The sequence below is a fragment of the Mucilaginibacter sp. P5_A6 genome (assembly GCF_056400585.1).
On record NZ_JBFUKZ010000004.1, the window covers coordinates 1 to 57,671 of the forward strand.

A 57,671-nucleotide genomic window follows, 5' to 3' on the forward strand; every position below is an offset into this window, starting at 1 on the left:
CAAGTTGCCTTGTCTGATTTGTCATTTTTGTAAGGCCAAGAATCGCTCTCAAACCCTTTCGATTACTCGTTAACCAATGCTAACTTTCTTCCCTCTTTTCTTATCGCCAGAATTGCTCAGACTCAACTTCTTTCGCTCTCTCAAGCACCCTTCCGTTTGGGTCTGCAAAGGTAGAAACCTTTTCCTATTTTCCAAAACTTATTTTTTTTATTTTTTCTTTCGAAATCCTAAGTTTTGAACCGCTCTACTACCCTTTTCTCTATCCCCGTTGCGGGGTGCAAAAGTAGCAAACTTTTTGACTTTCCGAAAATTTATCTGAAGTTTTTTTGAGTTTCTTTTTTCTCTGCCTTTTCCCCTTTATCCTGCTTCCAAAAACCCACTTCAGTAACCTTTCTAAGAACAATCCCGCTTCCTTATTTGCGGGCTGCAAAGGTAGCCATTTTTTACTCTCCTGCAAGCCTATTCTCACTTTTTACTAACACCTGTGTATAAGATGTTAATTACCAGAGCGAAAAAGTTAAAAAAACCTTTCGCAAATTCGGTTATAGGCTCAAAATTCGAGGTTTCCCACAGTGAAGATCTAAATCAGTCGATTTTTTAGGCAGAAGTTTCTTGCAACAGCATCAATCATCAAAGTGTACAAGCCCCTTTGGATTAATAGATGTGCAGTCTAAAGATTTATCCCACAAAAAAGATACTTTGATGCGTTAGGGGGAGTAGCGGATACCAGCCCGCGCCTAATGCCTTGTGCGCGTATGAGCGGATGACCCGGGCCGCAGGTAACGCCATACTCCGCAATAAGGACTATTAGATAAAGGATTAAGGACAGCTGCAAAAAAAATCGTGCATCTTGCAAAATACAAATTTTACATATCCTTATACTTGGCCGCTACGCAGCTTTGCATGACACCATAAACTATATACCATATATATAGTACAGGCAAACGCGGGCATAGTATATATAGTGCATACACTTTTACGTTATATATATAGTATAGGGTAAAACGAGCCGCCAGGAAGACATGCCCCAAAAACCGGATAAGTTAAAAGATGTTAAAAGCACATACTATATATATAAGGAGCACAAAACACGTTATATATTAGCCCCTAAATAAATAATTGACTGATTTACATTAATCACCTATCTTTGCAAAATGTTTAAAAAACAACTAACGTTATTCACCTGTGTTTTAGCCCTGTTAATTATTACACTGGGAAGTTGTAAAAGCAAATACGAAAAGTTAAGAGCAAGTAACGATTACGCCAAAAAATACCAGGAAGCCATTAAATACTATAATAAACAGGATTATGAAAAAGCCCTTGGTTTATTTGATGTACTGGTTGAGCGCTATCGTGGACGTAGTGCTGCAGAAGACCTATTTTACTACTATGCCTTCACCAACTATAAGTTAAAGGATTATACATCTGCAAGGTTTCACTTTAAAACCTTTGCCGATACTTATCCATCGAGCCCAAGAGCAGAGGAATGTCGCTTCTTTTCGGCATATTGTTATTACCTTGATTCACCTACTTTTTCGCTTGACCAGGAAAATACATTAAAGGCTATTGAAACATTACAGTTGTTTATTAACCTTTATCCTAAAAGCGACCGGGTTACTGAAGCAAGCAAGTTAATACAAAACCTGCGCGACAAACTGGAAATGAAAGCCTATGAAAATGCTAAATTGTATTTAACTATCAGCGATTATCAATCGGCAGTTATTGCTTTTAATAATGTGCTTCGCGATTATCCGGATACCAAATATGGTGAGGAAATTGAATTCCTGACCATAAAAGCACAATACCTGTATGCCGATCATAGCTTTGAAACCAAACAAGTAGACCGTTTTGAACAGGCTATAACTTATGCCCAGCAGTTTAATGATAAGTTCCCGGCAAGCAAATACGGCAACGAAGCTAAGGGTTTAATAAAAGATAGCCAGGCTGGCATTGTAAATGCTAAACGTGTAGAAGCCGAAATATTAACAAATACCAAACTGGCAAAAAAGCTGGCTACAAAGGATACCGTTAAAACACAGCCACCATCAGAAAAGAATCAGGATCAGAAAATACCATATTAAAAAAATTAGATATGACAGCAAATAACACCAACAAACCAGCAGTAGCAAGCAGCACTGTAACCCGCGATTTACGCGAGCTGGACGTTAAAACCAATAACATATATGAGTCGCTTGTGATCATGTCAAAAAGAGCGAACCAGATATCAAACAATATTAAAGAAGAGTTACACCAAAAACTTTCTGAGTTTGCATCATCAAACGATAATCTGGAAGAGGTTTTTGAAAACCGCGAGCAAATCGAGATCTCTAAATACTACGAAAAACTGCCTAAACCATCATTGGTAGCTGTTCAGGAGTTTTTAGATGATAAGGTTTATTACCGCAATCCTTCTAAAGAAGCTTAATAATACCCCGAAAGGGGAAGCAAAAGTTAAAGAATTAAAAACTCCCATATGGGAGTTTTTTTGTTTATTTTTAAATTTTATAATCATTCTCCTAAAGGGAATCAGGGCTTATGCTTGAAGGTAAAAACATCATTCTGGGAGTTTGCGGCAGTATAGCTGCCTATAAATCGGCATTGCTGGTGCGGTTACTGGTAAAGGCCGGTGCCAATGTACAAGTATTGATGACACCAGACGCCACCAGCTTTATAACTCCGCTTACGCTTTCAACGCTCTCTAAAAAACCGGTACTGGTTGATTATTATAAAACCGAAACCGGTGAATGGAATAACCATGTTGAGCTGGGCCTTTGGGCGGATATGCTTATCATAGCCCCTGCAACGGCCAATACCCTGGCAAAAATGGCCAATGGCTTTTGCGATAATTTACTAACAGCCGTTTATCTATCAGCCAAATGCCAGGTGTATTTTGCCCCGGCTATGGACCTGGATATGTGGCTACATACGGCAACCCGGCAAAATGTTAACAGACTGCTATCATTTGGCAATATTTTAATAGCTCCGGGCAATGGCGAACTGGCCAGCGGACTTTATGGCGAAGGCAGACTGGCTGAACCCGAAGAGATTATTGACTTTTTATCGTCGACTGTTAAAAAAAAACTTCTTTTAACTAATCAAAAAATTATGGTTACCGCAGGCCCAACCTATGAGGCTATCGACCCGGTGCGCTTTATAGGCAACCATTCATCAGGCAAAATGGGCTTTGCTATCGCGGATGAACTGGCTAAAATGGGCGCAGATGTTATATTGATTAGCGGACCAACCGCACAGGTAAGCACCCAGCAATCGGTAAAACGGATTGATGTTACCTCGGCTGCCGAAATGCTGGAAGCCTGTTTAACTCATTATAAAGATGCTAAAGCCTGCATTATGAGTGCTGCCGTTGCAGATTATACCCCTGCAACCATCGCGCAGCAAAAAATTAAAAAAAAGGATACCAGTCTTAACATCGAACTAAAAGCCACTACCGATATATTAAAAACCTTAGGCGAACAAAAAGCCGAATGGCAGATCCTGGTGGGTTTTGCACTGGAAACCAACGATGAAGAAATAAACGCGATAACCAAGCTGCAAAAGAAGAACCTGGATTTTATTGTGCTAAATTCGTTAAATGACGCCGGCGCTGGTTTTAAAAAGGATACCAACAAAATAACTATTATTGACCGCGACCTGCAAAAAACCACTTTTGAATTGAAGAGTAAAGAGGGCGTTGCCCATGATATTTGCCTTAAAGTTGCCCAACTAATAAACGGATGAAACAACTATTTCTTTACACAATATTAGCCTGCTTAACTTTCCGTGCCACAGCGCAGGATTTGAATGCACGTGTACAGGTGCTTTCGCCAAAGATACAGGTAAGTAACAAGCGTATTTTCCAAACGCTGGAAACCGCGATGAAGGATTTTTTGAACGGACGCAAATGGAGTGCAGACCAAATAATGCCCCAGGAACGTATAGACTGTAACTTTGTATTGAATATTACCAGCTGGGATGGCGGAAGTGTATTTGGCGCCGAATTGCAGGTACAGTCGTCCAGGCCTGTATATGGTTCGTCATATAGTTCAACCTTGCTGAACATCAACGACCGGGATGTTGATTTTACCTATAATGAAGGTCAAACTATTGATTACAGCGATCAGAATTTCCAGGGTAACCTAAGTTCGGTAATGGCTTTTTATGCCTATATTATTGTAGGGACGGATTATGATACTTTTTCGCGCTATGGCGGTACTCCCTATTTTGCCAACGCCCAAACGGTAGTTGCCAATGCGCAAACCGGCTCATACAAAGGATGGAAAGCCTTTGACGGCAACGTTAACCGCTACTGGTTATCAGAGAATTTGAATAATAAACTTTATGCCCCATTACGTGATTTTATGTATGATTATCACCGTAACGGCCTCGATATTATGGCCGATAACGCCAATAAGGGCCGTAAACTTATCACCTCGTTATTACCCAACCTGCAGCAGATAAACCGGCAGCGCGTTGGCTCTATGTTCCCGCTTATATTTTATACAGCCAAGAGTGATGAGTTTGTATCCCTATATAGCAAAGCCGATCCGCAGGAACGGACGCAGGCTATGAATTTGTTGTTGCAAACAGACCCCGCTAACGGAAATAAGTACCAGACTTTGAAGTAGCAGAAGAATCAAAAGGCAACAATTAAGACTTTTAAATATTTCGTTAAAGTGTGGCGTTCGCAACAGGTGAAACAGCAAAAAACAACATCTATTTAATAATCAACACTTTAACAATTGTCATAAAATCAAAAACGCAACAAAACCGCAACAGTAACTTAAAAATAACACTAAGGTGCCTGATCTGCCGATGTTCAAATCAACCGGTTCAAGAGTGCAGCAATCCCATAGTGTTAAGTCAATAGTACTAAGTCGTAAGTTTAGCCTGATTTGTTCTTTTCGACTTCGAACTTAAGACTTTCGACTAAAGGCTAACGTCAATTCAAGGTTGACAGCCAGTCTGCCGGTTTAATAATGGTGTTGCCTGCGGCCCGGGCTTTACGCTTATACTGCACAGGCATTAGTCACGAGGCCGGTATCCGCTTCAATCCCTAACACGAAAACTTGTCAGAAGTTCCCCGCACCTCGCAACCGGATCCCCGCAACCCGATCCCCGCCTCCCACCAAAACTCTTTCTAAAAAATATTTTTTCACAAATCCTTGCATATACGAAACCTATCGTAGATATTTGTACGAAGAAATTCGTATAACACTAAAATGGATATAAAACCAACAGAAAGCGAGCTCGAAATTTTACAGGTGATCTGGAGAATGGGGCAATGTACCGTACGCGATGTGCACGAGGAATTAGCCAAAACAAAAGACGCCGGTTACACCACAACCTTAAAACTGATGCAGATTATGCATGACAAAGGTTTGGTGGAACGCGATACCTCGTCAAAAACTCATTTGTACAAAGCTTTATTTAGCCAGGAACAGGCGCAAAGCAACGCTTTGGATAAAATATTGTCTACTGTATTTAAAGGGTCCACATCCGACCTTGTAATACAGGCGCTTGGGCAGCACCGTGCGTCTAAGGACGAGATAGATGCTATTAAGAATTTTCTTAACCAGTTTGATCAGCATAAAAAATAAAACGTTATGGAAAGTGTATTCTATAATATAAGCCAGGTTTTGGGTATCACTATTATCCACTCTTTATGGCAGGGTTTATTGGTTTGGTTTGCGTTGCGTTTATTATTCGCCTGCGCGCCATCGCTATCATCTATAAAAAAGCATAATGCTGCAATGGCGGCTATGCTTGCCATAAGTGCATGGTTTGCTTACACTTTTGTAAGCCAGCTGCATGCACACATATGGATCGATTTTTCAGCAGCCAGCTCGCCAGTTTTATTACCACATTTTACTTTCCCCTTAACTATTGCAACCCACGCTGTTACATCATCATATTATAATTATGTAATAGAGGGGTATCTGCCCTATATATCTACCGTTTACTTTATCGGGCTTGCTTTTAATATACTAAGAATGGGCATCAACTGGCAAAAGTTGAACCATATTAAAAACACCATGATACCTGCCGACAGGCTGCAGGATTATATTGATTCGCTTTGCGAACAATTACGAATTAGCCGTTATGTGAGTGTAAACATCAGTCGGTATGTTGATGTACCTTGCATGATCGGTTTTTTTAGTCCGATTATACTCTTACCAATTTCATTAACAACCTATTTATCAACCGAAGAAATAAAAGCCATTTTACTGCACGAGCTATCGCACATAAAACGTAACGATTACCTGCTTAACATGGTACAGCAGTTTATAAGTATACTGCTTTTCTTTAATCCCTTTGCCCAACTAATTAACAGGATAATAAACCAGGAACGCGAAAACCGGTGCGACGACCTGGTAGTACAAACAACCGCCCAGCCTTTAGTGTATGCGCATGCACTATTAAAGCTGGAGCAAACAAGGCAGGTAAACCTGCAAATGGCCCTTGCCGCCACCGGCAAAAAATATCATTTATTAACCAGAATTGAACGTATCATGAACACAAAGAAACCAATAGGCAACATACGCCATCTTTTAGTGGCCGTTGCAATAATAGCGGCAAGCATCAGCAGTATTGCCTGGCTAAATCCTACTATCGCCAACGGTAAAATATCGATAAAAAAAGTACGGGTAACTTATCCGGCTGTATTGAAAGATTTACTTGCGGATACTACCCACAAAAAAGTTGCTAAAGCTAAAAAAACTGTAGCTACTAAAACGGCATTACGCAACAAGCGGATTGCAGAAGAGCGATATAACAACTTTAATGATGCCGAATTGAACCGGCTGACTGCCGAAGTTGAAAAATATGCTCAACAAATAGACAAATTTTATGATAGCCCCGGGTTTAGGGATCAGCAAAAACTGATGGAAGAAAAAGCTGAGGCTATGGAAAAATTTTACAATAGCCCGCAATTGAAAAGAATGCAGGAAGACCAGGAAAAAATAGCCGAAGATTTTCAAAAAAACTGGGGCGAAACCGGTGAGACCAGTAAGCTGGGTGACCAAATGGGTAAAATGGGCGAAAAAATTGGGGCATATTACAATAGCCCCGAGTTTAAGCGAATGAATGACGAGCTCAGGAAAAAATATGGTATTAAAGGCAACTATCATGACGATAACAAGGATGAGAATTACAAAAAATACCAGGAGGAATTGCAAAGTAAAGTTTCGCCCGAGATAAAAGAGCAAGCTGAGCAGCTGAAAAAGATGGGCGAAGAGATGCGCAACCATTTCGACTCGCCTGAGTTTCGCAAAAAAAGTGACGAACTGCGGATGATGAGCGATAGCTTAAGAAAAGCATACCATAACCCCGCAATGGAAGAGCAAAAACAGGAAATGAAAAAACTTGGTGAAAAAATGCGGGCTTACCAGGATAATGCCGAAATTAAACAGGCAAAGGCACGGTTGCAGCAAGCCAGCAAAAAACTAAGGGAATATACCAGTAGTCCCGATTTTAAAAAACGCATGGCTGACGCGCGTAAAGCGGCTGACGCTGCAAGTGAAGAAAACTAATTGAAGGTTAACTGGTATATTTAAAATATCCCAACACATTTAACTAAATAACTTAGCAATAATTCATTAAATTTTATTTTAAAGAACGGTAATTCGTACTTTAGTATCCTTAATAAAATAAGGATACTTTTTTTATGCTTCAAAAGCTAACCATCAATAATTACGCGCTGATTGATAACCTGGAGATAAGTTTTGGTGAAGGCCTTAACATCCTTACCGGCGAAACCGGCGCAGGTAAATCCATCATATTGGGTGCCCTATCGCTTATTTTGGGTCAGCGTGCCGAAAGCCGTTATTTTTTTAATCAGCAAAAAAAATGTGTTATTGAAGGTTCGTTTAAAATAAGCGGATTTCAGTTAAGTTCATTTTTTGAAGAAAACGACCTGGATTATGAGGCCGAAACCGTTTTACGCCGCGAGATCTCTGCCGATGGAAAATCGCGGGCTTTTGTGAACGATACCCCGGTTAACCTTACCGCGCTTAAACAATTGGGCGAAAAACTGATCGATATCCACTCACAACATGCCACACTGGAGATCAACGATCCGGAATTTCAGTTACTGGTGGTTGATTCGGTTGCCAGGCATGATGACCTGCTGAATGATTACCGGAATAAATACCGCACGTTTAAAAAAGACACCGGCAAGCTTGCCCAATTAATAGCCGAAAGTGACAAAGCCAAAGCCGATCTTGATTACTTTCAGTTCCAGTTTGATGAGTTAGAGAAGGTTAGCCTTAGCGCTGATGAGCAGGAACCGCTGGAAAAAGAGTTATACGCATTAAATAATGCCGAGGAAATAAAGCGCAACCTATATGGTGCTTATTACCTGATACAGGAAAGTGAGACGGCGGCACTTTCTCAACTGCGTGAGGCCGGGCAACAATTAGGTACCCTGGAAAAATTCGATTCGCAAATTGAGGAATTGCATCAGCGATTGAACAGCACCATCATCGAACTAAAAGATATAGCTGCCGAAGTTGAGCAAATAGAACAAAAAACCCATACTAATGAGGCCCGGGTTGATGAAATTAATACACGCCTGAGTTTGATATATAACCTGCAAAAAAAGCATCGTGTAAACAGCAATACCGAACTTCTACAGATCCAGGATGAGCTGTCTGAAAAGATCCGGCAGGCATTATTCAGCGATGAAACTATTGAAAAACTGCAAAAACAGCTAGCTGCAGATAAAGCTGAACTTGAAAAACTTGCAGCTAAGCTAACGACCAACCGCCTAAAAGCCATCCCTGCTATTGAAAAACAGGTGATTAATACACTTGCGGAAATGGGCATGGGTAACTCGACGTTGAAAATTGAACAAACGCAGCCCCCCCAGCCCTCTAAAGGGGGAGCTTTTGATTTGCAAGGCGGTGCCGTACTTACCAAAGATGGTGCAGATCAGGTCCGCTTTTTATTCTCGGCCAATAAAGGCCATGCGCTGGCCGAGATGAGCAAGGTTGCATCTGGTGGTGAGCTTTCCAGGCTAATGCTGAGTATTAAATCTATCATTGCAAAATACACCGCTCTGCCAACTATTATTTTTGACGAGATAGATACAGGGGTATCCGGCGAGATAGCCAATAAAGTGGGCACCATAATGGAGCGCCTGGCCGATAACCTGCAGGTAATTACAATTACTCACCTACCTCAAATTGCCAGCAAGGGCAAAAACCATTATTTTGTTTATAAAGACGATAGTGCTGTAACAACCTATACCCGTATTAAACAAATTGATAACCACGAACGCGTTTTGGAAATTGCCAAAATGCTAAGTGGCGATAAACCGGGCGAAAGCGCCTTGCAGAATGCGAGGGAATTACTTGGATAATTAAAGGTTATCATAAACAGGTCATGCCGAATTTATTTCGGCATCCCACAGGACAGTTCTTCTGCATGGCGTACACTATACTTGTAAGATGCTGAAATAAATTCAGCATGACTTTTTCTTCAATAACCGCAAACTGATAACTGCCTACTAATTAAAAATAATTATAACTTTACCCGAATTACAGAAAACTCAAAACATGGCTTATAATTTATTAAAGGGCAAAAAAGGTATCATATTTGGTGCCCTCAATGAGCAATCCATCGCCTGGAAAGTAGCGCAGCGCGCAGTACAGGAAGGTGCCGAAATTGTATTATCAAATGCGCCTATCGCATTACGCATGGGCGAACTCAATAAACTGGCAGAAGAGTGCAATGCCCCTATCATAGGTGCCGATGTTACCAGCAATGATGATATCAACAACCTTTTCACCAAAACCAAAGAGCACTTTGGCGGTGGTGTTGATTTCATCCTCCACTCTATCGGGATGAGTATCAATGTTCGCAAAAACATCCCTTATCCCGAAAATAATTACGATTTCACGCATAAAGGCTTTGATATTTCGGCGCTAAGCCTGCACCGTATACTACAGGCTGCTATGAAACATGATGCCATTAATGAATGGGGGTCTGTATTGGCTTTAAGTTATATAGCAGGGCAGCGCTATTTCCCAGGTTATAATGACATGGCCGATAATAAAGCGGTATTGGAAAGTATTGCCCGTAACTTTGGTTACGAGTACGGCGTGAGCAAAAAAGTTCGTGTTAATACCATTTCACAATCCCCTACCCGCACCACAGCCGGATCGGGCGTGAAAGGCTTTGACGGCTTTATTGATTTTGCCGAAAAAATGAGCCCGCTTGGTAATGCTGATGCGGACCAATGTGCCGATTATTGCGTATCCATGTTCAGCGATCTGACCAAAATGGTAACCATGCAAAATCTTTTCCACGATGGTGGCTTCTCCTTTACCGGCGTGACACAGGCTGTTATTGACCAGATGGGGAAATAAGCTTAAAGCCAAAGGCACAAAGCCGAAAGCTAAAAGCTAATTTATAATTCCATAAAAAAGGAGCCCTGCATTTACATTTGCAGGGCTCCTTTTTTATTAGATAATTCTGGATTAAGCTGGCGTTGAATCAACCAACACAACCTTTACCTTAATATCCAAAGTAGGTGCTGCACTTAGCTGGCTTCCATCAGAATTTTGGGCATACAGAATAACCTTACCTACCGAATAAGTGTAGCTGTATGCTATACCATTGTAGGTTTCGGGAAGTGCTTCATAAGTTGTGCCGCCATCATAAGAAATATAAACCAGCACACCTCCATTGGCCTGGGCATAACCATCCTGTTCGGGCAAATTACCCAGTGTTGATGAATACGATAAATTTCCTTGGTCATCTGTGGTAGCTTTCCAGCCGGTGGTACCTTTTACATCATAAAATGCGGTTACGTTAGCGGGTGTGATATACTTTTTTGTACATGAGGTTGCCGCTATTAAAACAGTGCAGCAAATTAAAGTCAAGATTTTTTTCATAACGTTTCGATTGTATATACTGTAAGAACAATATAATTTAAAAAGGTTTAACGTTTTTTGATTTATTTTATTTCAAAAATATTGGCTGCTCATTGTGTTATATATGGCTCAAGCTGCTTTCTCCATAAGTAGTAACCATAAAGAGTTAGGTGTACGCCATCTGTTGTGGCAAGGGAATTTACCAACCACATAAAACAATATAGGTTGATATCTAAGCATAGGTGATTCGGCTTAAAGATAAATTAACAATAATATCTCAACAAAAAACCCCGCCTGCCTAAGCAAACGGGGTTGTATTTTAAATAAGTAAGCGATTATTTCTGCTCTTCTTTTGTCGGAGTTTTGCTTTCACCTTTTTCGTCGGTGATCTTGATCTCGTTTGTTTCCTTATCAAAATCAACCTTCATGATATCACCTTCGCTTAGTTCACCTTTAAGGATCTCTTCGGCAATTGGATCTTCCAAATATTTCTGGATGGCACGTTTTAACGGGCGTGCACCAAATTGCGAATCGTAACCTTTTTCGGCAATAAACTCTTTGGCGGCTTCGGTTAGCTCAATTTTGTATCCTAAAGCATTAACGCGGCTAAACAGGTATGCCAGTTCAATATCGATGATCTTGAAGATCTCTTCTTTACCTAACGAGTTAAACACAATAACATCATCAATACGGTTCAGGAACTCAGGAGCAAAAGCACGTTTTAAAGCGTTTTCGATAACACCTCTTGAGTGTGTATCGGCCTGTAAAGTTTTTGCATTGGTATTGAAACCTACACCCTGGCCAAAATCTTTCAGCTGGCGGGCGCCAATATTTGAGGTCATGATGATAATGGTGTTCCTGAAATCAACCTTACGGCCTAATGAATCAGTTAACTGGCCTTCATCCAATACCTGCAACAATATGTTAAATACATCTGGGTGAGCTTTTTCAATCTCATCCAATAATATTACAGCATATGGTTTACGGCGTACTTTTTCGGTCAATTGTCCGCCTTCTTCATAACCTACATAACCCGGAGGCGCTCCAACTAAACGGGATACCGCAAATTTCTCCATGTACTCGCTCATATCAATTTGTATCAGCGCGTCTTCGGTATCAAACATAAAACGGGCAAGCTCTTTTGCAAGCTCGGTTTTACCAACACCTGTAGGGCCTAAGAAAATAAATGAACCAATTGGTTTTTTAGGATCTTTTAAGCCGGCACGTGTACGTTGTATAGCACGGGTTAATTTTTTGATAGCTTCATCCTGGCCAATAATCTTGCTGGCAACAGTATCGCTCATGTGCAATAGCTTTTGGCTATCTGCCTGGCCAACCCTTTGTACAGGGATGCCTGTCATCATTGATACTACTTCGGCAACATTATCTTCGGTTACGGTATAACGTTTTGATTTTGTTTCGGCCTCCCAAACAGCTTTGGCCTGATCAAGCTCTGCAATCAAATTCTTTTCAGTATCGCGCAGTTGTGCAGCCTCTTCGTATTTCTGGCTGCGTACAACCTTGTTTTTCTCAATCTTAATCTGCTCTATCTTTTGCTCAATATCCAGTATATTTTGTGGTACATGAATATTGGTTAAGTGCACGCGTGAGCCCGATTCGTCCAAAGCATCGATAGCCTTATCCGGTAAAAACCTATCGGTAATGTAACGGGTAGTTAAGTTAACGCAGGCATTAATAGCTTCGGGAGTATAGGTTACACCATGGTGCTCTTCGTATTTTTCTTTGATCCTGTTCAGGATCTCGATAGTTTCAACGGGAGTAGCCGGCTCAACCATTACCTTTTGGAAACGGCGATCCAAAGCTCCATCTTTCTCGATATACTGACGGTACTCATCTAAAGTTGTTGCGCCAATGCATTGTATCTCGCCCCTTGCCAAAGCAGGTTTAAACATATTTGATGCATCAAGCGAGCCTGAAGCACCGCCCGCACCTACTATAGTATGAATCTCATCAATAAACAAAATTACATCAGGTGATTTTTCCAGTTCGTTCATCACCGCTTTCATCCGTTCTTCAAACTGACCGCGGTATTTTGTGCCGGCAACCAGTGAAGCCAGATCAAGCGTTACCACGCGTTTGTTGAACAATACACGCGATACTTTACGCTGAACAATACGCAGTGCCAGTCCTTCGGCAATAGCCGATTTACCAACACCTGGCTCGCCTATTAATATAGGGTTGTTCTTTTTACGGCGCGACAGGATCTGTGATACCCTTTCGATCTCTTTTTCACGACCAACAATAGGGTCAAGTTTACCATCTTCGGCAGCGCGGGTTAAATCGCGGCCAAAGTTGTCCAATACCGGTGTTTTTGATTTAATGTCTGACACCTTTTTAGGCTGGCTAAATGATTCTTCTTCTTTAAAGTCATCATCACCACCGGTTGGCGATCCGGGCATTTCGTCAGTTACATCGTTTTTATGTGATTCTACTTCACCTTTAAACACCTCGTAGTTTACGTTAAACTGCACCAATATCTGCGATGCGATATTATCCTCATCGCGCAATATAGATAGCAGCAGGTGCTCGGTTCCAATTACATCACTTTTAAATATTTTGGCTTCCAGATAAGTTATTTTTAATACCTTCTCGGCCTGCTTGGTTAGTGGGATACTGCCAATATGTACATTTGTTCCAATGGTACCTTTAACAGCATCTTCAACAGCGCGGCGAAGTTTCGTAGTATCAACATTCAAACCTTTCAGCAATTTAATTGCTACGCCGTCTCCATCCCGGATAAGGCCCAGTAAAAGATGCTCCGTTCCTATATAGTCGTGCCCAAGGCGCAATGCCTCTTCTCTGCTATATTGAATAACATCTTTAACCCTCGGCGAAAATTTAGCTTCCATATATACCTTTCATTATTATGAACGTCCTAATCTATAAATTTTTTACAAACACGACGTATGACTTAACATTTATCAACAATATTGCCAACATTTAACACTTTGCAGAAACAGACATTCATATGATACGCAAGCTATTAAAGTTTGGGGTTAATTGATAATTTTTATCAAAAAATTCAACAATCACCAAATTCTTTTACAATATACAAACGAAACATACCATTTTGATACAAAAATTTCAAAATAGTTTAAACATTGTGTTAATTAATTATAAATCATATGCTAAAACAGGCATTTCGTCATACCGTATGTCATTTAGGCATTAACATTATCTTTATTCAATGTTTACATATATATACGCAAAATCAAACCAAACAGTTGCCACTTTGCTATGTTAAACGCAATTAAATACTTACAAGTATGTATAAATCATCAAGTATTTAAAATAGCAGTAAATATTTTTTCTGTCGCCTGTTTTTTTAGGTAATCAATCAATTTTGGCTCATATTTGAATTCTTTTTTTAATCAATTATAATGGCAGACGAAAAGATCATTTTTTCAATGGCAGGGGTTAGCAAAGTTTATCCCCCGCAAAAAACAGTTTTAAAAAACATTTATCTCTCGTTTTTCTATGGTGCCAAAATTGGCGTTATCGGTTTAAACGGCTCGGGTAAATCATCTTTATTAAAAATTATAGCAGGAATTGATAAGACCAATATAGGCGAGGTTGTTTTTTCGCCGGGCTATACAGTAGGCTACCTAAGCCAGGAACCCGAGCTTGATGCTAACAAAACCGTGCGCGAAATTGTGGAAGAAGGCGTTGCCGAAACCACGGCCTTGTTAAAGGAATACGAAGAGATTAACGAGAAATTTGGCCTGGAAGAATACTACAGCGATGCCGACAAAATGGATAAACTGATGAATCGCCAGGGCGAATTACAGGATCAGATTGATGCCGTAAACGCCTGGGAACTGGATACTAAACTGGAGCGCGCTATGGATGCCCTGCGCTGCCCCGAGCCTGATACCAAAATTTCGGTACTATCTGGAGGCGAACGCCGCCGGGTGGCCTTATGCCGCTTATTATTAAAAGAACCGGATGTTTTACTGCTTGATGAGCCTACCAACCACCTGGATGCCGAATCTATTGATTGGCTGGAGCAACATTTACAACAATATAAAGGTACTGTTATAGCCGTAACGCACGACAGATACTTTTTGGATAACGTAGCCGGATGGATCCTGGAGCTTGACCGTGGAGAAGGAATCCCATGGAAGGGAAATTATTCCTCATGGCTGGATCAGAAAGCCAAACGCCTGGCCCAGGAAGATAAGAGCGAAAGCAAACGCCAGAAAACCCTGGAACGCGAGCTGGAATGGGTACGCATGGGACCAAAAGGCCGTCATGCCAAATCAAAAGCGCGTTTAGGTAATTACGAAAAACTGGCATCCGAAGAAACCAAAGAACGGGAGGATAAACTGGAGCTATTTATCCCGCCAGGCCCGCGTTTGGGTAACATCGTAATTGAGGCCAATGGTGTAAGCAAGTCATATGGCGACAAATTATTGTTTGACAACCTGAGCTTCTCGCTGCCTCCTGCGGGTATAGTAGGCATTATAGGTCCCAACGGTGCAGGTAAAACCACCCTGTTCCGTTTAATTACCGGACAGGACCAGCCGGATGCAGGCACCTTCCGCGTAGGTCCAACCGTTGCCTTGGGATATGTTGACCAGATGCATGATGACCTTGACCCCAACAAATCTGTTTGGGAAAACGTTACCGGCGGACTGGAAACCATCATGGTAGGCAACAAGCCGCTAAACTCACGAGCCTACGTTTCCAAATTCAACTTTAACGGCGCCGATCAGCAGAAAAAGGTAGGTGTATTATCGGGCGGCGAACGTAACCGGGTACACTTATCTATCACCCTAAAAAAAGGATCAAACGTACTGCTGCTGGATGAGCCCACCAATGATATTGACGTAAATACCTTACGTGCTTTGGAAGAGGCCCTTGAAAACTTTGGTGGCTGCGCCGTAGTCATCAGTCACGATCGCTGGTTCCTGGATAGGATTTGCACCCACATCCTGGCGTTTGAAGGCAACTCGCAGGTTTACTTTTTTGAAGGAAACTATTCTGATTACGAAGAGAACAAGAAAAAACGTTTAGGTGATATTGCGCCTAAGAGGATTAAGTATAAAAAGTTGACGGTGTAAAGGCATCCCCTTTAATGCCCCGCTTAACTGTCTCGTCATTGCGATGAACGAAGCAATCCCCACTATGCAGGTTCGCCCTGTAGGCTGGTGATTGCTTCGTTCATCGCAATGACATTTTTCATTTCGCTACTTCAGGTTAATACTCCCCACTCCGTAACCCACACTCCCATCCATATCAGCACCTTGCACAATAATCGAATAACCTGTGTTACTATCCGATGCGTAAAACGAAACATGCGCTTTACCCGTGGCATCGGTTACCAAATTCGGTTCCCAATGAATGGTGGAGCGTAAATCGGGATACTCTGCTTTATCTTTAACGGTGTAACGTGGTCTATAAAAAAATGCCGGCAAACTAAAAGGCAATGGCCTATATAAATACCGCCCAATGGTATTATTGATAACCGGCCCATTGCCAGAGCGGGTGGTAATTTCCACAATAGCAAAATCCGATGCCTTCCAAACACCTGCGTACTTAGCAACATTCCCAGTTGTTGTCATTACTTCGATTCCCTTTATATCTTCTGCCGAATTTTCTTTCAGATAACTTGCCATTATCTCAGCTCCATTATGTGGGCCTCCCTGTTTAACCAACATAACGCTAATTCCATCAACAAAGAATTTGATCGGTTTGTCATAAACATAATACCAATTCTTTACACCTATAGTCAACGGTGTGTTTACCCCTCCGGTCGTATCAGTTAAAAAATAACTTTTTGTAAGATCTCTATATGCCTTTGAACTGTTGCCTGCTAAAACTAAACTACCTGTTCTAAATCCAGTAACTCTTTCCTGTAACAAATCCAAAAAGGTTTTTTTACCCGCCTTTTCCAACTCCTCCTGATCAATAACTACATCAGCATTACCCGGCCCATTTAAATTATTTGAGCCCTTGATTATTTTTTTCGCACGAATATTTACCTGTTTTAACAAATGTCCTTTTAAACCTGCATCATCCATATTTTTTAACCTGCGCGCGTAATTATTCATATAGTTTAGCAGGATGCTATCAGTTTGACTGGTATATAGCGCGTTACTAAAAACAGGTTTTGCAAAAACCGGCGGTTTAAAATCGTCCACCACGATATTTAAGTTAAACGATTTGCCGTTTTTATTACGTGCCCGTATTACATAGGCAGGTGTATCCAACGGCAAAATATCGGTGAACGTAAACCGGCCCATTGCATCTGTGGTAGTATCCATCATCATCTGCGGTTTTTTGGACAGTAGCAGTATATGCGTGTTGCGGATAGGCTTGTTAAAAATATTGCGCACCCGGCCGCTTATTTTAAAATCTGGTTCGGTATTAAATGCCGGCTTCGCGCCAGGCTTAACTACATTATCCCAATTATAACCAACCCACCCCTGGGTAAGCAACAGGTTATCCAGGTCGTGTTTTCTTTTGGCAGATGAATCTGACTTAAAATAATAACCAGCGTCTTCTACCTCGCCTTTTAAATCGGACGTAAGCAACATATAATTACGGATGTTATTGGCAGTGTCGGCTTTAACTTGTGCTTTATCGGTAACTGCCAATGAGAAATTCCCCTCAACCGGCTGTCCGTTCTGATCAGTAACCTTTACTTCGAGGTTTATGCTATCCCTTTTATTGAATGATGATCTATCGGGTTCGATATCAATATGTAAGGCATCATGATGATCAATAAAAACAATCCGGTCATTCAATGGCCGCAGCATATTATCCAGCAATGTAAACCGTCCCACCCCAGTCGGGAAAGCGCTTTTAGGTACCACAATGCAAAGCAGGCCTGCGGCTACATTTACAGCCGCCGCATAGCAAACAAGCCCCCTGGCCTGTCCCACAATATAGTACTGACTGTTTAAAGGCCGACTGCCCCATGCGGCCGATATGTTCACGATTAGTGAATCCGTACCTGTATCTTCTATGCGTAAAACTGTTCCATAGTCTTTTACCTCAGGCAAGGGATAAGTTTTCAATTGCCCGTTTTTAAACATTACGTTTGCCGTGTACTTTTCGCCGGCTTTGGGTGTTATGTCAAAAGCGCCCATGCCACCGTGGCCGGTTTTTAAAGCAACTATCTTTTGTCGATGCTGATCAAATACATCAGCATTAACTGTGACAGATCGACCATCCTGTCTTATCGCTTTAAAGCTAATATGAGCGGGTAAACCTGCAACTATGTTACCACCCTCGGGCATAAACTGCAGATCGATGTCGTTTTGCAGGGCTGATGTTACCGGTATCATGGTTTCCTGTCCGTCGTTTTCGGCCTTTGGGTCTTTGGCATTTAACACCAATCCATCTTTAACCTCATTTGAATCCAGCGAAAACACCAACTCAGCTATGCCATCAAGGTTCGTTTCCTGGCTTTTGTGATATAACACCTTGGTTCCATTTTTTACAATCAACTCCAATGCTTTTAACCGCAACGGTACCTTGTCCTCTTGGTTAAATTTTAAGATTACATGAGCTTTGCCAGGTTCTTTTTTTAGGTCTATCGCCGAGTTTACCTGCCATTCGTTTACAGCAACGCCGCCTACATAAACATCTTTTTTAAAAATGTAATCCTCGCCAAAGTTGCGCATCCAGTTGGTGTAAGCATTTATACGGTACTTGCCTTTGGTAAACTCTTTGGCATTCAAACCAATATTTCCCCAGCTTAGCCCCGCCGCCACCGGGAACATGAAACGTTTCACCATCACGTTTTTTTCGTTGATAAACTCCATGTAAAACAAGCTATTTAATGAAGAACCCGTTAAGTACGCTGCATTAAACAAATAAGATTTAAACCAGATAGTATCGCCTATGGCATAGTAAGGTTTATCAAAATGGATGTATAGTTTTTCAACAGGTGATGCCTTTTGAGTGGAATCCATCAGGGCGCCGATCTTTTTAATAGATAAAGTCTGCGCACTTTGTGCAAAGCTTTTTTGAGAAGCGTATAAAAAGCACAAACAGCAAAGCGCTGCTTTTAAATACTTTAACTTCATAAGGCTGGTATGGCGAGGTTTATTTTATGAAGTTAGGGTTTTTATTTTAAAACAATCAATAACAGAATAATATTACCAGGCCATTTTTTTCCGGGATAGCATTATTGGAAACGCATGTCGTTTAACTACAATCCTACATCTCACCCACCACTTTTTTACCCTAACTATCAATTCCTTAACACAACTCAACAAAAAATTCCTTAACTTGCCATTTTCTAATTATAATACTTAAGGCCATGACAGAGACGCTGGACATCAAGATCACCAAAACCAATCATTCCCGTTTAGCAGAAACGGATTTTGACAACTTGCCATTCGGAAAAACATTTTCTGACCATATGTTTATGGCGGATTATGCTGATGGTGAATGGAAAAACCTACAGGTCGTTCCCTATGGCGAGATTGGACTTAGCCCGGCAATTTCTGCTTTACACTACGGCCAGGCATTTTTTGAAGGTTTAAAAGCTTACAAACATGCCGATGGTAAAGTAACCATCTTCCGCCCTGATAAAAATGCTATCCGTTTTAACAAATCGGCAGAGAGGCTTTGTATGCCTGCCCTGCCCGAAGAAATATTTTTACAAAGCATGGCCGCCGTTGTCGACCTTGACCGCGAGTGGGTACCATCAAAACCAAACCATGCTTTATACATCCGCCCGTTCATGTTTGCTACAGACCCTTATCTGGGCGTAACACCATCGGCAACTTATAAATACATGGTATTGTGCGGCCCGGTTGGCCCGTATTTTTCAAAAACGCTGCGTGTAAAAATTGAAACCTATTACACCCGCGCTGCCGAAGGCGGTATGGGCTTTGCAAAAGCAGCAGGTAACTACGGAGGCTCGATGCTGCCTGCCCGCAAAGCGGCAGAAGAAGGCTTTGACCAATTGATATGGACAGATGCCAAAGAACATAAATACGTTGAAGAAATGGGTGCTGCAAACGCCATGTTTATGCTGGATGGCAAACTGATAACCGCCGAAGCAAAAGACACCATTTTAGATGGCGTTACCCGCGATACGGTTATTGCATTAGCCAAAGAGTGGGGCATCCCCGTTGAAACCCGCAAGGTTTCTGTTGCCGAAATTATTGAAGGCGCCAAAACCGGCAAACTTACCGATGCATTTGGTGCAGGTACTGCCGCAACCATAGCTTCAGTAGGTTCAATAAGTGTTGATGGCGAAGAGTACTTTTTAAGCGACCCAAAAACGCGTGAGTTTTCGCAAAAAGTATTGGCAACCCTTGATGCTGTAAAATATGGCCGTGAACCAGATACCCATGGATGGAATTACCTGGTAGGTTAATTTTAAATAATCAAGATCTGAATCTTGAGTTCTTTAAGATTCAGATCCTGGTTATATCCCGGTGACTTTATAATTAACAAACCTTCAGACTTCTCAATCTACCGATACAGTCAATCCCTCCTGCTGCAGAATTTTGCGGTAGATCTCCATCTCTGTAAACGAGCCTTCCAATACGGCGCATTTCCCTTCGTTATGTACTTTCCAGGCTATTTTTTCGGCTTGAGGCTCGGAGTAATCAAGATACTTCATCATACAGTAAATCACGTGATCAAACGTGTTAAAATCATCATTCCACAATATAAGGCGACGAACTTCTTTAAGGCCCGTCAGTAATTCTTCGAGGGTAAATGTTTCTTCCTGTGTTTCAGTTGGCATACGTAACCGCAAAATTACTCAAAAACAATAATAAAAGTGTTAAAATCATGTTCAATTGACTTAAAATCCTGCTACAATAGCACGGATAGACAACCCAACACCATAACACATGAAAAAAATCGCCCCGTGCATTATTGTTCCGTTAGCCGCCCTAATATTTACAGTTAGTACAGTTAAAGCTCAAACTGCCAAAAACAGTCAAAACACTTTGCAACCTCCCCCCAATACCATAAATATTGATGGCGACCTGAAAGACTGGGGCGACAGCCTGCGGTATTTTAACGAGGAAAAAAAGTTAAATTATGCTTTGGCCAATGACAAAACCACACTTTACGCGGCCATTCGCATTACCGACAAAATGGACCAGATGCGCACGCTTAATGCGGGCATTACCCTAAGCATTGATCCCAAAGGCAAAAAGAAGGAAAGCTTTTCGCTTACCTTCCCGTTGGCAGAGCCGGGCACCAAACCTGATTTTGGGAAACGCCCCGACGATAATACCGAAGTTACCCAACAAGACCGTGATGAACTGGCACGGGAACGGATAACTAAACTGCGTGATATTAAGGTGGTTGGCTTTAAAGATATTGAGGGCGATATGATCACCACATCAAACACTTACGGTATTAAGGCAGCTATTGATTACGATGCCGATGGAAACCTGATTTATGAAATGGCCATCCCACTGCAGTTTTTTCATGCTAACGATATTACCAAAACCGAGTGGGCATTCAATTTTAAAATAAATGGCATACAACGGCCAAAAGGCGAAGACATGGAAGGTGGTGAACATCAGGGCGGCGGTGGCTTTGGCGGAGGAAGAGGTGGCCGTGGCGGCGGTGGTGGTGGTCATGTTGGAAGAGGCGGTCGCGGTGGTGGTGCTACTGGTGGCGGCAGTGCCGAGGCAGGCCACAATGAGCTATCCAAATCGACTGATTTTTGGGCGAAGTTTTATTTGAATAAAAATTAATTAGTTAAGGCAAACACCCCCGATAGTCCGTTCGGGAAGAAACTTTAATCGCATCATAAAGTGGAATAGTTATTAACACTATTCCACTTTATAAGTAAAAACCTGGTGGCCAATATTCCCATCTATATCAATACCTTCAACAGTTATGCGGTAAGTTCCTTTGGTATCAGCATTAAAGAATGACAAATTGGTATTACCATCCTTATCAGTTACAATATCGGGTTTCCAGTAAATGGTGGTGCGCAGGTCAAGAGTTTGCATATTAGTTTTAGGACCATCGTACTTAGGCGAGTAAAATTCCTTTGCTTTATAAAAGCCGTTTGATGGAAACGTAATTACATCAGGAGTTAGCTGTTTTGTATAACCACTATACTTTCTCCTGGTAAGTATAATCGCATTCCCTAACCCCGTTGCTATATCCTTTCTGCCTGTTGTTCTTAAAATTTCAGCACCTTCAATTTCGTCCAGATTTAAACTTGCAAAATAGTCTTTATTAATAGGGAACCCATCAAGTATAATATTCATAATCCCTCCTCTTGTTGAATAAGGCACACCATTTTTAAAAATCACCCCTACTGCCCTTGACGACAGGTATTGACCAATTGTTCCGATAGCGTTCTTAGGCACCCTGATGGTTTGATCGGGAATAATGTTACCGCTTAAAGGCGCTTTAACCTCTCTGATTGATACTTCTTTTAGCAGGATGGTCCGCTTATCTAAACTTACCTTAAGCCGCTGCCTCATCTGTTTCTGGTACGGTGTAAGAGCTGTAGTGTCGCTTAACGGTGTATCGAAACTGTCATTATTCTTCCTGGCTTTAAATGGAGCAATAGTATCCAATGTAATCACCAGGTTTTTTCCGTTGGTTGGCGTACGTCCCTGAATTAAATACCTTATAGTGGTATCCTGATCGGTAACCAATCTTTTAAAAGTAAACTTCCCGCTTTCATTAGCCAGCGTATCCAATCTAAACCAGCCGCCTTTGATGCTATATAACATCATCTTGCTGTTTGGTATAGGTTTACCGTCGGGCTTTTGTACGTATCCCGATACAGTAAGTGAAGTTTCGGGTTCAAATGTTAATGCCGGATATGTTCCGCCTGTAACCTGTTTCCATTCAAATCGGTGATAACCCTGTGTAAGCATCAGTAAGTCAAGGTCGGCTTTTGTTTTATCGCTTACATTTGTAAAATAATAATCAGGCTGTTCAATATAGCCTTTTACATCAGACGTGAGCAACAGGTTACTTAATATAGAGTTTTTTTCGGATGTTCCGCTTATATCCATCAAATCCTCATTGACAACCGCAGCCGAAAAACTACCCACAACCGCTTTATTATCTTTATCAGTTCCTTTTATGGCGATACTTACCTTTTGCCTGGTGGCATAAACGTCTTTTGCTGATATTATATTAAGCTTAAGCTGATCATAATGCTGGATAAAAGCAATACGCTCGTTAAGAGGTTCGCCATTATCTGCAAATAGTGTAAATTGTACTATACCGGTAGGAAAACGCTTTTTGTCTATCCTGGTAGTAAAGCTTTGAGCCAGTAATTTAAAACCGGCGGTGTAATAAACTTTAGCACCCGATTGAGCCAACAGATAATACCTTGCACCCTTTTTTGTATCAAATAGCTTAGCGGAAGCCGCCACCCTGATACTTATACTATCCGACTGGCTGCTATTAACAGCAATGGCAAAACCTTCATCCTGTGCTTTTGGCAAGCTTGCGGTAAACTGTTTTCCACCCTTACGGGTTATTTTGGCTTTATAGCTTTTACCAGCTTGTGGTATTACAGCAAATACCCCCATGCCAGAATGTTGTGTGCTAAAAATGGCTACTTCGTTGCCATCATTATCAATCACGGAGCCATTAACATCCTCGCCCAGGCCCTGGTTAGCTACGGCTTTTACGGCTACCTTGTTTCTTAAGCCGTTTATGAGCAATCCTCCTTCCGGAAAAAACTGTACATCGAGGTCTCCGGTAACTTTTTGCTTTTTTTGACCGGCAAGAGTTGATGTTTCCTGCACACTGATTAGCTGATCGAAGAAATACTCGGGACCAAAATTGCGCATCCAGTTGGTATAGGCACGTATTTGATAAATGCCTGGCTTAATTAAAACCGGTAAAGCAAAATCGCCCCAGCCAATGCCACTACTCAGGGGCAGGGCTATCCTGCTTATTACAGTATCTATTTCGTTAAGTAATTCTACATGGAGTACATTACTTATTGCCGACAAGCCATGATTTTCACCTGCTACTACATAAGCCTTAAACCATATAGTATCGCCCGGCATATAGCCTGTTTTATCCAGGTGCAGGTACACTTTTTCTACCGGGTTTGCTAACGAATACTTTTCAAGGGAGTTTATAGTGCGAGTTAAGAAAGCGCTATCAGTTTGACCAAAACTATTAAAAGCAATAAATAAAAGGCTTGTTAAAATACAAGTAAAAATAAATTTCATATAAGTTGATACCAAAGCAATAATTGGGATAATATATGCAATTAATAAAATATTATCAAGCCATGTTATTCAACCTTATAAGTATACACCTGGCGGCCCAGGTTACCATCAATATCTATCCCTTCAATTAAAACCCTATGGGTTCCTTTACCATCGGCATTAAAGAATGATAGGGTAGCATTACCATCCTTATCAGTTACGATATTTGATTTCCAGTATATGGTTGAACGCAGGTCCTGCATTTGTGTATTTGTTTTAGGGTCATCGTATTGCGGCGAATAAAATTCCCGTGCTTTATAATACCCTTTTGGCGCATAAGTAACCACACCCGGCGCATACCTGTTGTAATCATTGCCATCCCCTCCGCGCCTGGTGGTAATTACCAATACCCCACCATTTCCCCTGAAACCATAGATAACAAGATTACCAATTGTGCGTAAAACTTCAACACTCGCTACATCGTTTGTATTTAAATTATTTAAATAATCGCCCTCTACCGGTATACCATCAACCATTACGGTCATTGGCTGACTTTGGTTACGGGTTGAATAAGGCACCCCGTTTCTAAAGATCACGCCAAATATTTTCATTTGCAAAGCGCTGGTAAAATGCCCGCCAAAATTTTGCAGATCCTTATAGGTAATAACCTGGTCGGCATTACCAGGGCCATTTAAATTACTGGAGTTTTTCAACAGTTCGTTCTTAATTTTCACATCCCGTACAACCACTTCTTTTAACAGGATGGTATGGTTGCCAATGCCGTATTTAATATCTTCACTGTACCTGTTTTTACTATTTTTTAGATATGCCGAAAGTCCATCACTTATATTCACCTGTATATCAGCAGCATTTTTATTTTTCCCCGGGACTTGCGGGGCAATTTTATCCAATTCAATCTCGATGTTTTTACGATCCTTGGCCGTACGGGCCTGTATAACAAACCTGATGCTATCCCTGAAAACGAGGTTTTTAAAAACAAAATTGCCTTTGGCATCGGCTACTGTATCTATTATAAAAACACCGCCCGATGTGGTGAACAATGTAATTTTACCGCCGGCAACAGGCTTGCCGCCTAAGGTTTTTAAATGCCCGGATACCTGTAACGTTTTTTCGGGCTGAAAAACTATAGGTTCAAAGTTATCGTTCAACAGCTTTTTCCATTCAAAACGGCGATACCCCTGGGTTAACATCAGCACATCCAGATCGGCCCGGGTTGTTGCATTTACATTATGAAAATAATAACCCGGCTTTTCGATATAACCTTTCAAATCGGATGTAAGTAATATGTTGGAGAAAATACTTTCCTCTGCAGTTTCATCCACAGCAACCTTCGACAGATCAATGACCGATGCCGAAAAACTGGCGCTTGCAGGATTACCCTGGTTATTTTTAGCGTTAAGACTGATGTCTATCTTTTCGCGGGGAGCATATGTTTGCTTACCAGATGATACCGACAATTTAAGCTCATCATTATTCTTCACAAATACCAGGCGCTCATTTAAAGGTTCGCCTTGTTTAGAAAATAGGGTAAACTGTACAATACCCGACGGAAACTTACTTTTAGGCACAACGGTACTAAAGGTTTCACCACCGTCGGCACTATTAGCTGCATAAAATATTTCGCCACCGCTTTGCGCTACCAGCATAAGGCCGCCGGTTGGGGTTGCACTGGTCAGCAGATCTTTACCTGGTAGTATTTTTATAGCAATATCATTGTCGCCCGAATTATCAATACCCAAAACGTAGCCATTATCTATTGCCCGTGGTAAATCAAATACCCCTTCAGAACCATCGGCATAGGTAACATGGGCTTTATAGGTTTTGCCGCTAAACGGAATCAGCTTAAAAACTCCCATACCCAAATGTGTACTGTTAAATGCAGCAACCTGCTGATTTTGATCGTCAACTACGGTCCCCCTTACATCAACACCTAAACCATCGGCACCTACAGCCTTAAAAGCAACTTTTGAGTTTATGCCGTTAACCAGGTTACCACTTTCTGGAAAAAACTGTATATCAACTTTATTTGAAACCGCTTTTACCGCCACCACTTTCTCAACTGCTTTTTTATCGAGTTTTATAACGGTTATAACATGCCCGGTGGCAGCCGTATTTCTTGTTGTATTGATAAAAGCGGCATCAAGATTACCTTTATCGTCGGTAATGCCTTTGCTTTTATAAACAATTTTCCCGTTTAACTCTACCCGATAAGTTACCTCTTTAGCTTTATAAGGTTCGCCGTTTATATCGGCATAGTTAATAAGCGCGTTTACTTTCTGCTTGCCGTTTTGAACGCTGTAAGTAAATGCGGTTTTTGTGAAAACGGCATTATTAATACTATTAACAACGGTGAAGGTTTTATCAAAAAAATAGGCTTCGCTTTCATTACGCATCCAATTGGTATAGGCCCGTACCCGGTAAGTGCCTTCTTTCATCGAGTCGGCAAGGGCAAAGTCACCGCTGGCTAACCCGCTTAATAATGGCAGCTTGATGCTGCGTTTTACCGAATCGTTTTCATCTATCAGATCAACATTCAGTATTTCGCTAAGGGCCGATAGCTGGTGCTTGCCACCAATGGTTACATAGGCTTTAAACCAAATATCGTCGCCTATGGCGTAGCTGGGTTTATCAAACTGCAGGTAAACTTTTTCCTGCGGATGATTGTCCCGCCATTTATAAAGCTGATCCACCAGTTTTTGCAGCAGATCATCGCCCGGGCCGGCAAAGCCCATAATAGCCGTAATAACAACGGCCATTAATAAACCGATAGATAATTGTTTGTTTTTCATTTAGGTAAATAAGATTCAATCTACGGAAAATATTATAATAATTTTATAACAAGTGTGTTACGGGTGTAGTGCCGGAAATTTTGAGTATTGAAAACTTATAGAAGAATAAGGTTTGTTTTTCATAATAGGTTAGGCACTAAGTTACGCGTTCGACTGTAAACTTATGCAAAGGTTTAATGGAACGAAAAATTAATTTCCATCAATCAAAAAACTCAAACGCAAAACTTATGACCTGCTTAAAATTTATTCTTCCACATCATGCTTTCAACCGGCCGGGTGGTAGGGTTGTTGTATTTGGCGTTGCTTTTGGTGTTATACAGGGTTTCAATATCGCCTTCAACAACAAAATAAATCAGCTGACCGATAGGCATGCCAGCGTAAATACGTACAGGTTGCGCACATGAAATTTCCAATGTCCAGGTATTGCAAAAGCCAACGTCGCCTTTACCGGCTGTGGCATGTATATCAATCCCCAGGCGGCCGGTGCTCGATTTACCTTCCAAAAAAGGCACATGCTTATAGGTTTCGGTATACTCTACTGTTACGCCCAGGTAAAGGGTATTGGGCTGCAAAACAAAACCTTCTTTTGGTATTTCAAAACTATCTATCTCGTTATGCTTTTTAGCATCAAGCACCCTATCGCGATAGGTGGCCAAATGTTTACCCAAATGCACATCGTATGAGTTGGTGCCAAGGCATTCGCGCTGAAAGGGTTCAATAATAATGGTTCCTTTTTCTATTTCTTCGAGAATGCGCTTATCAGATAATATCATAGCCTGCTTTTGGAAGGGCCTAAATTATAAAAATTAAAATAAAGGCGATGGCTATTATTTAAACATTGTAAAAATCAGCAGAAGCATAAAAAAACAGTAAATATCACACTAAAAATCAATAACTTATGATTATGATACAGCAATTATTATAATTAAAATTATTTCACATAAGTTTGCATCCAATTTTGCAATTTTACTTTTATGGCAATAGCATACAGGCAGCGCATTGATGATGATACTGAGTTTGCACTCTGGAAAATTGAGGAGGAAGCTAATGACCTGTATAGGCAATTACAACTGGACGAGAACGAAAAAGCCTACGTTGAAAAATTGGGCAAAAGCAAACGTCACCTGCACTGGCTGGGCACACGTGTATTACTACGCAAAATGCTGCGTACTGATGAGTATATTGACTGTAAGATCGATTCGCATGGTAAACCTTACCTGGTAAACCTCCCCTATCATATCTCGCTAAGCCACTCCTTTGATTATGCTGCAGTAATGATCAGTAAAACGCATAAGGTAGGCATAGATATTGAACAGATACAACAAAAAGTAGAGCGCATTGCCGGTAAATTTATGCAGCCCAAAGAACTTGCTTTTATCAGTGATAATAAAAAAATTGAGCAGTTGTATGTTTGCTGGTGCGCCAAGGAAGCCATTTACAAATGCAACGGGCAAAAAGAAGTTTCTTTTGCCAATAATATTTTTTTAGAACCTTTCAACTTTGAACATCACGGTGTGTTGAATGCTAATTTGCATAAAAAGAACCTTAATATTGATTATACGGTAGGTTACCTGCAATATGAGAATTATATGATTGGTTATGTAAAAGGGGATATGTGATGAAAAACAAGAAAGTTTTTTTCCAGGATTGGGGATTGATAGATTACCAGCAGGCCTGGGACAGGCAGGAGGACCTGTTCTCGACAACGGTAAAAACCAAACTTGATAACCGTAACAACGAGATTGCTTATACCCAAGCAGCCAAAAGCCTGGTTCCTGCAGATGCTTATGAACCCTTTGCTGCCGCGGAAACCTTTAACTACCTTGTATTTTGCGAACATCCGCATGTGTACACTTTAGGTAAAAGTGGTAAAGCCGAGCATTTATTGTTAGATGAAGAGGGGCTGAAAAAAAAACAGGCCGTTTATTATACCATTAACCGTGGCGGTGATATTACCTATCATGGGCCCGGGCAGATTGTATCGTACCCAATATTGGATCTTGATAATTTTTTCACCGATATTCATCTGTATTTGCGTATGCTGGAAGAAGCGGTGATACTTACCCTTGCCGATTATGGTTTGCAGGCTGGGCGTTACCCCGGCTACACCGGCGTTTGGTTTGATGCCGATAACGAAAACGCACGTAAAATTTGTGCTATGGGTGTGCGCTGCAGCCGCTGGGTAACCATGCACGGACTGGCATTTAATGTAAATACCAATCTTGATTACTTTAAAAACATAGTACCCTGTGGTATTGATGATAAGGCTGTAACCTCTATGCAGCAGGAGCTTGGCCACCCGGTTGACATTAATGAAGTTAAAAAAATCCTAAAGCATCATATTTCCGTATTGTTTGATATGGAGATGATGTAATGAAAGCACTATTTTTAATTTTATTTTCGATAGGTACGCTATCCGCGTGCGTTAAAAAGACTGATTTAATGCCGAATAACACAAATAATCCTACTCCACCAACGGCTGTGCCCCCGGTAACTGTAACCGATACTTTAAGCTACCTTGCTTTGGGCGATTCATATACCATTGGGCAATCGGTTACGGCACAAGAGTCGTTCCCTTACCAGCTTGCTGCTCAGTTATCAAGGCTTAAGATCTCCGAACCGTATATTATAGCCCGCACCGGTTGGATAACCGACCAACTGATAGCGGCGATAGATGCCAGCCCGATAAAAGCAAAAACCTACGATTTTGTAACCCTGCTTATTGGTGTTAACGATCAGTACGGAGGTTATAGCCAGGCTAACTACCGGGTTAAATTTGTGCAGGTTTTAAATACAGCCATTAAGTTTGCAAAGAGTAATAAAAAACATGTGTTTGTACTCTCCATTCCTGATTATGGCGTTACACCCTTTGCTCATGGCAATGAAGGCAAAATTGGGCCCGAAATAGACCAGTTTAACGCTATCAACCTGGAAGAAAGCACCAAAGCAGGGGTTAATTATATTGATATTACCCCCATATCCAAAGTAGCCGCTTTTGACCTTACCCTGCTGGCCAATGACGGCCTGCACCCATCGGCCAAAATGTATAACCTGTGGGTTCAAAAGCTTGTGCCTGAAATATTAATGCAGTTTACCAAGTAAATAAATTTGGAATTAAACGACAAGTGTCGTAAATTTATTGACAATTAGCGTTGATAATATATGAAAGAGCCAAAGCCATATAAATTTTTAGATGAGGACGAGGTTAACTTAACCAACATGGTTAGGGAAGGCGTATCATTTTACTACTTTAACAAACTATCCGATCATATCCATTTTGATACTGAAGATTGGGCCGGTTATTTACACTTGTCTGAACGCACTTTACAACGCTACAAAAAAGAAAAAAAATCCTTCGATCCCATCTATTCAGAAAAGATCATACTTATTGAGTTGCTTTATAAAAAAGGCATCGAGGTTTTTGGCAATGAGGAGAAATTTTTTACCTGGATGGATTATACAAGCATCCCACTTGGCAGCGTAAAGCCCAAAGAGTTATTGGATACCTCATTCGGTATCGGCATGGTGCGCGACGAATTGGGCCGAATAGAACATGGCATATTTGCATGATACTTTACCGCCTAAGCAAAAAAACATACATTAATGATTTATCCGGGCGCGGCGCCGAAATAAACGGCGGCCGCTGGAACAGCAAAGGCACACCCGTTATTTACACCGCGTCCTCACGCGCATTAGCTGTTTTAGAAGTTGCCGTACATACCCCGCTTGGCATTATACCCACCGATTATTTTATGGCAACCATACAGCTAAAGAATAACAGCAAAATCCAAACGGTTGATATAGATAACCTGGATACCAATTGGAACAGCAATCCGCTTGTAAAAGCCACCCAATTTATAGGCGACAGGTTTGTAAATGCTAACAAACACCTGGCACTGCAAGTTCCATCAGCAACTGTACCGGGCGATTTCAACTACCTGCTAAACCCTGCCCATCCCGATTTTAAATCGGTAAAGATCATCAAAACAGAAGCTTTTGAGTTTGATAGCCGCCTATTTAAGAAACAGGCCATTTAAAACTAACCTGCACATTGAAATCTGCACATCTACCCTAACACTCCGGCAAGCTGATAGGTATATTGATAGCCAGTCCTCCGTCTGATGTTTCTTTATATTTCGAATTCATATCCAGCGCGGTTTGCCACATGGTTTTAACCACGGCATCCAGGCTTACTTTAGCTTTTTCCGGGTTACTCTGCAAAGCCAGTTGCGATGCAGTGATGGCTTTTATAGCGCCCATTGTATTGCGTTCGATGCAGGGGATTTGTACCAGGCCGCCAATGGGGTCGCAGGTGAGGCCAAGATGATGCTCCATAGCTATTTCGGCAGCCATTAATACCTGCCTTTGAGTGCCTCCAAGGCATTCGGTTAGAGCAGCAGCAGCCATTGCTGATGACACGCCTATCTCGGCCTGGCAACCACCCATGGCAGCTGATATGGTAGCTCCTTTTTTAAAGATGCTGCCTATCTCTGAGGCCGTAAGTAAAAACTGAATAACCTGATCATCGGTATTACCCTCACAAAAAACAATAAAATATTGCAGTACAGCAGGAATCACACCGGCAGCGCCATTGGTTGGCGCGGTTACTACCCTACCAAAAGAGGCATTTTCCTCATTCACAGCCAGCGCGAAACAACTCACCCAATCCAGTATATTTTTAAAGCTCCCACCCGTTTTCCGGATAGCAGCAACCCATTCCTCATAATTTGAATAAGTATTTCTACCTATTAGTTTACTGTTCAATTTAAAAGCGCGCCGGGCTACGTTTAACCCCCCGGGTAACTGGCCCGTAGTATGGCAGCCACGGTACATACATTCCTTTAAGGCTTTGTATATATTTAACACGCCGTTACGCGTCTCCTGTTCGCTACGCCAGGCCAGCTCGTTCTCCGTCACCACTTCCGAAATCCTGAGGCCGGTTTTCATGCACCAGTGCAGCAGGTCGGCAGCAGTATCAATAGGGAATGGCAGGTCAACCTCCTGTTTGGATTGTGCCGATGCACCCTCCTTTACCACAAAGCCCCCGCCTATGGAATAATAGGTTTCTGATATCGCCTTACCATTACTTAAAAACGCCTGGAAGGTTACCGCGTTGGGGTGAAACGGCAAGCTTTCATTAAACAAAAAAAGCAGGTCATCGGCCACAGAAAAAACAATCGGTTTTACCCCTCCCAGTATCAATTGATGGGATAGGGTTATATGATCAATTTTGGGCGTAATCTGGTCTACCTCAAAAGTTACCGGATCATCGCCACTAAGGCCCAACAGGAGGGCAATATCGGTACCGTGCCCTCTGCCTGTTTTGGCAAGGGAGCCGTAAAGCAGGATCTTTACCTGTTGAACCAAATCCAACACCGTATGCTGTTCAAGCGATTGCACAAATTGCTGGGCGGCACGCCATGGGCCAAGCGTATGCGAACTTGACGGCCCTATGCCTATTTTAAACATATCAAATACAGAAATTTGCTCTCTTTGCATCAGATCAAAATTAAAAATAATAAACCATTGAAGCTTTGTAATAAATATGATAAGTTATATGACTTTTATTTAAAAAATTTATACTTTGCAATAAGCAAAAACATAAATAAACTATTTAACTAAACCTTCAAAAAAAAATGGAAAACTATCCTTCTACAGCACCAGCGTTTGGCGTTGGCTTCTATTTGTTCATTGTTGCTATATTGCTTATCGCAATAGCTGGAATGTGGAAAGTATTTACAAAAGCCGGAAAACCGGGATGGGCTGCAATAATTCCTATATACAATTATATTGTGCTATGCGAAATTGTTGGCAAGCCAGTCTGGTGGTTCCTTCTTATGCTCTTCCCTTGCACCTCGTTTATATTTTTAATATGGGTTTACAACCTGTTAGCTAAAAGTTTTGGAAAAAGTGAGGGCTTTACCATTGGTTTAGTCATTTTAGGCCCTATATTCTGGCCTATTTTAGGTTTTGGCGATTCAGTATATCTAGGCCCGTCAGCAAAAGAAGCAAATATGAACAACCGTTTCGGTTCTGGCGATTACCAAAAACCATTTGATCCACAGGCATAATTATGCATTGTTATACTATATTATGCAGCCATTTCATGTTTATTGAATGGCTGCATAATCATTTAATACCCTGTCCGTTTAAAAAGTTTACCGGTATTGATTGCCCCGGTTGTGGCTTTCAGCGCTCTGTCATCGCCCTGCTAAAAGGTAACCTGCATGAAAGTTTGACGCTATATCCCGCTACCATTCCACTAATTATTACGATCCTATTTGTAGTACTGAGAAACAGGCTTAATTTTGATAAAAAGCAGTTTGTTACCAAAACATTGTATTTGATAACCGGGAATATTATGTTGGTAGCTTACATCTATAAAATGTATACCTTGTACGGCAATTAAACGCCCTGCCTTGAAACTATATAGCTATAGTCTTTAACAACGGTTTGTAAAAAATCGTACTCGTTCATCCCGGCAGGGAGCTCGATTCCTAAATGATTTTTTACCTGTACTGCCATGTTATAAACCAGGCTGCTGTTACCGGTTGCTTTAAAATTGGTTATCACCTCGTATATGAGGGTCATGTCCGAGTCTTTCAGCTCGCTAACGCCGCTAAACACAGGCTCATACTCCTCTTCGTCCTGATAATTAAAAAACAATTCGTTTAGGTTTGTTTTGGGTGTGGTTTTAACCACTGTGGTACCCGCCACCATGTCGCCAATCCTTTGTTTTTTTTCGGATACGGCTACAGATATTACCGCCCCTATCCCGGCTGTTAATAAAAAATCAACCAGCCTGAATACCCATCGCAATAAAAACTGCCCTAATGTAGGCCGGGCACCGTTAATATTTACCACACGTATTTTTAAAGCATATTTACCAATGCTTTGGCCGTTAAAAAACACTTCGGCAACCAGGTCGTAAAATACGCTGATAAGGCCATAGATAACGCCGAGTACTATCAATATAACCGGCACACTTTTACCATCGAGCGAGGACATTGAGCCTATAAAAAAGGCTATAACTATGATATACAAAACGTAAAACAAGCCCATAAACACACCTGTATCTACTATCCTGGCCAGTATTCTATCGCCCAGACCGGCTACTTCATAATCGATATCAATATTTTGCGAGGTGCGTATTTTTACTGTTTGCATGTATAACAAATATAAATTAACTATTTGATGTGTTTATATACACACATCAAATATTGTTATTATTTTAACAAAAAATTACTTGACCCTTTCACATGCGTGAACCCTTATTTATAAAGCAAAATTCTGCCCGGTGGAAAAGCTATGAAACCAACCCTACTCATGATCCTGATGAGCTTGCCGAACGCTTTATAACCATTACCGACGACCTGGCTTATGCAAAAACCTTCTACCCAAAATCAAAAACAACTGTTTATTTAAACGGGCTGGCGGCTGGCTTTCACCAGTCGATATATAAAAACAAAAAAGAGAAGGCTAACCGTTTTATATTTTTCTGGCAAATGGAGTTACCACTCCTGTTTGTACAATACCGCAGGCAATTACTCTATTCATTTATATTTTTTATCACATTTTTCCTTATCGGCATTCTTTCATCCAAATACGACCGCAATTTTATAAGGCTCATACTTGGCGATGATTATGTGAACATGACAAACGAAAACATAAGCAAAGGCGACCCTTTTGGTGTATTCAAAAGCCAAAACGAGTTTGTTATGTTTTGGATGATTGCTAAAAACAACCTTACTGTAACCGCTATAACATTTGTTGCCGGCATTACTTTATCTGCGGGTACATTGTACCTGTTATTCAAAAATGGTATAATGGTTGGCTGCTTTCAATACCTGTTTATAGGCCAGGGACTGGGCATAAAATCTGTACTGGTTATCTGGATTCACGGCACACTCGAGATCTCGACCATTATTTTAGCCGGCGCTGCAGGTTTAATAATGGGCAATAGTATTTTATTCCCAAAAACATTCAGCAGAGCCGTTTCCTTAAAAAAAGGCGCGCTGGATGGGATAAAGATAATGCTGGGCATATCGCCTATCGTAGTTGTTGCTGCAGTATTTGAAAGCTTTATAACCCGGCGTACCGAAATGCCTATGTGGCTTAGCATTTCCATTTTGGCCGGGTCTTTTTTATTTATTATATGGTACGTGGTAATTTACCCGGCCTATTTGGCGTACCGTTTAAAAACATCTGTTAATAAAAATGAAGGAGAAAATTGAACTAAGTAAAGTTCGTGAGTTTGGTGATATCATAAGTGATAGTTTTATTATCATCAGGCAAAATTTTAAACCCTTAATGACAGCATACCTGGTTATATGCGGTATGTTTATTGTTACAGGCGTTCTTGTAACTATGGTTTCAAATTGGCAGCAGGCGGCAGAAGGTAGTTCGGGCCCGTTTTCGTTCTGGGGTTTTACCGGCTTATTATTTCAGTTGATTGAGTATACCGCGGTGATTTTAACTACCATAAGCTATTTAGCCATTTATAAACAAAAAGATAACCAGGCCCCTACTTTCCTGGAGGTTTGGGAGTATTTTAAATTCTATTTTTTCAGGGTATTCGGCGCCCAGGTAGTTTTAACCATTGGGCTATTTTTTGGTTTTTTACTCTGCTTTTTACCGGGAATTTATCTTTGTCCAATTTTTGCGCTGGTAACACCTATCATGGTTATCGAAAACACCAATGTTGAGTATGCAATCCGCAAAGCTTTCCGCATTATTAAAGAAAACTGGTGGTTTACCTTTGGCGTTATATTGCTTTTATCTATTATAATTGTAATGGCTTTCCTGCTGTTTTTTATCCCGGCGGCTATATTTTATAGCGGCAGCCAATGGCTAACGGGCAATAGCTTCAATACAACTTTTAACATTATACAGGCAATAATTATTCATGCGGGCCAGGTTTTATGGCTGTTACCCATCATAGCCGTTACGTTAGTTTATTACAGCCTTGCCGAACATACCGAGGGAAGCAGCCTGGTAAACCGTATCAAAATGTTTGGTAAAACCGATTCACCATCTGACCAATTCCCAACAGAGCAATATTAAAACCTGATATGTTTAAGCCTTTAATTATCTTGTTTAAAATAAGCGCAGTAGGGAATGCAAAAAAAATTGCAGTGCTTAAGCATGTACCTGCAAAACTTAAAGCAGATAGCACCAAAATAACCCTTCGCCATTTTGATGCAGGATCACTAAAGGCCTACAAAAACGACAAGGATTTTAACTACCATTTGGAAAAAGAAGCCGTTACCTGGTGGGACAGGTTCTGGAATTGGGTTTGGCATCTGTGGGATAATTTTTGGCAATGGGTTGGTGAGCTGCTCCGGAGAATATTTGGAGGCCGATCTATGGGCAATAACCCGGCAATGATTTTTAAATACATTATTATCGGCATCCTCGCCTTTGCCGTAATTTATATTATTTTGAAGCTACTGGGTATAAATGCCTGGCATATATTTAAAAAAGACCCCAAACAGGTTCCAATCCCTTATGATGAATCCATAGAAAATATTCATGAAATAAGTTTTGACACCGCTATTGAAGATGCATTGGCCATTAAAAATTACCGCCTTGCAGTAAGGTTGCTTTACCTCCGCAGCCTTAAACAGTTAAGCGATCATAACCTGATAAACTGGAGAATAGAAAAAACCAATTCGGCTTACATCAACGAGCTTACCAACGTAGCGCAGCGCCGGCAATTTATTATTGTTACCCGGCAGTTTGAATATATATGGTACGGCGATTTCCCGGTAGACGGCGAATCGTACCAAAAGATCAATACTACTTTCCAGGAATTTAAACAGCAGCTGTCATGAAAAGTTTAAAACTGTACCTTGCCGGGCTGGGCTGTTTGATGCTTGTATACCTAATTGCGCAATACAACCGGCCCAAACCCATCAACTGGAACGATACACTGGATATTAATGATAAGATCCCCTTTGGTACCTATGTGCTTTATAACCGCATCAGCGATATTTTTCCGGGCGCCAAAGTATCAACCTTTCGTGAGCCTGTTTATAATGTGATTAACGATCATGGCATAAAACATGGTACCTATATCATTATCTGCAACTCAGTGAACCTGAACGAATACGACTATGCTAAGCTAAAAACATATATAACTGCAGGGAACGATGTTTTTATAGCGGCCGCGTATTTTGGCGATGAGTTAAGAAAAAACCTCGGGGTTAAAACACAGGTTGAATTTGGCAATAAAAAAGTTGTAGGCATTAAATTTAACAACAAATACCTGGATACCATGAAGCTTTACCACGGCGACAAGGGAATAAGTGATGGTTATTTCGGGGGAATAGATACCGCTAAATTTGTTGCACTTGGAAGCAATACAGCACACCATATAAATTTTGTAAAATGCATTATGGGTAAAGGCAACCTGTATTTAAATGCCAACCCGCTTATGTTTACCAACTTTAGCATGTTGAACAATACTGGTGCAGAATATGTATCAAAAGCGCTATCAGTTGTAAAAAACGACCCCAATTTAATATGGGATCAATATTATACCCTCGGCCGATCTGACGATGAATCAAGTATGCGCGTTTTTTTACGTAACCCCGTTTTGCGCCGGGCATTTTATATCTCGTTTTTCGGTTTGATGGTTTTTATAATTTATGAGGCCAAGCGCCGTCAGCGTATTATACCCGTGATTGAGCCATTACAAAATTCGACGGTGGAGTTTGTAAACGTAGTTGGCCAGGTTTATTACGAGAAGCGCAACAATGCCAACATTGCCCAAAAAAAAGCAACCTACCTGTTAGCATACCTACGGGATAATTATCGCCTAAAAACCAACAATCTTGATGAGGAATTTATAAGTGCCTTATCACAGAAAACAGGTACAGACATTGAATTCATTACCGATTTGATCAATACCATCAACTTTATCAGCGCGTACGAAAATATAACCGATATGGAGCTGATCAGATTTAATAAACTAATTGAGAAATTTTACAGCCAAAACCGATACAATGGAAAATGACATTTTTGAACAACGGACCGATATGAGCAAGCTGAGCACAGCGGTTGAACAAATAAAAGCTACACTGGCTAAAATAATTGTAGGTCAGCAGGAATCCATCGACCTCCTGATTGCCGGCATCCTGGCCGATGGGCATATCCTGATAGAAGGAGTACCCGGTGTAGCCAAAACACTTACGGCTAAGCTGATCTCGAAAGCTATAGATGCCAAATATTCGCGGATACAGTTTACGCCGGATCTGATGCCATCTGATATCCTGGGCACATCGGTTTTCAATCCTAAATCAACCGAATTTGAATTTAAGCAAGGACCTATATTTGGTAATATTATCCTGATAGATGAAATAAACCGGGCGCCTGCCAAAACACAATCAGCATTGTTTGAAGTGATGGAAGAACGCCAGGTTACCATTGATGGACGTACTTATAAAATGCAGGAACCTTTTACTGTATTGGCTACCCAAAATCCTGTTGAGCATGAAGGCACCTACCGCCTGCCAGAAGCACAGCTGGATAGGTTTCTGTTTAAAATAGAGATCAAATATCCAACGCTTGAAGAGGAAATTGCCATTATAACCCAGCAGCACAGTCAAAAAACAATCGACCAACTAAGTCATGTTGAGCCTGTTTTATCGGCTACGGATGTTATTGCGTTAAGGCAACAGGTAAAGGCACTGCATGTTGAGGATAAACTGCTGGAGTTTACTGCTAAAATAGTATACGAAAGCCGCAACCATAAATCATTATACCTGGGTGGTTCGCCACGCGCATCATTGGCCATTATCAACGCGGCTAAAGCATTAGCTGCCATTAAGGGGCGGGATTTTGTTACTCCCGAAGATATAATTTATGTAGCCACCCCTGTTTTAAGACATCGCATTATGCTAACACCAGATAGGGAAATGGAAGGTGTAAGCCCGGATGATGTAATAGCACAAATTATTCAAAAACTGGAAGTCCCCCGTTAATATAACCGTGTGAAAAAATTCTTCCGCCTGTTTTATAAAGATCTTTTTTTAACCAACCGGTTATTCACCGGTTTGGGTACTTGTGTAGTATTATTTTTGCTGAGTTTCTTTTTCCCCTGGCTGAACATTATCCCCACCCTGGTTTTCTCTGTGCTGATGCTCTTGTTTTTTATCGACATTCTGATGCTTTACAAAACAACTGGCGGTGTATTTGCCAAACGGCTTGCCCCCGAAAGACTGAGCAACAGTGATGACAACGAACTTGGCATATATATAGAAAACCGCTATGCTTTTCATGTTGATATCGCCATCATCGACGAAATCCCCGTCCAGTTTCAAAGGCGGGATGTATGGTTTAAAACCAGCCTGAAACCACGTGAGCGTAAACAGATCAATTATACGCTGCGCCCCACTAAACGCGGCGAGTATAAGTTTGGCGATATCCATGTTTACACCAAATCGCCATTAGGGTTTATCAGGCGGCGTTACACATTTGAGCAGGCGGAGACATTACCTGTATACCCATCGTTCCTGCAAATGCGTAAATACGAGCTGATGGCAATATCAAACCGCTTAACTGATATCGGCATAAAAAAAATACGCCGTATTGGCCACAGCCTTGAATTTGAACAGGTAAAAAACTATGTTGCAGGTGATGATTACCGTACCATTAACTGGAAAGCCACCGCAAGACAAGGCAACCTGATGGTTAACTCCTACACCGACGAAAAATCGCAGCATGTATATTGTATAATTGATAAATCAAGGGCCATGAAAATGCCTTTTGATGGGTTGAGCCTGCTTGATTATGCCATAAATGCCAGCCTGGTATTATCGAGCGTAGCACTGATAAAGGAAGATAAAGCTGGCTTGATCACTGTGTCGGAAAAGATAGGAGCCGTTGTCCCTGCCGATAGGAGGCCGACACAATTGAATAAGATACTGGAAGTTTTATACAAGGAAAAAACACGCTACCTGGAAACCAATATGGAACTACTGTACAGCACCGTTCGAAATGTAATAAAGCAACGCAGCCTGGTAGTTTTTTTTACCAACTATGAAAGCATGAATGCACTGGAAAGGCAGTTACCTTATTTAAAAAGAATTGCCAGATTCCATTTGCTTTTGGTGGTGTTTTTTGAAAACACCGAACTTAAAACCCTAAGCGAAAAACCTGCGAAGGATGTTGAAGGGATTTACATAAAAACCATTGCCGAAAAATTCGCCTACGATAAAAAGCTTATTGTAAAGGAGCTGGCCAAATACGGGATACAATCTATATTAAGTGCGCCGCAAAATCTGACGGTTAATACCATTAATAAATATTTGGAACTTAAGGCTAAGCAGAAGATATAAGAAGGGTAAAGAGGCAAAAACCAGGAGATAAAACTTTGCAATGACGGTTTTATTTATCGCTTAGAAGCTGTTTAAATTTGATTTATTAATGTTTTTATGCTTCTAATGAAGCACATAACAACCACGCGTCATTGCGAGGCACGAAGCAATCCCCTCCTTACAGAGTAGCTTTACAAATCCGATCTGCATAGTTTGGGATTGCTTCGTGCCTCGCAATGACGGTCTGTTTTTTTATTTTTAAACAGCTTCTAAGTAAAAAAAAGCCCTATGTCTTGATTCGTCCTTACCCTGCCTTTGGAAAAGCAATGCCATTAGCACTAAAATCTTTAAAGATCTTTTCCTGTAGGGTCATCTTGGCTGTTAAAAAATTAGCAGGCTCTACCCATACATTTATCGCGATACGTACCGAATCTATTTCCATGCTGATGATACCTACCCTTGCTGCAGGCTCTGTAAGGAGTTCCCTGTTTGAACTGATCGCAGTATTGATAATAGTCTTTACCTTATCCAGATCATTGGCATAAGCTATCTTGATCTCGAAATCGAGACGGCGCCTGCCTTCGCGGGTTATGTTTACAATAACCTCATTAAACAGCTTGCCATTGGGTATAATAACCGTTTTATTATCGGCCGTAATTAATACGGTATAAAACATTTGTATTGATGTTACCCTGCCATCCTGCCCCTGTGCAAGGATACTGTCATCAAGCTCAAATGGTTTCAGTAAAAGTATAAGTATACCGCCGGCAAAATTTTGAAAAGTTCCGGATAGCGCTAAACCTGCTGCAACGCTGAAAGCTCCTATTATGGTTGTGAAAACGGTCATTTCCCAGGTCATGATATTCATTACCCAAACCACCAGCAGTACGTAAAGCGAAGTAATTGTTAAACTTAAAAAGAAGGGTTGTAGTGAAGAATGAACGCCTTTTTTGAGCATCCGGTCGCGGAGCCGCGTCCGAAGAAATTTAATGAACCAAAGACCTATAAAAAATATGATTATTCCGGCTACGTATTTGGGGCCTTTGGTAACCAGCCAAACGTGGAACAGCTGATAAAACTCTTTTACTTCCATAATTGGAGCAAAAGTAAAAATTAATTACTTACCGTAAATAGTAATGAATAACTCGGGGCCTTTAAATAGTAACCAATCTACTATGGCACTTTGCAATTGTTTTGATTTTTGTATTATAACTTTCATTGTGATGTGCTTTATTCAAATCCTGTGCCTAAGGTTTAAGCTTTTAGGATTGTTACGCAAAACTACACATTAACGCTACAGATAAATTTCTAAATTAATCAAATGATTAATTAATGACCATCCGTTTACGTTTGAATGACTATGGCTATCCTTTTAAAAAGAGAAACCCTGTATGCAAAAGCATACAGGGTTTCAAATAGTATATATTTTAATACACCCCCTTTAGGGGGCCGGGGGCTTACATCATTCCACCCATGCCACCGCCACCCATTGGTGGACCACCAGCTTTTTCATCTTCTGGATCATCAGCCAAAACAACTTCTGTTGTTAACAACATAGCTGCAATTGAAGCTGCATTTTCCAAAGCTACACGACCAACTTTAGTAGGGTCGATAACGCCTGCACCAATCAGGTTTTCGTATTTATCGGTACGTGCATTGTAACCAAAGTCGCCAGTGCCTTCTTTAACTTTCTGCACAACGATAGATCCTTCAATACCCGCGTTTTCGCAGATCTGACGTAAAGGCTCTTCAATAGCACGACGGATGATCTGGATACCAGTGTTCTCATCTTCGTTTTCACCTTTAAGGTCAGCTAAAGCAGCAACCGCGCGGATGAAGGCTACACCACCACCTGCAACAATACCTTCTTCAACAGCCGCACGGGTTGCATGTAAAGCATCGTCAACACGGTCTTTTTTCTCTTTCATTTCAACCTCTGTAGCAGCGCCTACGTAAAGTACAGCAACACCACCAGATAATTTGGCTAAACGTTCCTGTAATTTTTCGCGGTCGTAATCAGATGTAGTTGATTCGATCTGAGATTTGATCTGGCCAACACGACCTTTGATCTCGTCAGCAGAACCAGCACCGTTAATAATGGTAGTATTATCTTTATCAATGATGATCTTCTCGGCAGTACCTAAGTAAGTAAGATCAGCATTTTCTAATTTGTAACCTCTTTCTTCAGATATTAAAGTACCACCTGTTAAGATAGCGATATCCTCTAACATAGCTTTACGACGATCACCAAAGCCCGGAGCTTTAACCGCAGCAACTTTCAGTGAACCGCGAATTTTGTTAACTACCAAAGTAGCTAATGCTTCGCCATCAAGATCTTCGGCAATGATTAATAATGGTTTACCTGTTTGTACTTGTTTTTCAAGTATTGGAAGCAATTCTTTCATCGATGAGATCTTTTTATCATAGATCAGGATGTAAGGATTTTCCAATTCAACTTCCATTTTATCTGCATTGGTAACAAAGTAAGGAGAAAGGTAACCRCGGTCAAACTGCATACCTTCAACAGTTTTAACTTCAGTTTCGGTACCTTTTGCTTCTTCAACAGTAATTACACCATCTTTACCAACCTTAGCCATAGCCTCAGCTATTAATGAACCGATAACCTCGTCATTATTTGCAGAGATAGATGCAACTTGTTTTATTTTGTTATTGTCTTCGCCTACAGTTTGTGACTGAGCTTTTAAGTTTTCAACAACAGCCGAAACAGCTTTATCAATGCCACGTTTTAAATCCATTGGGTTTGCACCGGCAGCTACGTTTTTAATACCTGCAGTTACAATTGCCTGTGCTAAAACGGTAGCAGTAGTAGTACCATCACCTGCAATATCTGCAGTTTTTGATGCAACTTCTTTAACCATCTGGGCACCCATATTTTCTAAAGCATCTTTTAATTCGATCTCTTTAGCTACTGTTACACCATCTTTTGTAATGATAGGCGAACCGAATTTTTTATCAATAATTACGTTTCTGCCTTTAGGGCCTAATGTTACTTTAACTGCATTAGCTAAAATATCAACACCGCGTTTTAGGGCGTCGCGTGCTTCAACATTGTATTTAACTTGTTTTGCCATGTTTTTTAATTTTTGAATTAATGAATTATTGAATTACTGATTTCAAATATCATTTAATCAGTTTTTCGATATTCAATAACTATTCGCTGTTTTAAGTTTTAAATTGAATTTACAGAATTATTGATTTTACAGGATGATTCAATAAATCAATCCTTCAATAATTCAATAATTAGTTACAGTACCGCGTAAATGTCAGATTCGCGCATAATTAAATACTCTTTACCTTCATAAGTAATTTCGGTACCGGCATATTTACCATATAAAACCTGGTCACCCACTTTTACTGTTAAAGGCTCATCTACTTTGCCGTCGCCTACTGCAACGATGGTTCCACGCTGAGGTTTTTCTTTAGCGGTATCCGGGATAATAATTCCCGAAGCGGTTTTCTCTTCGGCAGCTGCGGCCTCTACAACCACTCTGTCGCCGATTGGTTTAATGTTTAATGACATAGTTATATGTTTTAATTTTATTTAAGTTTCATGCACAACTACTCATCAATTATGCCAAGCAAATGCTATGGCAAATATTGGCATACTTAACTGTTGTAATGGCAGCAAAAGAATAATTTAATTTTTATCCTTAATGTTATTTTAACCTGCCCGTGTCATCATGTCAGTAAGGCAATATCAATAAAAAAGGCTTTGGGGATATCCAAAGCCTTTTTTTATTTGATATAAAGCGCGTAATGCAATTACGGTTTTTTAACAGGAGCCGGTGCCGGTGTTGTTGGTAAAGACTGTGCCGGAGCAGTATTAGTTGGTTTTGATGCTTTTTCAATTTGATTTTGCAGGGCAGGATTTTCACTGCTTGCCGAACCACCTTTTGCAACCACATTAATAGCTAATGCTAAAACCATTACAACAATAGCCAGTGTCCAGGTACCTTTTTCTAAAAAGTCGCCGGTTTTTTGAACCCCCATTAATTGTGATGAGCTTGAAAAATTAGATGATAAACCACCACCTTTAGGGTTTTGAATAAGTACGATAAGCCCTAAAAGAGCACATACAATAATGGTAAGGATAATTAAAAGGATCATTTCTTTATTTTATATTAATTAGTTTTCTTTTCTAACTGTTCAATTTGGAGGGCAAAGTAACGGCTTTTTTCCGGGAATTTCAATATCAATTTTCTATAAGTAGTAATTGCTTTGTGATATAGCATCTGATCTGAATAAATCTGGGCCAGTGTTTCGCTCACCAGTTCGTTTTTATCTTCCGAACTCTTTTTAGCTTTATTTTCGTTATCCAGCTTATTTATGGAAGGCGGTCGTATCTGCGGCTCTTCTTTTATAAATTTTTCAATAATGATATCTTCTTTGCGTTTTACTTCCGGCGCATCGGGCATAGGTGCATTTTCAAGATCCAGCAGCGATTTATCATGAAAAATATTTTCAAAGTATTGTTGCTGCAACTCGTCGGCCGCCTGTTTCTGTTTTTCCTCTGCCGCTATTGCCGGCTGCGTAGCCTGTGGTGCCGGCGTTGCATAGGGCTGATAAGTTGCCGCGTACTCTTTACGTGTTTTATCAAGCCACCACATAAAGGTATAAGGCATTTTTTCATCGTTATACTTTGATACAGCTTCAGCATCCTGTGCAATATCTTCGGTTTTAGAAGTAACAGGTACGGGCACATTAGTAACAGCACCCTGGTTTTCCCCTATTGGCTTATCACTACCTTTTTGATCCGCTATCGAATTATCAAACATAAAATAATCGGTAGCCGCAATGCTACCTATGATCCATTTTTCTGTTTCGAAATTGATATCCCCATTATTCTTCTTTGATTCACTGCCAGCGGTTTTATCCACAACCGGCTCTTCAGCCTTAGCCTCTGACGGATGGCCCACGAAGCTTATATTTTCAATGCCTACAATTTCGTCAAATACCTCATCCTCAATACCCTCACCATTAGGGGTTACAGCTATTCCAGGTTGTTCAACAGGGGTATCTTCTATTACGGGCGAAGATATTTCGTCATCAACTTTTATGTCATTAATAGTCACCCCGGGCTCCTCAGCAATTACGAAGGTCTCCTCCGCAGGTACAGGCAGGGATAGTTCGGTTTCAATGTAATCGTGGTAGCCTCCTTCCGGTTCGTCTTTATACTCTTCGGCTGGCGCCTCAAATTGGCTTGCCGGTTCATTTATAATTCCTCCGGGCTCGGTATCAGTCGCGGTACCTATATTAAAATAGTTTTCGTTTTCTTTAATAGTTGAATCCTGTAAATAACCAGGCTGGGGGTTGTTTTTTTGACCTGCTATTTGCTCAGCAGAAACTAAAGCCAAGCTTTCGGGATTATTAATTAGCTTATGCAATAAGCCAGGGTTAAAATAAACGGCGGCATGCTTCAAATCGCTGCCATTACCTGCGTGAGCAAGCATGGCCCTAAGTATCCCGCTTTGTGGATATTCGTCAACCAATTGTTGCAAGTCATAGTTATGCAACCGGCCGCTATCAGCAGGGTTGGCCAGTAACTCCCATAATACTTCGTTTTGCCTGTTATTTAAATATTGATCCACGTGGTTGAAATTACAAAAAGCCTACCAATTAGAAAAGGCCTTGTTATAAATATCTTCAGTTAACTGCTTGGTAATTTCTTGTATTAGGTTCTGCTCCTGCGAATTAATATCCCCTTTATAATTGGCAAATCTTGTCATGCTTTCCTCAAAGTTAATCTTTTTGTCCTTATCGTACACAAACTTCACCTTTACAGTTATACTTAACCTGTTTGCACCAGCTATTGGTGGGGCATTATTTGAAGTGGCCTCAATTGATACCGGTGCAATAGTATAGCCAATTATACTCCCCGACAAAGTAGCGTCGGCTTCGCCCCGTACCAGGCTTAAAGGGCTTTGGGTACGAATGCGCTCTTTCAGAGCTTCGGTAAACGTTTGACTCAGGTTATTAACCACAAGTGGCGCGTTGTTTTCAAAAAACTGAATGTTGATGGTTTTCAGATCGGGCGGTATTGAAACGTTCTTGAGCGTATAGCATGACGATAGTAAACTTATAACAATTATTAACCCTGATAACCTTTTCATCAACCTATAAATTTAATTCCTTTATTTTCCTGTATAATGTTCGCTCGGATATACCCAGTTCATTAGCGGCCAGCTTGCGTTTGCCCTTATGTTTTTTTAATGCCTTACGGATCAGGTCTGATTCTTTCTCAATCAGCGATAATGATTCCTCAACCTCTTCGGCCTCGTGGGTAATATTGTATGCATCGTTACCGCCGCTGTTGCTATTGTTACCGCTATTATTTGTATTAACGGGTTGCTGTAAAGTAAATTGCGTTTCGGGATTTCCGGGTAGCTCAATATCGCGGTACAACTGGTTAAGCGTTTGCGAATGACTGGCATAATTGGTTGATACGCCGCCATGTTCAATAATATCAGCCACCAGTTTTTTCAATTCAACCATGTCGCGCTTCATATCAAAAAGCACTTTATATAAAATATCGCGCTCAGAAAAATCCTCCTTGCCCTGATTACCTAAACGCATGGGTAAGTTGCGGTTCCCTGTTTCGTGTGGAATATAAGTTAGCAGGGTTGGTGCGGTGATAATGCGATCGCGCTCTAATACAGCCAGTTGCTCGGCCATGTTTTTAAGCTGTCTCACATTACCCGGCCATGTGTAATTAATTAACACTTGCTGAGCCTCATCATCTAATTGAATAGGAGGTGTACGGTATTTGTCGGTAAAATCTGATGTAAACTTTCTAAAAAGCAGGTAAATATCTTCTTTTCTTTCCCGTAACGGTGGAATCTTTAACGGTACGGTATTTAAGCGGTAGTAAAGATCCTCTCTGAACTTGCCGCTTTTTACTGCCTCGTATACATCAACATTAGTAGCTGCAATTACCCGCACGTTTGTTTTTTCGACCTTTGACGAGCCTACCTTAATATACTGGCCCGACTCAAGTACCCTCAGTAAGCGTGCCTGGGTGCCCAAAGGCATTTCGGCTATTTCATCTAAAAATATGGTACCACCGTTTACAGTTTCAAAATATCCCTTACGTTCGCCAACCGCGCCAGTATAGGCTCCTTTTTCGTGCCCGAATAATTCCGAATCAATAGTACCTTCTGGTATAGCTCCGCAGTTCACGGCAATAAAAGGGCCATGCTTACGCGGACTCATCTGGTGTATAATATGCGAAAATACTTCTTTACCACTCCCGCTTTCGCCGGTAATAAGCACAGAAATATCTGTAGGTGCCACCTGGTTGGCAATATTTATAGCCCGGTTAAGCAATGGCGAATTGCCAATGATCCCGAAGCGTTGTTTTATTTCTTGTATTTCCATACCCCCTAACCCCCTAAAGGGGGAATTAGTTAATTATTTATATCCTTAATTATTTAAACCCCACAACACGTTATCTGAATATGCATCAGGACGTAACTCCCCTTCAGGGGGTTTGGGGGATAACTTTCCCTATCAACGTAGCTGATGTACTTCTCTCGATTAGTACATTAACATACTGTCCCGGCTTATAATTTTCACCAACCGGAAATATTACCATAGCGTTTTGATCGCTGCGGCCACAATAATCGTTGTTTGATTTTTTAGAGAAACCCTCTATTAATACTTTTTCTACCTTACCTATACGTGCCTGCATACGATAAAATGAATATTCCTGCTGTTTGGCTACAATTTGTGTTAAACGTTGTTGCTTTACTTCTTCCGGAATATCATCGGTATAACGTTTTGCTGCTAATGTACCGGGTCTTTCACTGTACTTAAACATATAGGCAAAATCATATTTCACGTAATCCATCATGGTTACAGTATCGTTATGCTCCTCATCAGTTTCGGTGCAAAAACCCGTGATCACATCAGTAGAGATAGCACAATCGCCAATAATACTCCGAATTGCATCTATCCTGTTCATATACCAGGCACGGTCATAAGTACGGTTCATCATATCCAGTATGCGGCTGTTTCCAGATTGTACCGGCAGGTGAATGTAATTACAAATGTTTTCGTATTTATTAATGGTATGCAAAACCTCGTCAGTAATATCCTTAGGATGCGATGTTGAAAAACGCACACGCAAGTCGGGATTAATGAGGGCCACCATCTCCAACAGGTTGGCAAAATTGGTAACAGGGGATTCACCTAAATCCTCTTCAAAGGAGAGTACTTCATTTGCTTCTTCAGAACCCTCTTCTTTGGAGAAGGCAGGGTGAGACTTTTTCCATTTATATGAATCCACATTCTGCCCTAATAAGGTAACTTCACGATAACCTTTATCAAACAGATCAACACACTCCGCCACTATTGATTGTGGATCGCGGCTGCGTTCGCGGCCGCGCGTAAATGGCACCACACAAAACGAACACATGTTATCGCACCCGCGCATTATAGATACAAACGCGTTAATGCCATTACTGTTTAAACGCACCGGGCTTATATCGGCATATGTTTCCTCGCGGGATAGCAATACATTTACCGCTTTCTGGCCGCTATCAACCTGCTCAATCAAATTAGGCAAATCGCGGTATGCATCCGGGCCAACAACTACATCAACCAGCTTTTCTTCTTCTAAAAATTTTGATTTCAGGCGCTCGGCCATACAACCCAGCACGCCTACTACCAATCCCGGATTTTTCACCTTGGTAATGGTAAACTCCTTTAAGCGGTTTCGCACACGTTGCTCGGCATTTTCGCGAATGGAGCAGGTATTTATAAAAATAACATCAGCTATAGTATGGTCGGCAGTTGTTTCAAATCCCTGGTCGGCTAATATTGATGCAACTATCTCACTGTCACTAAAATTCATGGCACAACCATAACTTTCAATATAAAGTTTACGGCCATTGTTTTTACCTGTCACCGGCTGCTCTAAAACTAAAGCCTCACCTTGCCTGCTCTCATCATGTACCTTATCCGGAATAACCAAATCCATCATTTAATTAAAAATTAGTTTGCAAAAATACACAAAATTTAAATACCTGAATGACATATTGTCAGTATTTAACAAAATCAAAAAAATATTGTTATATTTCTAAATCAATACGTATAAAGCCACTGGCCATACATCAAAACAAAAGGAACATCCATAAATGAAGCTTAAATTTTTAAAGCATAAGTGGCAAAAAATAGTATTTAATTTTGTGTTGATACCGGTTGCTATCATCTTCTTTATTGCTATAATTCTTAATCAGTATTTATCGCCCATTTTAGCCAATAAAGTGCGCGAGGCAGTTTTAGCAGGTAGCGACAGCTTGTACCGGGCCGATTTTTCTGATGCCGAACTGCATTTATTAGAAGGAAAAGTAACCATTTATAATATCAGCCTCACTCCCGATACCGCGGTTTTTAACCGTAAAAAGAGGCAACACCTGGCGCCTAACAACCTGGTAACTTTGCATGTAAAACGACTTATTTTATTGCATGTGCACCCATTTAGCTATTATTTGGGGCATAAGTTAAAAATCAGTAAAATAATTTTAAACCAGCCTGAACTTAATATCAGCTATCAGCTTAACCATACAAAAGACACTATTGATAAAGACCACCAAACGTCGTGGCAAAAAATATCCAAAAGCCTGCACTCCATCCAGGTTGAGCACATCTACTTTAATGATGTAAAATTTAAATATGAGGATTATTCAGGTCATAAAGTTGTTATATCTGAGCTTAAGGAAATGAACCTGAGCGCTACAGACCTGCTGATTGATTCGGCTACACAAACCGACAAAAGTCGGCTGTTGTATTGTAAAGATATAATTATCGAACTAAATAATTATAATGGCAAAACGTCAAACGGGCTTTACGATTATAAAATAAAGTACCTCAGGTTATCTACCCAAACATCCAGGTTAAATATTCAGGGACTACAGCTTGAACCTGCAAAAACAAACATTTTCTTCAACAAAAGTCGCAGCGACCGCTTTACTTTAGGCCTGGATTCATTAAGACTCAATAATTTCGATTTTTTAAGATACCACAAATACCGGGTATTAAGGGCATCCAGCCTGGAACTGAACGGCGGTACTTTAAGAGTGTTTGGCAATCCAAATAAACAAAAAAGGCCCGCTTCTGATAAAATAAGCACCTTCCCTAATATGATAATCCGCACAACAAATGCGGATCTGAGTATTGATACAGCACGTTTAAGCCATATAAATGTTGAGTATTCGGAATTTAATAATGATTCAAAAAAAACAGGCACAGTTAGCTTTAACAATACCAGCGGTTATTTCTATAACATAACCACTAATGAAAAAGTAATTGAAAAAAATAATTTTACTGCTGCAAAACTAAGCACCTATTTCATGAACCGTGGCCGGCTCGATGTGCAGTTTATGTTTAACTTAACTGATAAAGATGCGGCATTTAGCTATAAGGGCACCTTAGGCCCTATGGATGCAAATAAAATCAACCAGGCCTCGGTGCCCCTGGCTATGGTTAAGATCACATCGGGCGATATCAGGCAATTCAGTTTTGACATCCAGGCTAATAGTAAAGCATTTAAGGGCAATGTAACTTTACTGTATAACAACCTTAAAATATCCCTTTTAAAGGCTGATACTGCCAACAACCAATTAAAAAAACAAGCGCTCATGTCGATATTTGCTAACCTGTTTGTAATAAAACATAACAACCCTGACGATATAGGGAAGGCGCCAAGAACTACTTATGTTAACTACCAGCGACCAAAAGACTCCCCCTTTTTTAAAACCTTATGGAGAACATTACTCGATGGGATAAAACCAGCTGTGGGACTTGATGAAAAAACGCAGAGAGCGACCAATGAAAGAATAGCAGAACACAACAAAAACAAACAGGAAAGACTCATTAAAAAGGCTGAACGCAAGAAACGGAAAGCCGAGAAAAAAGCCGCGAAGAAATTGAAGGGAATTTGAAATTATTAGATGGTAACTATTTTTAAATCTTCAAACTACCCAATCTTCTGATACTATTGAAGTAACAGTTTCAGGTTGATACCAAAATTGGTAAATGCAGTGTTAAAGGTTTGCGATGTATAAGGCCTGGTAAGGTTTGAATCGTAAAACAGGTTAAGGTTAAAACGTTGGTTTATCACATAATCAATGGACGGCCTTACCGTAATATTTTGCGCACCCGATGATATTTCTGCGGCTTCCACGTCGGCACGGTAAATAAGCGTTTTATTATCCCGCAGCGAAAAATCAAGCTTAAAATTAACATCCTTAGGGTTACCGCCTGCAAACAAACCAAACGGAAAATGGAAGTTTTTAGTATGATAACCAAAACCAAAAACCATTATCCGCTCGTTTTGCTGCGCCAGCTGGCTGTTGAGCAAACTTAAACTAAGTGTACGGCTTTGGCGATACTCCATATTGGCTGTCATGCTGTTTTTGAACCGTGCACTCGCTCCCAGTAACGGAACAAACTGCTCAAATATAGTTACCTGCGAAAACTGGTACAGTGGTAAAAAGTTGTTGTTTAAATCGCGTGCGCTGCTGGCGCCGGCGGCTTCCCGGTATTGCAGCAGGGTGGTAAAGCCGCTTACATTGTAAGATGAACGGTAACCATGGCTTAAATCAAAGGAATCAAAAATATCGGCAAAGAATGGAATTTTAGCTAAGCCGTTATACCTGATATCCCAGTTCGGGATAGGTATTTTAGGAAACTGTGAAGTACTGCTCTTTGTTGCTTTTTTACCGGTATACGCGGCCAAAAATGCAGGCACTAATACATTTTGTGAGTTCTGGCCGTACCCATCCACAAACCCGGCAGAATCTACCAGGTGCGTCGAGTTGGGATTTTGAGTAGCCAGCCTTTGCGATAAAATGGTGCGGTTAGTCAGTAATTGCTCAAACAGTGGCGACGTGTTGTTAACACCGGTAGTTTTTTTGAATGCTGTACCGATGGTTAAAAACGATATGCTGTAGTTCCCCGTAGTTACGGGGCTTAATGTTTGGATACTATTGGTAGCAACCAGGTATTTAAAGTTCGATTGATAATTATGATCCTGTGTTTTAAATGCTATCAATTCAATACGCAAATCTTTAAATGGTTCTATTATTCCCCTGAAATGCATATCCTCGTTAAGCGAGGTAGTATACAATTGGTTTTGCAGTGTATCTGTAGTGATCCAGCCATTCGCTACTGCTTTGGCACGTATATCGGTTTGGCTGCCTAACAAAAACCCTATGCCTGGCGCATTATAATCGCTATTCTGGCCAAAAAAACCTGATTGCGGCAGGTACCCGGGTATATACGTACCCTCCTTTCGCGAATAGGTTGCGCTAAGATTTTTAACACTGGTTAACAGCCCGATTAAAATTTTACTTAATCCTCCGGGCGCGTTGGGATTACCAGCCTTGCGGATAAAAGGAAACTTATTATATAGCGAAACCATGTTAAAAGTTGGGTTCACCTGTATTTCCCGCAAATTGCTTATGCTATTACCTACATCGTACGATGGGTCATTTATGGCAAACAACGGCTGGGTTTGCCAATTAAAATGCGTACTGTAACGGGTAACAACCGATGTCCAGTCGAGCCCCGGTATTTTACTGATAGGCAGGGTATAATTCAGGTTAATGGTATGGTTGTAATTGGTGGTACGCCCCAGCTTTTTAAGGTTATCCCAAAGCGTATCGCGTTTTAAACCATTAATACGCCCTGCAGGTTCATCAACTACCCCTAAGTTTGTGGCATCAATATCCAGCTGTAATGATTTTGATAAATTCCACCCTATTCCATAAACCCTGGTAATGTTAAAGTATTTGTTAAAAGTTGTTGTTGGTATGGGGATAAAGTTATTAGGGTCGTTATCCCGCAGGGTATTTTCCGAATAAAAACGATCAAAATTAATACTAAAGTTTAACCTTGATGGCAGTATGCTAAAGTTAATATCACGCGCCAGCGCCAATAAATTACTCTTGATGATTTTTGCAAAAGGGCTGTAATATTTTGGCGTATTGGTATAATTATAAGCCAGTGTAAAACGGTACGACTTTTCGACGTCATTTTGGGTGGTAAAATCGTGATGCAGGAACTCGGTATAAGCATAGCTGGCGTTCAGATTCTCTACATCCCAGATGCGGTTTGGTGAATTTGGATTCGTTTTGGCCTTATGCACATTGGTAAAGTTGAAGCTTTTGCGCATGGTATAATCAACAGCCACATTTTTTATCGAGTCCCGCTCCTTAGTGCTTGTGGCGGCTGCAAGTGATTGCTTTAGTTCAATATCCGGCGAGCCAGGGTCATATTGTGGCATGCTTTTTTGCGATGACACATTGATATATGCCGGGATATGGATGCCGCTTTTATCCGGGAAAAACTTACCCAGTTCTGCAGTGGCCGATATGTCATATATCTGGTCATCACTTTGGCTCCTGTCGTTCAGCCTGGAATCCAGCGTACCAAAACCTATCGTAGTTTTACTGCCCGATACCGTAACATCAGCAAAATCGGCCAGCTTGGTGTCAAGCCTCGCAGTTGCCGCCCAGCCCCCTCGCTGGTCAAAATCGGTTAAGCGCAGCTCATCAAACCAAACGGTACCTGTTTTATCCAATCCATCATCTAAAGCCGATGCCTGGTCGCTTTTCAACGGGTTGCGCACACCAACCATAATGGTACGCAAGCGGCTCAAGTCGGGTTGGCCTTTTAAATAAACTACCTGGTTGCCTTCGGTATATTTAAAAACCTGGTTATAGGCAACATTCGAGTGGTTTCGCTTAAGCTTTGCCCTGGTAAGCAGGCCCAGTTCCAGGTCTATGGCATTGGCATCAGGCCATATGGCATCAGGGTCGCGGGTGCCGGGTTGCGTAATTTTCAGGGGGACCTCATACTCGTAATAATTATCCTGGTAATCAGTACCTAAACGCAAAAACGCGTTAAGGTCATTATCCTTTAACAGATCGCCTTCGGCATGTACAAACATTTGTACGCGTTTGTATTTACGCAGATCGTTAAAAAAAGTACGAAAAGCGGCCCTTGAATAGCCATCCCGCAGGCTTTTTACATTCAAAGATAATGATTGTTCGTTCAGCTTGGTATTGGTTTGCAGGTTATTATAATTACGCTGGCGCTGAATGCCCGGTGGTACCACATACGGGATAGGTGTACGGTTGCCATTTTCCTCAATATTTACTGCCTGTACATCAAGCGTTGAATTATCTATCGGTGGGTTACTTATTGAAGGATCTGCAATTACGTTTAGCGGGTTCTTTTCGGTATTAAAGGCACGCCACTCGCCACGTACCAGCTCCAGTGTTGCAAAACGTAATATAGCTGTATCGGCAAAATTGGTCATGAACATCCGCATAAAACGGATAGCTTTAAAATCTTCAATATTACCTACCTTACTTTGGTAATCGTTTATCGGGATCCTGAACTGGTACCAGTTTACCGATTGTGTGGTGCCATTAGGCAGCTTTACTGTGGCTGTCACCTTATCGCTGATGTTATTCTGCCCAACCACCATGTCTCCCGGCCGAATAGATACTTTGTACTGAAAGTATGAATCTTCCTGGCTCATGTTGTTATCCCGGTTGATATCTTCCCCATCGGGCAATGAGGTTGATGCCGAGTTCTGGATACCCAGCTCGGCTTGTGATTGTTCTGATGTTTTTGAGTTGCCATCGGTACCGTTGTATTTGCTATACCGGTCAAGGATCCCTAACCTTGCCTGGTCAAGGGCCGTACCCTGGTAATACTGGTAATCATCAGATGAGGGGTCATTAGCAAAACTGGTTGCAGCCTGCCCGCTCAACTGGCCTTTAACCTGCGTTACTACTGGGGCAAATTTGGTTTGCTCATCAGCATCATTCAAGCCATCCAAACCAACATCCTGCAACTTACGGGAACTTGGATTATTGTCAAACGCATTAATAACCGGCTGCAACTTTGATACCCTGCCCCAGTTGGTCTCGTCTACCTGTGTCACGTCGCCGTTTACCGGCAAGCTGTTCTCTAAACTTTTACGGCCATCCTTCAATATATCTTCAGATATACTGCCAAGATTAAAATACAGATCGCCACCTGCCGAATTTGGTTTGTATATAAAAGGATCGAGTACCCAAAATTCGATGTACGATACGTTTAACGATGCAAAATCGTTGGTCTCCAGTTTCCTGAACATACCGCCCCAGCGTGATTTAGGGTTCTGCAATGTACCATCAGGATTAAAGCCAGTGGTCGCGTAGTTATAAGGTCCGCGTATGTTTGGATAAAAAGCCATGTTCAGCGTAGCCAGCGTTAAAGGCTGCCCTGTGCTTGATTGCTTATATGGAAATACCTCCTGCTCCAATACCTGCCTCGCGTAATGGTTTGACAGATCGGCCCGGGACATGGGAATATTACCAGAATTGGTGTAAAATATAGGGTCGATATTGTAAAATGCCAGCCGGGCCCGGTTGTAGCCATAACTCAGGTCGTTAAACACAGATGATTCTGAAAATAGCTGTGGCGTTCCCGAAATTTGCCAGGCATTGGCACTCTTTATATCGATAATTGATTGACTGTTTTCAAAATCATCAAGGTACGAAGTTCCGTTTTTGGAACCGGCAAAATTTAGCGCGCCGGGGCTACCCGGCAGCAGTTGGGCAAACTCGCCCGAGAATGTAACCGACGACGGGGCTTTGGTGTGGATAAATGGGATTTTATCAACCAACCGGGTTAACATCCTTGAATCCGAACTGTAGTTGGCGTCGAAACCCCATATGGTATTTGAAATAGATTCTTCACCGGCAATTTCATTTTGGGTAATAGGCTGCTCGGTAAGGTGCATAAGGGTTCCGCCTAATGCCAGTTTATCATTTACATGATAATCAAACCTCGAGCCGTATAACGATTTTTGCTGTACACCAAAAAGCTCATTGTTTTCCAGCTTTACGCTGATGGGCTGACCCGATGATAGCAGGGCCTGGTTAAGTATCCGTATCCGCCCGGCATTATAATCAATAGTATAGTCGGTGGCTTCCGTCAGTTTAAGCTGACCGGCGGTTACAGTTACCGACCCCTGCGGAATGTTCACCGCATTCAGCTGGTATTCCGATCCTCCGGTTGAGGTATAGGTACCCTTTATCACATACCTGTTAAGGGCCGGAAAATACTGTTGCGCTATGGTTTTGGTTGAATCATATAAAGGCTGATAAACATATCGCTTTGCCAGATCGGCTTCTCCGGCTGTGAATTTAGCAGCCAGATCTGAGCCGAAAGGCTCTATTGTTGGAAAAACAATCCGCCCGTTTTGCGAATCGATGGTTACGCCTTCCAAAAAATCGAAATAACCGTCGGGGTGTTTATCGCTTTGCTGGTTAAGGTTATCAAGGCCGGTAACCTGCAGCCATAATTTGCCCTTGATATTTGCTCCCTCTTCCATCACCGTTTTTTCGATGCCCGATTTATCATCAAGCCTGGTAACGGTTAATTTAAAATTGGTTGGCGCTATCTGGAATGCACCCAACGAATAGATGTTTTTCATCATCAGATCCCAGGATGGCAAATTGGTTTTAAGCAACTCATTCTTCAGTAACTTTACAAACAACACCTTTGGTGTATTAGGGTCAACCGCAACATCGCTGCTAAACTCACCCACCTGGTACTGTACGCCGTTAATGGTATATTGATAAGCTACGGCCAATACCTCATCATTATTTAAAGGATAATTAAGTGAGATATAACCCAGCTGCGGATGCAGCGTATATTCCTTATCGGTAAGCTTTCGGGCATAGGTAAGCTTGGCGTAGTTATTAGTGCTTCCGGTTGATTGAAAGTAGCCGGCAACAGCATTTGAATTTGTTTGCCGGGCAGCTGCAGGCAAATTGTTTAATAACGAGTTTGATTGCTGCGCAAAACCAGGACCTTTAAAACCAGCCGGCAAACCACTAAAACCAGCTCCTCCCTGTATCTGCGTAGTGTTATAAGGTTTATTTTCGCCAAGGTCAAGGAAAGCCAAAATATCCCTTGAATCGGTGGTTACATTGGTGCGGTTGGTTGTCCAAACTTCAATTTTGGTAATGTTTATATTTGAACTGATAATGGGAATATTGGACAGCGCCTTGTTATAATTGTTGCGGAAGTATTGCGATAAAAAGAAGTGCTTATTAGCCTCGTAATCTGCAGGAGTAAGCCTGAACTCACCTTGCTGCGATCCATTGGTTATAGTAATGGTTTTTGATTGCGACCGCTGTTGCGATAAAATGCTGGTAATATCTAGCCGGCCAAACTTAAGCTTTGTTTTTATACCAAACAACGCCTGGCTACCGGTGATCAATGTAGTGGGCAGGGGCATACTAACCGTTCCGGCCTCTATTTTTTGGATGATTTCATCGGGCGAGCCGGTATAATCCAGCTTTACCTGGTTCTCAAACTGGAACTGGGCATCGGTATTATAATTGGTGGTGATCTTTAATTTATCCCCAATATTTCCGGTTACATTTAACTGGATTTTTTGATCGAAATTAAAATTGAACTGGCTGCGTT

Annotated in this window: 43 protein-coding genes (1 of these 43 running past the window's edge); 25 read left to right on the forward strand and 18 right to left on the reverse strand. The window is 41.2% G+C overall.

Annotation, left to right across the window (positions count from 1 at the left end; all coding sequences use genetic code 11):
• The first annotated feature begins 1,154 nt into the window (after positions 1 to 1,154).
• From AC1DO4_RS05635 to AC1DO4_RS05670, 8 genes are all read left to right on the forward strand, one after another.
• Entirely contained in the window at positions 1,155 to 2,081 is a 927-nt protein-coding gene (locus AC1DO4_RS05635) for an outer membrane protein assembly factor BamD (protein WP_477413722.1), read from the forward strand.
• Between the two features lie 11 nt (positions 2,082 to 2,092).
• Positions 2,093 to 2,425, forward strand: coding sequence for a DNA-directed RNA polymerase subunit omega (locus AC1DO4_RS05640; RefSeq protein ID WP_295714930.1), 333 nt, complete (start codon positions 2,093 to 2,095; stop codon positions 2,423 to 2,425).
• A gap of 110 nt (positions 2,426 to 2,535) precedes the next feature.
• Positions 2,536 to 3,738, forward strand: coding sequence for a bifunctional phosphopantothenoylcysteine decarboxylase/phosphopantothenate--cysteine ligase CoaBC (gene coaBC / locus AC1DO4_RS05645; RefSeq protein WP_477413724.1), 1,203 nt, complete (start codon positions 2,536 to 2,538; stop codon positions 3,736 to 3,738).
• Complete coding sequence (gene porD / locus AC1DO4_RS05650; protein ID WP_477413726.1) at positions 3,735 to 4,625, forward strand: type IX secretion system protein PorD; 891 nt, start codon at positions 3,735 to 3,737, stop codon at positions 4,623 to 4,625. Before coaBC ends, porD begins: the two co-directional genes overlap by 4 nt.
• A gap of 594 nt (positions 4,626 to 5,219) precedes the next feature.
• On the forward strand, positions 5,220 to 5,597 hold the full coding sequence (locus AC1DO4_RS05655) for a BlaI/MecI/CopY family transcriptional regulator (RefSeq protein ID WP_477406953.1): 378 nt from the start codon (positions 5,220 to 5,222) through the stop codon (positions 5,595 to 5,597).
• A 6-nt stretch (positions 5,598 to 5,603) separates the two neighbouring features.
• On the forward strand, positions 5,604 to 7,529 hold the full coding sequence (locus tag AC1DO4_RS05660) for a M56 family metallopeptidase (RefSeq protein WP_477413728.1): 1,926 nt from the start codon (positions 5,604 to 5,606) through the stop codon (positions 7,527 to 7,529).
• Between the two features lie 134 nt (positions 7,530 to 7,663).
• The gene (gene recN, locus AC1DO4_RS05665) at positions 7,664 to 9,358 is read left to right on the forward strand and encodes a DNA repair protein RecN (protein ID WP_477413730.1); all 1,695 of its coding nucleotides are present in this window, start codon (positions 7,664 to 7,666) and stop codon (positions 9,356 to 9,358) included.
• 196 nt (positions 9,359 to 9,554) lie between these two features.
• Complete coding sequence (locus AC1DO4_RS05670) at positions 9,555 to 10,367, forward strand: enoyl-ACP reductase FabI (protein WP_184550053.1); 813 nt, start codon at positions 9,555 to 9,557, stop codon at positions 10,365 to 10,367.
• Between the two features lie 111 nt (positions 10,368 to 10,478).
• Here the strand turns inward: AC1DO4_RS05670 and AC1DO4_RS05675 are convergent, their stop codons facing one another.
• A complete protein-coding gene (locus AC1DO4_RS05675) occupies positions 10,479 to 10,895 on the reverse strand; it encodes a hypothetical protein (RefSeq protein WP_477413732.1) in 417 nt (138 codons plus the stop codon).
• Between the two features lie 314 nt (positions 10,896 to 11,209).
• Positions 11,210 to 13,744: an ATP-dependent Clp protease ATP-binding subunit gene (locus AC1DO4_RS05680; protein WP_477413734.1), complete on the reverse strand. Its 2,535-nt coding sequence runs from the start codon at positions 13,742 to 13,744 to the stop codon at positions 11,210 to 11,212.
• 531 nt (positions 13,745 to 14,275) lie between these two features.
• Here AC1DO4_RS05680 and ettA point away from each other — a divergent pair.
• A complete protein-coding gene (gene ettA, locus AC1DO4_RS05685) occupies positions 14,276 to 15,958 on the forward strand; it encodes an energy-dependent translational throttle protein EttA (RefSeq protein ID WP_477405759.1) in 1,683 nt (560 codons plus the stop codon).
• A gap of 126 nt (positions 15,959 to 16,084) precedes the next feature.
• On the opposite strand, the gene AC1DO4_RS05690 is transcribed toward ettA, so the two are convergent.
• Positions 16,085 to 18,931 carry a carboxypeptidase-like regulatory domain-containing protein gene (locus tag AC1DO4_RS05690; RefSeq protein ID WP_477413736.1) on the reverse strand — a complete coding sequence of 949 codons (2,847 nt, stop codon included), beginning with the start codon at positions 18,929 to 18,931 and terminating at the stop codon, positions 16,085 to 16,087.
• Between the two features lie 236 nt (positions 18,932 to 19,167).
• Here AC1DO4_RS05690 and AC1DO4_RS05695 point away from each other — a divergent pair, with 236 nt between their 5' ends.
• Complete coding sequence (locus AC1DO4_RS05695) at positions 19,168 to 20,235, forward strand: branched-chain amino acid aminotransferase (protein ID WP_477413738.1); 1,068 nt, start codon at positions 19,168 to 19,170, stop codon at positions 20,233 to 20,235.
• 93 nt (positions 20,236 to 20,328) lie between these two features.
• On the opposite strand, the gene AC1DO4_RS05700 is transcribed toward AC1DO4_RS05695, so the two are convergent.
• Positions 20,329 to 20,610 carry an ATP-dependent Clp protease adaptor ClpS gene (locus AC1DO4_RS05700; protein ID WP_477405396.1) on the reverse strand — a complete coding sequence of 94 codons (282 nt, stop codon included), beginning with the start codon at positions 20,608 to 20,610 and terminating at the stop codon, positions 20,329 to 20,331.
• Between the two features lie 109 nt (positions 20,611 to 20,719).
• Between AC1DO4_RS05700 and AC1DO4_RS05705 the strand changes: the two genes are divergently transcribed.
• Positions 20,720 to 21,580, forward strand: coding sequence for a hypothetical protein (locus tag AC1DO4_RS05705; RefSeq protein WP_477413740.1), 861 nt, complete (start codon positions 20,720 to 20,722; stop codon positions 21,578 to 21,580).
• Between the two features lie 78 nt (positions 21,581 to 21,658).
• On the opposite strand, the gene AC1DO4_RS05710 is transcribed toward AC1DO4_RS05705, so the two are convergent.
• The 3 genes from AC1DO4_RS05710 to dcd all read right to left on the reverse strand — a co-directional run bounded on the left by AC1DO4_RS05710 (position 21,659) and on the right by dcd (position 27,608).
• A complete protein-coding gene (locus AC1DO4_RS05710; protein WP_477413742.1) occupies positions 21,659 to 24,046 on the reverse strand; it encodes a TonB-dependent receptor in 2,388 nt (795 codons plus the stop codon).
• Between the two features lie 65 nt (positions 24,047 to 24,111).
• Positions 24,112 to 26,835, reverse strand: coding sequence for a TonB-dependent receptor plug domain-containing protein (locus tag AC1DO4_RS05715; protein ID WP_477413744.1), 2,724 nt, complete (start codon positions 26,833 to 26,835; stop codon positions 24,112 to 24,114).
• A gap of 236 nt (positions 26,836 to 27,071) precedes the next feature.
• A complete protein-coding gene (gene dcd / locus AC1DO4_RS05720; protein ID WP_477405402.1) occupies positions 27,072 to 27,608 on the reverse strand; it encodes a dCTP deaminase in 537 nt (178 codons plus the stop codon).
• A gap of 201 nt (positions 27,609 to 27,809) precedes the next feature.
• On the opposite strand from dcd, the gene AC1DO4_RS05725 reads away from it, so the two are divergent.
• The 5 genes from AC1DO4_RS05725 to AC1DO4_RS05745 all read left to right on the forward strand — a co-directional run bounded on the left by AC1DO4_RS05725 (position 27,810) and on the right by AC1DO4_RS05745 (position 30,872).
• A complete protein-coding gene (locus AC1DO4_RS05725; RefSeq protein WP_477405404.1) occupies positions 27,810 to 28,454 on the forward strand; it encodes a 4'-phosphopantetheinyl transferase family protein in 645 nt (214 codons plus the stop codon).
• Complete coding sequence (gene lipB / locus AC1DO4_RS05730; RefSeq protein WP_477413746.1) at positions 28,454 to 29,209, forward strand: lipoyl(octanoyl) transferase LipB; 756 nt, start codon at positions 28,454 to 28,456, stop codon at positions 29,207 to 29,209. Before AC1DO4_RS05725 ends, lipB begins: the two co-directional genes overlap by 1 nt.
• A gap of 68 nt (positions 29,210 to 29,277) precedes the next feature.
• Positions 29,278 to 29,937 (forward strand): SGNH/GDSL hydrolase family protein, encoded by a 660-nt coding sequence (locus AC1DO4_RS05735; protein ID WP_477413748.1) that lies wholly within the window; start codon positions 29,278 to 29,280, stop codon positions 29,935 to 29,937.
• Positions 29,938 to 29,997: 60 nt separating this feature from the next.
• Complete coding sequence (gene parS, locus AC1DO4_RS05740) at positions 29,998 to 30,405, forward strand: type II RES/Xre toxin-antitoxin system antitoxin (protein ID WP_477413750.1); 408 nt, start codon at positions 29,998 to 30,000, stop codon at positions 30,403 to 30,405.
• Entirely contained in the window at positions 30,402 to 30,872 is a 471-nt protein-coding gene (locus AC1DO4_RS05745; RefSeq protein ID WP_477413752.1) for an RES family NAD+ phosphorylase, read from the forward strand. Before parS ends, AC1DO4_RS05745 begins: the two co-directional genes overlap by 4 nt.
• 34 nt (positions 30,873 to 30,906) lie before the next feature.
• On the opposite strand, the gene AC1DO4_RS05750 is transcribed toward AC1DO4_RS05745, so the two are convergent.
• Positions 30,907 to 32,334, reverse strand: coding sequence for an L-serine ammonia-lyase (locus AC1DO4_RS05750; RefSeq protein ID WP_477413754.1), 1,428 nt, complete (start codon positions 32,332 to 32,334; stop codon positions 30,907 to 30,909).
• Positions 32,335 to 32,471: 137 nt separating this feature from the next.
• Between AC1DO4_RS05750 and AC1DO4_RS05755 the strand changes: the two genes are divergently transcribed.
• Positions 32,472 to 32,906: a DUF5684 domain-containing protein gene (locus AC1DO4_RS05755; protein ID WP_477413756.1), complete on the forward strand. Its 435-nt coding sequence runs from the start codon at positions 32,472 to 32,474 to the stop codon at positions 32,904 to 32,906.
• Positions 32,907 to 32,941: 35 nt separating this feature from the next.
• The gene (locus tag AC1DO4_RS05760; RefSeq protein ID WP_477413758.1) at positions 32,942 to 33,244 is read left to right on the forward strand and encodes a DUF2752 domain-containing protein; all 303 of its coding nucleotides are present in this window, start codon (positions 32,942 to 32,944) and stop codon (positions 33,242 to 33,244) included.
• On the opposite strand, the gene AC1DO4_RS05765 is transcribed toward AC1DO4_RS05760, so the two are convergent.
• Positions 33,241 to 34,002 carry an RDD family protein gene (locus AC1DO4_RS05765; RefSeq protein WP_477413760.1) on the reverse strand — a complete coding sequence of 254 codons (762 nt, stop codon included), beginning with the start codon at positions 34,000 to 34,002 and terminating at the stop codon, positions 33,241 to 33,243. The two genes, AC1DO4_RS05760 and AC1DO4_RS05765, sit on opposite strands and share 4 nt — an antisense overlap.
• 92 nt (positions 34,003 to 34,094) lie before the next feature.
• Here AC1DO4_RS05765 and AC1DO4_RS05770 point away from each other — a divergent pair, with 92 nt between their 5' ends.
• Genes AC1DO4_RS05770 through AC1DO4_RS05795 form a run of 6 tightly spaced genes read left to right on the forward strand, consistent with a single transcriptional unit; the run spans position 34,095 to position 40,175 of the window.
• Positions 34,095 to 35,069, forward strand: coding sequence for a stage II sporulation protein M (locus tag AC1DO4_RS05770; protein WP_477413762.1), 975 nt, complete (start codon positions 34,095 to 34,097; stop codon positions 35,067 to 35,069).
• Positions 35,053 to 35,898, forward strand: a complete 846-nt coding sequence (locus AC1DO4_RS05775; protein ID WP_477413764.1) for a hypothetical protein — start codon at positions 35,053 to 35,055, stop codon at positions 35,896 to 35,898. The genes AC1DO4_RS05770 and AC1DO4_RS05775 overlap by 17 nt, the downstream gene beginning before the upstream one ends.
• 8 nt (positions 35,899 to 35,906) lie before the next feature.
• Positions 35,907 to 36,668 carry a DUF4129 domain-containing protein gene (locus AC1DO4_RS05780; protein ID WP_477413766.1) on the forward strand — a complete coding sequence of 254 codons (762 nt, stop codon included), beginning with the start codon at positions 35,907 to 35,909 and terminating at the stop codon, positions 36,666 to 36,668.
• Positions 36,665 to 37,852, forward strand: coding sequence for a DUF4350 domain-containing protein (locus AC1DO4_RS05785; RefSeq protein ID WP_477413768.1), 1,188 nt, complete (start codon positions 36,665 to 36,667; stop codon positions 37,850 to 37,852). Before AC1DO4_RS05780 ends, AC1DO4_RS05785 begins: the two co-directional genes overlap by 4 nt.
• On the forward strand, positions 37,842 to 38,819 hold the full coding sequence (locus AC1DO4_RS05790; RefSeq protein WP_477413770.1) for an AAA family ATPase: 978 nt from the start codon (positions 37,842 to 37,844) through the stop codon (positions 38,817 to 38,819). Before AC1DO4_RS05785 ends, AC1DO4_RS05790 begins: the two co-directional genes overlap by 11 nt.
• A 9-nt stretch (positions 38,820 to 38,828) precedes the next feature.
• Complete coding sequence (locus AC1DO4_RS05795; RefSeq protein ID WP_477413772.1) at positions 38,829 to 40,175, forward strand: DUF58 domain-containing protein; 1,347 nt, start codon at positions 38,829 to 38,831, stop codon at positions 40,173 to 40,175.
• Between the two features lie 283 nt (positions 40,176 to 40,458).
• On the opposite strand, the gene AC1DO4_RS05800 is transcribed toward AC1DO4_RS05795, so the two are convergent.
• The 8 genes from AC1DO4_RS05800 to miaB all read right to left on the reverse strand — a co-directional run bounded on the left by AC1DO4_RS05800 (position 40,459) and on the right by miaB (position 49,155).
• Positions 40,459 to 41,247, reverse strand: coding sequence for a mechanosensitive ion channel family protein (locus tag AC1DO4_RS05800; protein ID WP_477406012.1), 789 nt, complete (start codon positions 41,245 to 41,247; stop codon positions 40,459 to 40,461).
• 364 nt (positions 41,248 to 41,611) lie between these two features.
• Positions 41,612 to 43,246, reverse strand: coding sequence for a chaperonin GroEL (gene groL / locus AC1DO4_RS05805; protein WP_477413774.1), 1,635 nt, complete (start codon positions 43,244 to 43,246; stop codon positions 41,612 to 41,614).
• Positions 43,247 to 43,419: 173 nt separating this feature from the next.
• The gene (groES, locus tag AC1DO4_RS05810; protein WP_076375713.1) at positions 43,420 to 43,695 is read right to left on the reverse strand and encodes a co-chaperone GroES; all 276 of its coding nucleotides are present in this window, start codon (positions 43,693 to 43,695) and stop codon (positions 43,420 to 43,422) included.
• Positions 43,696 to 43,937: 242 nt separating this feature from the next.
• Positions 43,938 to 44,282, reverse strand: a complete 345-nt coding sequence (secG, locus tag AC1DO4_RS05815) for a preprotein translocase subunit SecG (RefSeq protein WP_477413776.1) — start codon at positions 44,280 to 44,282, stop codon at positions 43,938 to 43,940.
• A gap of 14 nt (positions 44,283 to 44,296) precedes the next feature.
• Positions 44,297 to 45,763, reverse strand: coding sequence for a hypothetical protein (locus AC1DO4_RS05820; protein WP_477413778.1), 1,467 nt, complete (start codon positions 45,761 to 45,763; stop codon positions 44,297 to 44,299).
• A gap of 21 nt (positions 45,764 to 45,784) precedes the next feature.
• Positions 45,785 to 46,285, reverse strand: a complete 501-nt coding sequence (locus tag AC1DO4_RS05825; protein WP_477413780.1) for an LptE family protein — start codon at positions 46,283 to 46,285, stop codon at positions 45,785 to 45,787.
• Between the two features lie 4 nt (positions 46,286 to 46,289).
• The gene (locus tag AC1DO4_RS05830; RefSeq protein WP_477413782.1) at positions 46,290 to 47,549 is read right to left on the reverse strand and encodes a sigma-54 interaction domain-containing protein; all 1,260 of its coding nucleotides are present in this window, start codon (positions 47,547 to 47,549) and stop codon (positions 46,290 to 46,292) included.
• A gap of 103 nt (positions 47,550 to 47,652) precedes the next feature.
• Positions 47,653 to 49,155 (reverse strand): tRNA (N6-isopentenyl adenosine(37)-C2)-methylthiotransferase MiaB, encoded by a 1,503-nt coding sequence (miaB, locus tag AC1DO4_RS05835; RefSeq protein WP_477413784.1) that lies wholly within the window; start codon positions 49,153 to 49,155, stop codon positions 47,653 to 47,655.
• 154 nt (positions 49,156 to 49,309) lie between these two features.
• Between miaB and AC1DO4_RS05840 the strand changes: the two genes are divergently transcribed.
• Entirely contained in the window at positions 49,310 to 51,115 is a 1,806-nt protein-coding gene (locus AC1DO4_RS05840) for a hypothetical protein (protein WP_477413786.1), read from the forward strand.
• A 53-nt stretch (positions 51,116 to 51,168) separates the two neighbouring features.
• Here AC1DO4_RS05840 and sov read toward each other — a convergent pair whose 3' ends face one another.
• Positions 51,169 to 57,671: the 3' portion of a T9SS outer membrane translocon Sov/SprA gene (gene sov, locus AC1DO4_RS05845; RefSeq protein ID WP_477413788.1), read on the reverse strand. Its footprint extends 535 nt past the window's final position; 6,503 of the gene's 7,038 nt are visible here — the last part of the coding sequence; its start codon lies beyond the right edge, outside the window; the stop codon is at positions 51,169 to 51,171.

What these genes read in the sequence shown, in the direction of transcription:
- AC1DO4_RS05635 (WP_477413722.1), top strand. Translation starts at nt 1,155, where the DNA reads ATGTTTAAAAAACAACTAACGTTATTCACCTGTGTTTTAGCCCTGTTA.
- AC1DO4_RS05640 (WP_295714930.1), top strand. Translation starts at nt 2,093, where the DNA reads ATGACAGCAAATAACACCAACAAACCAGCAGTAGCAAGCAGCACTGTA.
- coaBC (WP_477413724.1), top strand. Translation starts at nt 2,536, where the DNA reads ATGCTTGAAGGTAAAAACATCATTCTGGGAGTTTGCGGCAGTATAGCT.
- porD (WP_477413726.1), top strand. Translation starts at nt 3,735, where the DNA reads ATGAAACAACTATTTCTTTACACAATATTAGCCTGCTTAACTTTCCGT.
- AC1DO4_RS05655 (WP_477406953.1), top strand. Translation starts at nt 5,220, where the DNA reads ATGGATATAAAACCAACAGAAAGCGAGCTCGAAATTTTACAGGTGATC.
- AC1DO4_RS05660 (WP_477413728.1), top strand. Translation starts at nt 5,604, where the DNA reads ATGGAAAGTGTATTCTATAATATAAGCCAGGTTTTGGGTATCACTATT.
- recN (WP_477413730.1), top strand. Translation starts at nt 7,664, where the DNA reads ATGCTTCAAAAGCTAACCATCAATAATTACGCGCTGATTGATAACCTG.
- AC1DO4_RS05670 (WP_184550053.1), top strand. Translation starts at nt 9,555, where the DNA reads ATGGCTTATAATTTATTAAAGGGCAAAAAAGGTATCATATTTGGTGCC.
- AC1DO4_RS05675 (WP_477413732.1), bottom strand. Translation starts at nt 10,895, where the DNA reads ATGAAAAAAATCTTGACTTTAATTTGCTGCACTGTTTTAATAGCGGCA.
- AC1DO4_RS05680 (WP_477413734.1), bottom strand. Translation starts at nt 13,744, where the DNA reads ATGGAAGCTAAATTTTCGCCGAGGGTTAAAGATGTTATTCAATATAGC.
- ettA (WP_477405759.1), top strand. Translation starts at nt 14,276, where the DNA reads ATGGCAGACGAAAAGATCATTTTTTCAATGGCAGGGGTTAGCAAAGTT.
- AC1DO4_RS05690 (WP_477413736.1), bottom strand. Translation starts at nt 18,931, where the DNA reads ATGAAGTTAAAGTATTTAAAAGCAGCGCTTTGCTGTTTGTGCTTTTTA.
- AC1DO4_RS05695 (WP_477413738.1), top strand. Translation starts at nt 19,168, where the DNA reads ATGACAGAGACGCTGGACATCAAGATCACCAAAACCAATCATTCCCGT.
- AC1DO4_RS05700 (WP_477405396.1), bottom strand. Translation starts at nt 20,610, where the DNA reads ATGCCAACTGAAACACAGGAAGAAACATTTACCCTCGAAGAATTACTG.
- AC1DO4_RS05705 (WP_477413740.1), top strand. Translation starts at nt 20,720, where the DNA reads ATGAAAAAAATCGCCCCGTGCATTATTGTTCCGTTAGCCGCCCTAATA.
- AC1DO4_RS05710 (WP_477413742.1), bottom strand. Translation starts at nt 24,046, where the DNA reads ATGAAATTTATTTTTACTTGTATTTTAACAAGCCTTTTATTTATTGCT.
- AC1DO4_RS05715 (WP_477413744.1), bottom strand. Translation starts at nt 26,835, where the DNA reads ATGAAAAACAAACAATTATCTATCGGTTTATTAATGGCCGTTGTTATT.
- dcd (WP_477405402.1), bottom strand. Translation starts at nt 27,608, where the DNA reads ATGATATTATCTGATAAGCGCATTCTCGAAGAAATAGAAAAAGGAACC.
- AC1DO4_RS05725 (WP_477405404.1), top strand. Translation starts at nt 27,810, where the DNA reads ATGGCAATAGCATACAGGCAGCGCATTGATGATGATACTGAGTTTGCA.
- lipB (WP_477413746.1), top strand. Translation starts at nt 28,454, where the DNA reads ATGAAAAACAAGAAAGTTTTTTTCCAGGATTGGGGATTGATAGATTAC.
- AC1DO4_RS05735 (WP_477413748.1), top strand. Translation starts at nt 29,278, where the DNA reads ATGCCGAATAACACAAATAATCCTACTCCACCAACGGCTGTGCCCCCG.
- parS (WP_477413750.1), top strand. Translation starts at nt 29,998, where the DNA reads ATGAAAGAGCCAAAGCCATATAAATTTTTAGATGAGGACGAGGTTAAC.
- AC1DO4_RS05745 (WP_477413752.1), top strand. Translation starts at nt 30,402, where the DNA reads ATGATACTTTACCGCCTAAGCAAAAAAACATACATTAATGATTTATCC.
- AC1DO4_RS05750 (WP_477413754.1), bottom strand. Translation starts at nt 32,334, where the DNA reads ATGCAAAGAGAGCAAATTTCTGTATTTGATATGTTTAAAATAGGCATA.
- AC1DO4_RS05755 (WP_477413756.1), top strand. Translation starts at nt 32,472, where the DNA reads ATGGAAAACTATCCTTCTACAGCACCAGCGTTTGGCGTTGGCTTCTAT.
- AC1DO4_RS05760 (WP_477413758.1), top strand. Translation starts at nt 32,942, where the DNA reads ATGTTTATTGAATGGCTGCATAATCATTTAATACCCTGTCCGTTTAAA.
- AC1DO4_RS05765 (WP_477413760.1), bottom strand. Translation starts at nt 34,002, where the DNA reads ATGCAAACAGTAAAAATACGCACCTCGCAAAATATTGATATCGATTAT.
- AC1DO4_RS05770 (WP_477413762.1), top strand. Translation starts at nt 34,095, where the DNA reads ATGCGTGAACCCTTATTTATAAAGCAAAATTCTGCCCGGTGGAAAAGC.
- AC1DO4_RS05775 (WP_477413764.1), top strand. Translation starts at nt 35,053, where the DNA reads ATGAAGGAGAAAATTGAACTAAGTAAAGTTCGTGAGTTTGGTGATATC.
- AC1DO4_RS05780 (WP_477413766.1), top strand. Translation starts at nt 35,907, where the DNA reads ATGTTTAAGCCTTTAATTATCTTGTTTAAAATAAGCGCAGTAGGGAAT.
- AC1DO4_RS05785 (WP_477413768.1), top strand. Translation starts at nt 36,665, where the DNA reads ATGAAAAGTTTAAAACTGTACCTTGCCGGGCTGGGCTGTTTGATGCTT.
- AC1DO4_RS05790 (WP_477413770.1), top strand. Translation starts at nt 37,842, where the DNA reads ATGGAAAATGACATTTTTGAACAACGGACCGATATGAGCAAGCTGAGC.
- AC1DO4_RS05800 (WP_477406012.1), bottom strand. Translation starts at nt 41,247, where the DNA reads ATGGAAGTAAAAGAGTTTTATCAGCTGTTCCACGTTTGGCTGGTTACC.
- groES (WP_076375713.1), bottom strand. Translation starts at nt 43,695, where the DNA reads ATGTCATTAAACATTAAACCAATCGGCGACAGAGTGGTTGTAGAGGCC.
- secG (WP_477413776.1), bottom strand. Translation starts at nt 44,282, where the DNA reads ATGATCCTTTTAATTATCCTTACCATTATTGTATGTGCTCTTTTAGGG.
- AC1DO4_RS05825 (WP_477413780.1), bottom strand. Translation starts at nt 46,285, where the DNA reads ATGAAAAGGTTATCAGGGTTAATAATTGTTATAAGTTTACTATCGTCA.
- AC1DO4_RS05830 (WP_477413782.1), bottom strand. Translation starts at nt 47,549, where the DNA reads ATGGAAATACAAGAAATAAAACAACGCTTCGGGATCATTGGCAATTCG.
- miaB (WP_477413784.1), bottom strand. Translation starts at nt 49,155, where the DNA reads ATGATGGATTTGGTTATTCCGGATAAGGTACATGATGAGAGCAGGCAA.
- AC1DO4_RS05840 (WP_477413786.1), top strand. Translation starts at nt 49,310, where the DNA reads ATGAAGCTTAAATTTTTAAAGCATAAGTGGCAAAAAATAGTATTTAAT.